54 protein-coding genes and 2 tRNA genes (1 of these 56 running past the window's edge) are annotated in these 57,671 nt (G+C 68.8%); 16 read left to right on the top strand and 40 right to left on the bottom strand.

The features are described 5' to 3' along the window. Positions 1-824, bottom strand: partial view of a TIGR03560 family F420-dependent LLM class oxidoreductase gene (locus IT306_16530; protein MCC7370033.1) — the 5' portion only. 43 nt of this gene lie to the left of the window's left edge; only the first 824 of its 867 coding nucleotides appear in the window; the start codon lies at positions 822-824; its stop codon lies beyond the left edge, outside the window. A 256-nt stretch (positions 825-1,080) separates the two neighbouring features. On the opposite strand from IT306_16530, the gene IT306_16525 reads away from it, so the two are divergent. The 3 genes from IT306_16525 (at position 1,081) to IT306_16515 (ending at position 3,858) form a co-directional block, all read left to right on the top strand. After that, positions 1,081-2,244, top strand: coding sequence for a mandelate racemase/muconate lactonizing enzyme family protein (locus IT306_16525; protein ID MCC7370032.1), 1,164 nt, complete (start codon positions 1,081-1,083; stop codon positions 2,242-2,244). A 105-nt stretch (positions 2,245-2,349) separates the two neighbouring features. Beyond that, on the top strand, positions 2,350-3,081 hold the full coding sequence (locus IT306_16520; GenBank protein ID MCC7370031.1) for a glycosyltransferase family 2 protein: 732 nt from the start codon (positions 2,350-2,352) through the stop codon (positions 3,079-3,081). 57 nt (positions 3,082-3,138) lie between these two features. Continuing rightward, positions 3,139-3,858 (top strand): YqhA family protein, encoded by a 720-nt coding sequence (locus IT306_16515; protein MCC7370030.1) that lies wholly within the window; start codon positions 3,139-3,141, stop codon positions 3,856-3,858. A 268-nt stretch (positions 3,859-4,126) separates the two neighbouring features. Here IT306_16515 and IT306_16510 read toward each other — a convergent pair whose 3' ends face one another. The 6 genes from IT306_16510 to hisB all read right to left on the bottom strand — a co-directional run bounded on the left by IT306_16510 (position 4,127) and on the right by hisB (position 10,016). Beyond that, positions 4,127-6,421 (bottom strand): copper resistance protein CopC, encoded by a 2,295-nt coding sequence (locus tag IT306_16510; protein ID MCC7370029.1) that lies wholly within the window; start codon positions 6,419-6,421, stop codon positions 4,127-4,129. 85 nt (positions 6,422-6,506) lie between these two features. Then, complete coding sequence (locus IT306_16505; protein MCC7370028.1) at positions 6,507-6,986, bottom strand: hypothetical protein; 480 nt, start codon at positions 6,984-6,986, stop codon at positions 6,507-6,509. 113 nt (positions 6,987-7,099) lie between these two features. Then, positions 7,100-7,579 (bottom strand): copper resistance protein CopC, encoded by a 480-nt coding sequence (locus tag IT306_16500; protein MCC7370027.1) that lies wholly within the window; start codon positions 7,577-7,579, stop codon positions 7,100-7,102. Between the two features lie 223 nt (positions 7,580-7,802). Then, on the bottom strand, positions 7,803-8,216 hold the full coding sequence (locus IT306_16495; protein MCC7370026.1) for a hypothetical protein: 414 nt from the start codon (positions 8,214-8,216) through the stop codon (positions 7,803-7,805). A gap of 76 nt (positions 8,217-8,292) precedes the next feature. Continuing rightward, on the bottom strand, positions 8,293-9,345 hold the full coding sequence (locus tag IT306_16490) for a dehydrogenase (protein ID MCC7370025.1): 1,053 nt from the start codon (positions 9,343-9,345) through the stop codon (positions 8,293-8,295). Positions 9,346-9,398: 53 nt separating this feature from the next. Continuing rightward, positions 9,399-10,016, bottom strand: a complete 618-nt coding sequence (gene hisB, locus IT306_16485) for an imidazoleglycerol-phosphate dehydratase HisB (GenBank protein MCC7370024.1) — start codon at positions 10,014-10,016, stop codon at positions 9,399-9,401. Positions 10,017-10,299: 283 nt separating this feature from the next. Here hisB and IT306_16480 point away from each other — a divergent pair, with 283 nt between their 5' ends. After that, positions 10,300-11,880 (top strand): DUF3552 domain-containing protein, encoded by a 1,581-nt coding sequence (locus tag IT306_16480; protein ID MCC7370023.1) that lies wholly within the window; start codon positions 10,300-10,302, stop codon positions 11,878-11,880. 23 nt (positions 11,881-11,903) lie between these two features. Further along, positions 11,904-13,319: a hypothetical protein gene (locus IT306_16475; GenBank protein MCC7370022.1), complete on the top strand. Its 1,416-nt coding sequence runs from the start codon at positions 11,904-11,906 to the stop codon at positions 13,317-13,319. 49 nt (positions 13,320-13,368) lie between these two features. Here IT306_16475 and moaD read toward each other — a convergent pair whose 3' ends face one another. After that, the gene (gene moaD, locus IT306_16470) at positions 13,369-13,614 is read right to left on the bottom strand and encodes a molybdopterin converting factor subunit 1 (GenBank protein MCC7370021.1); all 246 of its coding nucleotides are present in this window, start codon (positions 13,612-13,614) and stop codon (positions 13,369-13,371) included. Between the two features lie 224 nt (positions 13,615-13,838). Here moaD and IT306_16465 point away from each other — a divergent pair, with 224 nt between their 5' ends. Next, positions 13,839-14,579: a hypothetical protein gene (locus IT306_16465; GenBank protein MCC7370020.1), complete on the top strand. Its 741-nt coding sequence runs from the start codon at positions 13,839-13,841 to the stop codon at positions 14,577-14,579. A gap of 63 nt (positions 14,580-14,642) precedes the next feature. On the opposite strand, the gene IT306_16460 is transcribed toward IT306_16465, so the two are convergent. Then, on the bottom strand, positions 14,643-16,310 hold the full coding sequence (locus tag IT306_16460) for a thiamine pyrophosphate-requiring protein (protein ID MCC7370019.1): 1,668 nt from the start codon (positions 16,308-16,310) through the stop codon (positions 14,643-14,645). A gap of 333 nt (positions 16,311-16,643) precedes the next feature. Here IT306_16460 and IT306_16455 point away from each other — a divergent pair, with 333 nt between their 5' ends. Further along, positions 16,644-17,441 carry a hypothetical protein gene (locus IT306_16455; protein MCC7370018.1) on the top strand — a complete coding sequence of 266 codons (798 nt, stop codon included), beginning with the start codon at positions 16,644-16,646 and terminating at the stop codon, positions 17,439-17,441. A gap of 128 nt (positions 17,442-17,569) precedes the next feature. Here the strand turns inward: IT306_16455 and IT306_16450 are convergent, their stop codons facing one another. Continuing rightward, positions 17,570-17,836 (bottom strand): metal-sensitive transcriptional regulator, encoded by a 267-nt coding sequence (locus IT306_16450; protein MCC7370017.1) that lies wholly within the window; start codon positions 17,834-17,836, stop codon positions 17,570-17,572. Positions 17,837-18,017: 181 nt separating this feature from the next. Here IT306_16450 and IT306_16445 point away from each other — a divergent pair. Then, positions 18,018-18,092: transfer RNA gene (locus IT306_16445), tRNA-Arg, on the top strand. Between the two features lie 216 nt (positions 18,093-18,308). Continuing rightward, on the top strand, positions 18,309-19,223 hold the full coding sequence (locus tag IT306_16440) for a GAF domain-containing protein (protein ID MCC7370016.1): 915 nt from the start codon (positions 18,309-18,311) through the stop codon (positions 19,221-19,223). Between the two features lie 46 nt (positions 19,224-19,269). Here IT306_16440 and IT306_16435 read toward each other — a convergent pair whose 3' ends face one another. Beyond that, complete coding sequence (locus IT306_16435; protein MCC7370015.1) at positions 19,270-19,899, bottom strand: uracil-DNA glycosylase; 630 nt, start codon at positions 19,897-19,899, stop codon at positions 19,270-19,272. A gap of 96 nt (positions 19,900-19,995) precedes the next feature. On the opposite strand from IT306_16435, the gene IT306_16430 reads away from it, so the two are divergent. Both IT306_16430 and IT306_16425 read left to right on the top strand, forming a co-directional pair. After that, positions 19,996-20,976, top strand: a complete 981-nt coding sequence (locus IT306_16430; protein ID MCC7370014.1) for a P1 family peptidase — start codon at positions 19,996-19,998, stop codon at positions 20,974-20,976. Between the two features lie 101 nt (positions 20,977-21,077). Continuing rightward, complete coding sequence (locus IT306_16425; GenBank protein ID MCC7370013.1) at positions 21,078-23,303, top strand: bifunctional (p)ppGpp synthetase/guanosine-3',5'-bis(diphosphate) 3'-pyrophosphohydrolase; 2,226 nt, start codon at positions 21,078-21,080, stop codon at positions 23,301-23,303. A gap of 60 nt (positions 23,304-23,363) precedes the next feature. Here the strand turns inward: IT306_16425 and IT306_16420 are convergent, their stop codons facing one another. The 3 genes from IT306_16420 to IT306_16410 form a co-directional block, all read right to left on the bottom strand. After that, a complete protein-coding gene (locus tag IT306_16420) occupies positions 23,364-24,617 on the bottom strand; it encodes a FecR domain-containing protein (GenBank protein ID MCC7370012.1) in 1,254 nt (417 codons plus the stop codon). Between the two features lie 171 nt (positions 24,618-24,788). Next, entirely contained in the window at positions 24,789-25,436 is a 648-nt protein-coding gene (locus IT306_16415; protein ID MCC7370011.1) for an FMN-binding negative transcriptional regulator, read from the bottom strand. Positions 25,437-25,556: 120 nt separating this feature from the next. Continuing rightward, positions 25,557-25,632 (bottom strand) — tRNA-Lys (locus tag IT306_16410). A 240-nt stretch (positions 25,633-25,872) separates the two neighbouring features. Between IT306_16410 and IT306_16405 the strand changes: the two genes are divergently transcribed. Further along, a complete protein-coding gene (locus IT306_16405; protein ID MCC7370010.1) occupies positions 25,873-26,340 on the top strand; it encodes a response regulator in 468 nt (155 codons plus the stop codon). Here the strand turns inward: IT306_16405 and IT306_16400 are convergent. After that, entirely contained in the window at positions 26,297-26,977 is a 681-nt protein-coding gene (locus IT306_16400; GenBank protein MCC7370009.1) for a response regulator transcription factor, read from the bottom strand. The genes IT306_16405 and IT306_16400 overlap by 44 nt on opposite strands. Next, complete coding sequence (locus IT306_16395) at positions 26,974-27,732, bottom strand: hypothetical protein (protein MCC7370008.1); 759 nt, start codon at positions 27,730-27,732, stop codon at positions 26,974-26,976. The genes IT306_16400 and IT306_16395 overlap by 4 nt, the downstream gene beginning before the upstream one ends. A gap of 427 nt (positions 27,733-28,159) precedes the next feature. Here IT306_16395 and IT306_16390 point away from each other — a divergent pair, with 427 nt between their 5' ends. Further along, complete coding sequence (locus IT306_16390; GenBank protein ID MCC7370007.1) at positions 28,160-28,714, top strand: C39 family peptidase; 555 nt, start codon at positions 28,160-28,162, stop codon at positions 28,712-28,714. A 74-nt stretch (positions 28,715-28,788) separates the two neighbouring features. Continuing rightward, positions 28,789-29,157 (top strand): hypothetical protein, encoded by a 369-nt coding sequence (locus tag IT306_16385; GenBank protein MCC7370006.1) that lies wholly within the window; start codon positions 28,789-28,791, stop codon positions 29,155-29,157. 49 nt (positions 29,158-29,206) lie between these two features. Here IT306_16385 and IT306_16380 read toward each other — a convergent pair whose 3' ends face one another. From IT306_16380 to mraZ, 14 genes are all read right to left on the bottom strand, one after another. Next, the gene (locus IT306_16380) at positions 29,207-29,464 is read right to left on the bottom strand and encodes a YggT family protein (GenBank protein ID MCC7370005.1); all 258 of its coding nucleotides are present in this window, start codon (positions 29,462-29,464) and stop codon (positions 29,207-29,209) included. Positions 29,465-29,481: 17 nt separating this feature from the next. After that, positions 29,482-30,174 (bottom strand): YggS family pyridoxal phosphate-dependent enzyme, encoded by a 693-nt coding sequence (locus IT306_16375; protein MCC7370004.1) that lies wholly within the window; start codon positions 30,172-30,174, stop codon positions 29,482-29,484. Further along, complete coding sequence (gene pgeF, locus IT306_16370) at positions 30,167-30,955, bottom strand: peptidoglycan editing factor PgeF (GenBank protein MCC7370003.1); 789 nt, start codon at positions 30,953-30,955, stop codon at positions 30,167-30,169. Before pgeF ends, IT306_16375 begins: the two co-directional genes overlap by 8 nt. A 12-nt stretch (positions 30,956-30,967) precedes the next feature. Further along, positions 30,968-32,146 carry a cell division protein FtsZ gene (gene ftsZ / locus IT306_16365; protein ID MCC7370002.1) on the bottom strand — a complete coding sequence of 393 codons (1,179 nt, stop codon included), beginning with the start codon at positions 32,144-32,146 and terminating at the stop codon, positions 30,968-30,970. Positions 32,147-32,191: 45 nt separating this feature from the next. Next, positions 32,192-33,436 (bottom strand): cell division protein FtsA, encoded by a 1,245-nt coding sequence (gene ftsA / locus IT306_16360; protein ID MCC7370001.1) that lies wholly within the window; start codon positions 33,434-33,436, stop codon positions 32,192-32,194. A gap of 49 nt (positions 33,437-33,485) precedes the next feature. Further along, positions 33,486-34,256 (bottom strand): cell division protein FtsQ/DivIB, encoded by a 771-nt coding sequence (locus IT306_16355; GenBank protein ID MCC7370000.1) that lies wholly within the window; start codon positions 34,254-34,256, stop codon positions 33,486-33,488. Further along, the gene (murC, locus tag IT306_16350) at positions 34,253-36,652 is read right to left on the bottom strand and encodes a UDP-N-acetylmuramate--L-alanine ligase (GenBank protein MCC7369999.1); all 2,400 of its coding nucleotides are present in this window, start codon (positions 36,650-36,652) and stop codon (positions 34,253-34,255) included. The genes IT306_16355 and murC overlap by 4 nt, the downstream gene beginning before the upstream one ends. After that, entirely contained in the window at positions 36,652-37,881 is a 1,230-nt protein-coding gene (gene ftsW, locus IT306_16345) for a putative lipid II flippase FtsW (protein ID MCC7369998.1), read from the bottom strand. The genes murC and ftsW overlap by 1 nt, the downstream gene beginning before the upstream one ends. After that, positions 37,878-39,272, bottom strand: a complete 1,395-nt coding sequence (gene murD / locus IT306_16340) for a UDP-N-acetylmuramoyl-L-alanine--D-glutamate ligase (protein MCC7369997.1) — start codon at positions 39,270-39,272, stop codon at positions 37,878-37,880. The genes ftsW and murD overlap by 4 nt, the downstream gene beginning before the upstream one ends. Positions 39,273-39,320: 48 nt before the next feature. Next, positions 39,321-40,301 (bottom strand): phospho-N-acetylmuramoyl-pentapeptide-transferase, encoded by a 981-nt coding sequence (locus IT306_16335; GenBank protein MCC7369996.1) that lies wholly within the window; start codon positions 40,299-40,301, stop codon positions 39,321-39,323. A gap of 180 nt (positions 40,302-40,481) precedes the next feature. Continuing rightward, on the bottom strand, positions 40,482-42,218 hold the full coding sequence (locus tag IT306_16330; protein MCC7369995.1) for a penicillin-binding protein 2: 1,737 nt from the start codon (positions 42,216-42,218) through the stop codon (positions 40,482-40,484). A gap of 6 nt (positions 42,219-42,224) precedes the next feature. Beyond that, the gene (locus IT306_16325) at positions 42,225-42,686 is read right to left on the bottom strand and encodes a hypothetical protein (GenBank protein ID MCC7369994.1); all 462 of its coding nucleotides are present in this window, start codon (positions 42,684-42,686) and stop codon (positions 42,225-42,227) included. Further along, positions 42,683-43,594: a 16S rRNA (cytosine(1402)-N(4))-methyltransferase RsmH gene (gene rsmH, locus IT306_16320; protein ID MCC7369993.1), complete on the bottom strand. Its 912-nt coding sequence runs from the start codon at positions 43,592-43,594 to the stop codon at positions 42,683-42,685. The genes IT306_16325 and rsmH overlap by 4 nt, the downstream gene beginning before the upstream one ends. 60 nt (positions 43,595-43,654) lie before the next feature. Beyond that, the gene (gene mraZ / locus IT306_16315; GenBank protein ID MCC7369992.1) at positions 43,655-44,107 is read right to left on the bottom strand and encodes a division/cell wall cluster transcriptional repressor MraZ; all 453 of its coding nucleotides are present in this window, start codon (positions 44,105-44,107) and stop codon (positions 43,655-43,657) included. Positions 44,108-44,662: 555 nt separating this feature from the next. Between mraZ and IT306_16310 the strand changes: the two genes are divergently transcribed. Next, positions 44,663-45,220, top strand: a complete 558-nt coding sequence (locus IT306_16310; protein MCC7369991.1) for a hypothetical protein — start codon at positions 44,663-44,665, stop codon at positions 45,218-45,220. Positions 45,221-45,538: 318 nt separating this feature from the next. On the opposite strand, the gene IT306_16305 is transcribed toward IT306_16310, so the two are convergent. From IT306_16305 to IT306_16285, 5 genes are all read right to left on the bottom strand, one after another. After that, on the bottom strand, positions 45,539-46,258 hold the full coding sequence (locus IT306_16305; protein MCC7369990.1) for a hypothetical protein: 720 nt from the start codon (positions 46,256-46,258) through the stop codon (positions 45,539-45,541). A gap of 46 nt (positions 46,259-46,304) precedes the next feature. Then, positions 46,305-47,555, bottom strand: a complete 1,251-nt coding sequence (locus tag IT306_16300) for a glycosyltransferase (protein MCC7369989.1) — start codon at positions 47,553-47,555, stop codon at positions 46,305-46,307. Between the two features lie 267 nt (positions 47,556-47,822). Beyond that, positions 47,823-48,119, bottom strand: coding sequence for a hypothetical protein (locus tag IT306_16295; protein MCC7369988.1), 297 nt, complete (start codon positions 48,117-48,119; stop codon positions 47,823-47,825). A 192-nt stretch (positions 48,120-48,311) separates the two neighbouring features. Beyond that, the gene (locus IT306_16290) at positions 48,312-49,478 is read right to left on the bottom strand and encodes a hypothetical protein (GenBank protein ID MCC7369987.1); all 1,167 of its coding nucleotides are present in this window, start codon (positions 49,476-49,478) and stop codon (positions 48,312-48,314) included. Between the two features lie 50 nt (positions 49,479-49,528). Further along, the gene (locus IT306_16285) at positions 49,529-50,404 is read right to left on the bottom strand and encodes a flap endonuclease (GenBank protein MCC7369986.1); all 876 of its coding nucleotides are present in this window, start codon (positions 50,402-50,404) and stop codon (positions 49,529-49,531) included. A 162-nt stretch (positions 50,405-50,566) separates the two neighbouring features. Here IT306_16285 and IT306_16280 point away from each other — a divergent pair, with 162 nt between their 5' ends. Further along, positions 50,567-52,177, top strand: coding sequence for a thiamine pyrophosphate-binding protein (locus IT306_16280; GenBank protein MCC7369985.1), 1,611 nt, complete (start codon positions 50,567-50,569; stop codon positions 52,175-52,177). A 192-nt stretch (positions 52,178-52,369) separates the two neighbouring features. Here the strand turns inward: IT306_16280 and IT306_16275 are convergent, their stop codons facing one another. The 5 genes from IT306_16275 to tcuB form a co-directional block, all read right to left on the bottom strand. Further along, complete coding sequence (locus IT306_16275) at positions 52,370-52,990, bottom strand: nitroreductase family protein (protein MCC7369984.1); 621 nt, start codon at positions 52,988-52,990, stop codon at positions 52,370-52,372. Positions 52,991-53,016: 26 nt separating this feature from the next. Then, complete coding sequence (locus IT306_16270) at positions 53,017-54,087, bottom strand: 2-dehydropantoate 2-reductase (GenBank protein MCC7369983.1); 1,071 nt, start codon at positions 54,085-54,087, stop codon at positions 53,017-53,019. A gap of 477 nt (positions 54,088-54,564) precedes the next feature. Continuing rightward, complete coding sequence (locus IT306_16265) at positions 54,565-54,861, bottom strand: hypothetical protein (protein ID MCC7369982.1); 297 nt, start codon at positions 54,859-54,861, stop codon at positions 54,565-54,567. Between the two features lie 197 nt (positions 54,862-55,058). Then, positions 55,059-56,690, bottom strand: coding sequence for a thiamine pyrophosphate-binding protein (locus tag IT306_16260; GenBank protein MCC7369981.1), 1,632 nt, complete (start codon positions 56,688-56,690; stop codon positions 55,059-55,061). An 854-nt stretch (positions 56,691-57,544) separates the two neighbouring features. Then, positions 57,545-57,671: tricarballylate utilization protein TcuB (gene tcuB, locus IT306_16255; GenBank protein MCC7369980.1), on the bottom strand; the 127-nt coding region annotated here is incomplete at its 5' end.

Here is a 57,671-nt window from a genome sequence, read left to right as displayed (position 1 = left end):
ATGCGCTCGGCCATCGGCAACTGCTCCGCGCCCGGCTGATCGATGATGAACTCGTTGACGCCGACCGCCTGGTACTGGCCGACCATGTCGGCGAAGGCGTCGAGCGACTGCCACGGATCGGCCGGCATCAACGAGGCCCAGCCGTACAGGCCGCGCCAGATCTCGGATGGGTCACGCCCGACAGCGGCGCACTGCTCGTCCAGCACCTGATTGCGCTGGCGCATCTCGTCCACGGTCCCGAACGAGTTCCAGGCGTCGCCGTACTGGGCCACGATCCGCATCATCTTCGGGCCGTGCGCGCCGAGCGTCAGCGGCGGCCGGGGTCGCTGGAGCGGCTGCGGCCGGAACGCCGCCTCCTGCAGCTGGTAGTGCGCGCCCTGGTAGGTGGTCACCTCGTTGCGGAGGAGGCTGTCCACGATCTCGACGGCCTCGCGGAACCGTGAGACCAGCTCCGGCGGCGAGGGGAACTCGATGCCGTACATGGTGTGCTCGGGCACGTACCAGCCGGCCCCAAGGCCCACATCGACGCGGCCACCCGAGATATGGTCGATGGTCGCGGCCATCTTGGCGACCAGCGCCGGGTGGCGGAACGTGTTGCAGCTGACCAGGACGCCGATCCGTGCCTTCCTGGTGACGGCTGCGAGGCCCGCGAGCAGCGTCCAGCCCTCGTGGTAGGGGCCGGTCGGCCGGCTGGGCTGGACATAGTGATCGCAGTCCCACAGGCTGTCAAAGCCGAGATCCTCGTAGAGCCGCCAGCGCTCGGCAGTCAGCTCCCAGGACATGTTCTGGTCCGTGCAGATGCCGAAACGCAGCCCCTTCGGCACGTCTCACCTCCGGCGTGTCAGGTCAGCCATGCCCCGCGTGCCGGCGCTGACGGCGACCTGTGGCCGGGACGGTAGCCTGCCCTGGCGGGCAAGGTCAACGCGGCGTCACGGTGGGCAGCCGGTCGGGTATCGTGCGGAGGCCGCCATCCACAATCTGAGACGCATCATCGCCGGCGCCAGAGCCGGCGCCAGAGCCACCACCATCACGACCAGCACCGTCAGCCGCCAGCCCAGACCGCCGCTATGGAGGACCCAGGTGACTCGCATCGTCGCCGTCCACGCCCACTACCTGCGCGCGCAACTGCCGGAGCCGTTCGGCTGGTCCGTCTACACCACGCCCATCCGTCAGGCATTGCTCGTGGAGGTCCAGACCGACGACGGCCTGGTCGGCTGGGGGGAGAGCGGCTCGGGCACGCTCTCGCGGGCGGGCGCGGTGTTCATCGAGGACGTGCTGGCGCCGCTGGCCGTGGGCGAAGACCCGTTCGACCTTGCCAGGATCGCGCAGAAGGTGGCGACGACCTTCGACCGGGCCGGTTGGACCGGCGACTTCGGCATGCAGGCCTGGAGCGGCCTTGAGGTGGCGCTCTGGGACGTGATGGGAAAGGCGACCGGCCGGCCGGTGAGCCAACTGCTGGGCGGGCGGGTCCGCGAGCGGATCATGGCCTACGCGACCGGCCTCTACTACGTGCCGACCGCGCCCGATCCGACGGCGGCGCGTCAGGACGAGGCGCGCGGATACGTCGCGGCCGGCTACCGAGCGATGAAGATGAAGGTCGGCGGCCTGACTCCGGCCGACGACCTTCGCGAGGTCGAGGGCATTCGCCGGGCCATCGGCGACGACGTGCTGCTGATGGCCGACGCCAACTGCGCCTACGACAGCCGCACCGCGATGCAGATCGGGGCGGGCCTCGAAGCAAGTGGCGTGGCCTGGTTCGAGGAGCCGGTCCAGCGGGGCGACCTCGCCGGGTACGATGAGGTCCGCCGAGCGCTGCGAATCCCGATCACCGGCGGCGAGCACCTGGGCAGCCTGGACAGCTTCCGTGAGTACGTCTCCCGGCGGACGGTCGATATCCTGCAGCCGGATGTGGCGAATTGCGGCGGACTTGGAGCCAGCCGGCGGATCGCCGGGCTGGCGCAGGCGTTTCATGTACGGGTCTTCCCGCACGTCTGGGGGACGCCCGTTGCCGTTGCGGCTGGGTTGCACTTCGCGGCGACGCTCCCGTCAACGCCCCCGACCATGACGGCCACGCCGCTGGCCCAGGAGCCGCTGTTCGAGTTCGACAGCACGCCCCACCCGATCCGCGACGCGATGATGACGGATGCGCTCCGTCCGCACGACGGCTGGCTCACCATCCCGAGCGGCCCCGGGCTGGGCGTCGAGGTTGACCGCGAGATCGTGGAACGGTTCAAGGCGCGCTGACCCGGCAGACGTGGGCGTCGTCGCTGACGTGAGGCCCGGTGGTCCGGTATCATCGGCGGCGCGGTGGGCCATCTCGTCAGACTCTCGGCCACCGTTGGTGTTGGTGTGAAGCTCTCAGTTCTGGTTCCGCTCTACAACGAGGATGCTACCTGCGTCGATCTGCTGCGCCGGGTCGATGCCGTCCCCGTTGAGAAGGAGATCATCGTCGTGGACGATGGCTCCAGGCGGAGCATGGCCGAGGAGATCCGCGCGGCGCTGCCGACTGTGCGCCAGTTTGCCCATCCACAGAACCGGGGCAAGGGCGCGGCGATCAGAACGGCGCTGGCCCAGGCGACCGGCGACGTGGTCATCATCCAGGATGCCGACTCCGAGTACTTCCCCGAGGACTATGTGGGTCTGATACGCGCGTATGAGCAGCAGGCCGGGGCCGTGGTCTACGGCGTGCGCGACCTCTCCGGGCGCGATCCGCTGATGCGCTGGGGCAACTGGTTTGTGACCTTCGTCACCAACGTGCTCTTCCGGAGCCGCCTGCACGACATGGAGACCTGCTACAAGCTGATCGACCGCCAGGTGATGCTGGCGCTCGATCTGCAGGGCAGCGGCTTCGAGATCGAGCCGGAGATCACGGCGAAGCTCTTGCGGCTCGGCGTGCCGATCGTCGAGACGCCCATCCGCTACGAAGCCAGGACCGACGGCAAGAAGCTGACGCCGATGGACGGCTTGCCAACGGTCCTGATGCTCTTCCGCTGCCTGCGCTGGCGCCCGGCTGTGCCAGTCCCATCTCGTCGGGCGGCTGCTGGCGGCCCGGTCATGTCGGAGCCGCGCCCGCGCGCCTGACGACCCCTGGCACCCTCGGCCCAACCTGGAACGCATCGTGCGTCTGCTGCGCGTGCCATGAACCGTGCTGCCGTTGATTCACGACCCCGGCCAGACCCGGCGGACCGCCAGGATGGAACGTCTGAGCGATCTCACCTCGCGTTCGACGGGCGCGGTCAGCGCCATCCGACGCCGGCAGCACCGTTCTCGGAGCTGATCGGCCGCTCGCGCTTCGTCGTGCTGCTCGCCGTCGCCAGCGTTCTGCTGATCTCGATGGCCCTGTTCGTCGTCGGCGCAGCGATGGCGGTGCGCGGCGTAGTCGAGGCGTTCCAGGCCGTCGTGACGGGCCAGCAAGCGTCGTCGGCGATCACCGTCGACCTGCTCGAAGTGGTCAGCGTGATGCTCAAAGCCGTCGTGTTCTACCTGATCGGGATCGGCTTCTACAGCCTGTTCATCGCGCCGCTCAATGTGGCGGCCGCACTCGGGATCACGACCTTCAACGACCTGGAGATCAAGGTCGTGAGCGTGATCGTCGTGATCCTGGGCATCACGTTCCTCGAACACTACATCCGCTGGGAGCAGGCCGTCGAGACGCTGCTGTTCGGGGTCAGTCTCGCGGTGGTGGTGGCCGCGCTCGTCTACTTTCAGCGGCACAGCCACCGCGAGGCCGTCGAGGCCGAGCACGAGCATGCGTCGATGCGGGTGCGCGCGCAACGCCGGCTCTTCCACCAGGATGAAGAGGAGCGGGAAGTCCAGCCCGATGAGGCCGTGGAGCACGAGCGCGTGGAGGAGCGCTAGTGGTCGGTCAGTCGTGAACGACCGGGTTGGACCTCTGGCGACGCTTCACCGTCATCCCGAGCGGAGTCAGCGTGCGAACGAAGTCGACGGATCTTCCTCACGCCAAGAAGGAGAAGATCCCTGCGCTCGTGCCTCGCCGCGGTCGGGATGACGAGCGGGTGTGCTCGTGCCTCGCGTAGCTTGCCCTGAGCGTGCCGAATGGGGTCGGGATGACGGGTACGTCGCCGCCTTCTGCGTGGTGGAGTCCTGGCGCGACGTGCCTCGCTGGTCACTCGTTGGTCGGCGCGAAGCCCCGGATGAAGTTCACGAGGTGCCAGCGGTCCTGCTCGGCCAGTTGCGCCTCGAAGGCCGGCATCGCGGTGCCGGGCACGCCGCGCGAGAGCCAGGTGAACAGCTCACCGTCGGTGTGGCCGGCCGCCATGTGGACCCGGAAGTCGGCCGGGCGCGGGCGCAACGAGGCCGCCAGCGGACCGTCGCCGCGCCCCGCGAGACCGTGACAGGAGGCGCACTGCTGCTCGTACAGCTCGCGGCCCCGCGCGATGGACGCCGTATCTGGCGGGAACGGGTTGCGGAGCGAGCGAACGTCCTGCGGCAGCGCGGGAGTTACCGCCGCGCGCGCATAGAGGACGCCGCCGATCATCACCACCGCGAAGCTCGCCGCGTAGAGCGTGGCGCGCTCCCGCTGCCGGACATCGCGCGTGCGCGAGATCCAGTAGGTCAGGGCGAGGCCGGTCGCCATCAGCGCAATCGACACCAGTTGGCGCGGCGGGAGATTGCCCGGGTTCGGCAGGCCCTCCAGCGAGGGCGGTTGTGCCGCCGCATCCGGGGTGACGACCGGCGCACGGAACGCCGTTCGCACGTCGTCGAGGCCGCGTCGGCGCACGATCACCTCGATCTGCCAGGTGCCGTCCACCGTCACGTTGGTGCTGACCGCGCCAAACGTGCCGTCGTCGCGCGGCGTCAGCGTCAGCAGGCTCGCGCCAAGGTCGTCGTCCAGGTTGGTGAACCGCAACTGGACGCGCTGAATCTCGTTTGGTGGGGCCACCGCGCCCGTCAGATCGGCCACGAACTCGTTCGGGCCGGGCCGGGCCGGTGTCATCGTCAGCCGCACGTTCACGTCGGTCGCCTGGGCCGTCAGCTCCAGGGGCCGCACCTTGCGAGCGTACTCCTCGCGCGCCGGCTGCACCGCCGTCAGCACGGCTGTGGCCAGCAGCACCACAATGGCCAGGGCCGCCTCGATGGTGACGGCGCGCCCGAGCCGACCGGCCATCTGCTCGGCCGGCGCGGACTGGCCCGCCCGACGGCCGCCGAGCAGGGCGGCGAGACGCGGACGCCAGACCGCCATATTGAGGCCGCCGAGCACGAGCATCGGCAGGATGAACAGCACCTTAACCGTCAGCGACAGACCGTGGACGGTCCCGAGTGCGCTGATACTCTTGACCTGCAGCCAGGAGTGGAACAGTCCCGTCAGCACCAGGACGACCACGGACCCAACGGCGACGGTGGTGAACCGAGGGACCATCGTCGCCAGGAGCGCCGGCAGCCGCTGACGGTCAGGGCCGACCCGCGTCACGATCATCAGCAGGGCGAAGCTGAACAGCCCGCCGATCCATGCCGCCGCGCCCAACTGGTGCAGCCAGTCCAGTCCGATGGCCAGCCATGCGCCGCTGGGCACGGCCGCCGCGTGGCTGATCAGGCTGATCGCCAGCAGCATGCACGACCCGACGATCGCGCCAGCCCAGTCGCCGAATCGGCCGGGCGCGCGCCAGAGCACCAGCGCCAGGATCGCCAGCCAGCCCAGACGGGTGAGCCAGATCGCGCCGATCTGGGTGCCGAGCAGCCTGACGACCGGCGAACCGAGCGCCTGCCAGATCTCGACGTTGGCGGCATTGGCGGCCTGCACCAGCATGCCCAGCACCATCGACAGCCCGACGACGAGGCAGAGCCACAGTCCCAGCCGCCGCTGGCGCGCGACGAACGCGGCGAGCGTCGCCGTAGCTCCGACGGAGGCCAGCGCCGGTGTGGCGACGACTCGGCGGAAGAGGTATCCGCCCGCCAACGCCAACGCTCCGAAGTACATGACCCACCGTGCGAGCACGTCAAGCGGTGCAGGCAGGTAGACCGGTTCTTCCTCCAGAGAGATCTGGAGGCCGCCAGCCCCGACCACCAGCGGGAAGACGCCGCGCGTCACGTGGCCGTCGACGGCTGAGAGCGCCCGCCACGCCACCATGTAGGTGCCGTCCGGCAGCTCCGGAACGCTGACGACGAGCGCCTTCGGTTCGCCGGGCGCGGCGTGGCTGTCCTGGAGATCGACCCGCTTGCGGCTGGTATCCAGGACTTCGATCTCGCTGAAGGCCGGCTCGACTGGCTCCGTGAACCAGACCTGGATCTGGCCGGGCGTCTCCAAACGTCCACCGGTCGCCGGTTGGGAACGCTCGTACAGCGCGTGCGCCGACGCCGGCCGCGCGCCGACGCCGCTCCCGAGCAGGAGCAGCACCGCGCACACCGCGACGAGCACGCGGACGGTCACGCCAGCTGGATGATGACGACGCAAGCCAGTCATGACGTGACCCCTTCAGGAGGACGTGTGCGGGGTCGTCTTGCGGGGCGACCGGCAGGCCGATCCCCCGCAAGACGGTTGGCGTCGGTCAGTGGCCGTGGCCATCGGCCGGCGCAGCGCCCGTGTCGAGCCAGCCGTACACAGCCGCCGAGAGATCGTGCCCCTTGTCGTGGGCGGCCTTGGCCGGGCCAGCGACCTTCGCCGGATCCTCGGAGCGGATCGCCTCCTCCAGCGCCTTCAGCGCTTCGACGTTCTCCGCCGCCATCGGCTGGAGCGCCTCTGGCCACGCGGTGGCTTGCACGGCGATGCGGGCGCGGCGGACGTTGCCCAGCGCACCCGGCAGCAGCCGGCCCTCGTTCGCCGCGACGTCGATATCGTGGAGGCCCGACTTGTCAAGCTGGAAGGTGCTGGCGGACACGCCAGCCTTCTGCGCGACGGCGAAGGCGTTGTCAGCCTCGTCAGCAGCGACCGGGGCGGCGATCCCGCCAAGCGTGGCGACCGTCATCGAGACGCCAGCCAGAAATCCGGCGGCCGTGAATGCGAGCTTGCTGCGAAGGATGGGCAACATCGATCAGTGCTCCACACGATCCGGGCCAGCGCTCAGCCGGGCCCGGGGTAGCAGCCGCCACCAGCAGCCGTGCTGGTGACAGGCCTCTTCGGATTCCGCGATGCGTACCTGCTCTACTGAGTCAGCGGACGCGCCATCTCCGGCGAGAGGCCCGTCGGGCCGTACTCGTCGGTGGTGGCGGGCTGCTCGGCCCCGGCTGGCAGCATGCCGACGCCAAACTGCGCCATGCCCGGCTCGCCGTGGCCGTCCTCGGCGGAGTCGGCCTGGTATTCGATGGTGTAGACGCCGACCGGCAGCGCCGGCAGGCTGACCAGCATCGTCTTGCGGATCGGATCATCCAGGTCAACGTGACCATCGCCGAGGTCAACCTGTACGCCGTTCGCGTCGACGACGCGGATGGAGCTCTTCGACGTGAGCTCCTGCGAGAAATAGGCCTTCACGGTGATGGGCGAGCCGTCAAACGGCGCGGTGATCGGCGGCTCGGTACGCTCGAACCGCGCGTGCGCGAACGCACTCACGGCGCTCGACAGCACCAGCCCCAATGCCAATGCCAGCGCTGCCACCTGACGACCGCCAGCGAATCTGCGAAGCATGTGTCTCCCCTGGTTCGGGCTGTCCGATTCCCAACATGAACGGGCAGCCAAGGATTGCCCCACGCCTGGGCAGGGCGCTTCCGCAACGCCCCAGCGAACGATCGCCAGGGTCGTGCTGTCGTGGACCGCGGACCCTGCCCCTATTGGACAGAACGAGACAGCCACTGGTGCGGTTCCATCAGGAGGGTACAACGCTGATGGTGCTCGCTCTGCCTGAGGGCGACTACCGATACCGGGAGACGAGTCGGGGAGGCGGCGTCGCGGGCGCGACGGCGAGTCCGAGCAACGGCAGCTCCGTGACGCCACGGCGGGCGGTCAGCGCGACAAACAAGATCGCCAGGGCGAATGGCAGCGCGATGCCGCCGACGCCGTCGTGGAGGCCGGTGCCAGCCTGGGGGACGCTCAAGCCCGGCGCGACATCCTGCGATGCTGGGTCATGGCTCGCCAGCGCGTAGGCCCCGCCGTCGTGCGCGTACACCTCGTCGGACTGGTGCGCGTGCGGGAAGATCGGGTGGACGAGCGCGCCTGCGTGGTCGGCAGCCTGAAACGGCGCACCCGGAGGTGCGGTGACCGCCAGTCCGAGGACGACGAGCACCACCGACAGCAGCCGCCAGCCGCGCCAGGAGCCGAACGTCACGCGCACCCTCATACCAGGAGATACGCATACGGTACGCCGGCGGATCACTCCCGGCTGTTCCCGATGCGACCCTTCATTATTCGTTGCCGGCGGCCCTGCTGGCTAGCCGTTGCAGCTTCGCCCGGAAACGCGGGCTGTCGAGCGCCGCCCGGTTGACCACATGGGTCGGCGTCCGACCGCCGGCGATATCGAGGATCGAGCGGCAGGCGCTGGAACCGTTGCCGTGGAAGCACTCGTCGGTCCAGCAAATGCCGTGCGGCGCGAGGATGACGTTGTCGAGCTGCAGCAGCGGGTCGGAGGGGTCCGGCGGCTCGGGGTCAAACACGTCGAGAGCCGCGCCGGCGATGCGACGCTCCCGGAGCACGTCGTAGAGCGCCCGCTGATCGACGATTGGGCCGCGCGCCGTGTTGATCAGGTAGGCGGTCGGCTTCATCAGCCCGAGCCGTTCCCGATTGAGCAGGTGGTGCGTGTCGGGCGTCAGCGGGCAGTTGACGGAGACCACGTCGGATTCACGCAGCAGCGTGTCCAGATCGACCAGTGTCGCGCCGCCGGCCCGGGCTTGCGCGGGCGTCACCCACGGATCGAACGTCAGGTGGCGCATCTCCAACGGCGCGGCGAGCTTGAAAACGTCCCGCCCGATGTTGCCCAGCCCGATCACGCCCAGGGTCCGCCCGGTCAGGCCCATCCCCATGTGATCGAGCTTCTCAGCCCAGCGGCCCGCGCGCGTCAGCTCGTGTTTGATCAGCAGCTTGTGGGTCAGCGCCAGCATCAGGGTGAGAACCGACGTGGCGACCGGGCGGCGGACGCCGTCCGGGGTGATGGTCAGCACGATGCCGCGTTCGGTGCAGGCGTCCACGTCGATGGTCTCGTAGCCCACGCCGAACCGCGCGACGATGGCGAGCCGCTCGTTCCCTGCCAGGCTCGCCGCCGTGACTCGTGGCGCGAGCACCAGGATCGCGTCGAAGCCGGCCAGATCGGACGGGCGGAGCTCTGGCACATCCTCGGGCAGGAATTGACGCTCGACGCCCGGCGCGGCGTCCAGCAAGTCCAGGCCGATGTCGCCCAGACTGAGCGTCCCATCGGGCTTCAGGAAGTCGCGGGTCAGGCCGACCCGGAACGTCTCCGACATCGTCGTCTCCTTGTGACCGCGGACGCCAGTCCAGGCGTCAGCCGAGTCCAGTCTTACAGCGCGCCCTTGGTTGACGGCACCTGCGACGCGATCCGTGGGTCGATCCTGGTCGCGATGTCCAGGCAGCGCGCCAGGGCCTTGAAGGTTGCTTCGGCGCGGTGGTGGTCGTTCTCGCCAGCCAGCAGGCGTACGTGGAGTGTCAGCCGCCCCTCGATGGCGAACGAGTAGAGGAAGTGCGGGATCATCTCGGTGGGCAGCTGCCCGACCCGCTCACCCCGGAATGGGAGGTCGATGGCGGCGAACCCGCGCCCGCTCAGGTCGAGCACCACCTGAGACAGCGCCTCGTCCAGCGGGCAGATGGCGTCGGCGAAACGCCGCAGCCCCTTCTTGTCGCCCAGCGCCCGGTCGAGCGCCTGACCGAGCACGATGGCGATGTCCTCGGCGGTGTGGTGCGCGTCGATGTGGAGGTCGCCGCTCGCGCGCACGGTGAGGTCGATCCGCGAGTGCCGCGCGAGCGCGTCGAGCATGTGATCGAGAAAGCCGATGCCCGTCGAGATGTCGGCCTGACCGGTCCCGTCGAGGTCAAGGCTCAGATCGATGGTCGTCTCTTTGGTCTCGCGGCGGATGTGGGCGGTGCGGTGGCCGGCGGGTGTCTCGGACGCTACGGTCATGATCGCTCCTCTGGTGGGCGCAGCCCGGGCGCGCAATCGACAGGCGCGGCGGCCCGGGGGAGTTGTCCTGGTAGTCGGCGATAGTATGCGCCGGGACTCCTGGGCGGTGTCCGATCTCTGGGCGAGGATCGGCGCACTGGGTCTGGACGCAACTGTCCTGACTGCGTCCTGACGGATGATTCGGTCGCGGAGGGCGTTCGCGGCACGGCATAATGGCGCCACGCCCACCAGCGGTGCGTCCTGCTTCCTGGTGGGCTATTTGACGATGGAAAGGCAACTGGACGTGAGCTCCATTCCAGATGTGGCGCTTGTGCTCGTCCCGATTGCAGCGCTCGTGCTGGGATTTGGGATCGCGTACAAACTGTCGCGGCGCGAGCCTCCGCCCCGCGACGACCTGCTTGCCGGCGCTCGCAGCGAGCTTGAGGAGCGGTTGCGGTCCGCGCGCAGCCAGGCCCTGGAGATCCGCGCAGAAGCTGAGGCAACGGTTCGGCAGACGCTGACCTCCCTCGAAGAGGTCGAGCAGCGTCTGCTTCGGCGTGAAGAGCGGCTCGACGGGCGGATGGACGGGCTGGTAGGCCGCGAGGCCACGCTCGCCACTCGCGAGTCCGGCCAGAACGAGCGGTACGGCGCTGCCGAGTCCCACCTGGAGGAGCAGCGGTCGGCGTTCGAGGCGATTGCTGCACTGGCCCCGAGCGATGCCCGCCGTACGCTGCTGGAGCGGGTAGCGCCGAGCGCGCGCGAGCGGTCGGCCTCCCGCGCCGAGGCCGTGCTCGAAGAGGCGTCCGACGCCTTCCAGCGGGTGCGGGCGCGGCCGGCTGCCCTGGCCGTCCAGCGCTCGGCCAGCGAACTGGTGGGCGAGTTCGCGCTGGTGCCTGTGCCGATCCCGCGCGAAGAGATCAAGGGGCGAATCATCGGGCGGGAGGGCCGCAACATCAAGGCGTTCGAGTCGATGACCGGCGTCGAGCTGGTGATCGACGATGCCCCCGACGTCGTCACCCTCTCTGGCTTCGACCCGTTCCGGCGGGAGGTCGCTCGCCTCGCGTTGCTCGACCTCGTGGACGACGGCCGGATTCATCCGGGTCGGGTCGAGGACGCCGTGAAGCGGGCGCGCGAGTCGCTGGAGCATGCGCTGCGCGAGGAAGGCCAGCGGGCGGCCGACGCTGCCGGCGCCGGCCACGTTCCCCCGGAGATCGCGGATCTGCTGGGGCGGCTGGGCCTTTTCCGAGGCGAGACCGAGAACGCCCTGGAGATGGCCGTCCGGCTGTCGGGCATTGCCGCCGCCATCGCCACGGAGCTGCGCGGCGACGCACGGGTGGTGCGGCGGGCCGCGCTGCTCAGCGGGATCGGACGGGCGGTCGGTCCGGAGGCCGGCGGCTCGGTCGATGCGATCACCGCCGACGTGCTGGCCCGGGCGAGCGAGTCGCAGGCGGTCATCGCCGCGCTGAAGCCTCCGACCGACCTCTATCCGCTGGTGACTGCCGATCAGGCATCGATCTGGCTGGCGCGGGCGCTGGTGGAGGGGTGGCACGCCTCGCGAGATGAGTCCCCGACCCGACGCGTGGATGCCGTCGAGCGGGCGGCTGCGATCGTCCCTGGCGTCAGCGAGGCCCAGGCGTTCCAGGTGGGCACCCGGGTGCGGCTGTTCGTGCGGCCGGCCGAGCAACTGGACACGGTGGGCCGCATCCAGCTCGCACGGGCCGTGCTGGAGAAGGTCGATGCCTCGCTCGGGCCGCGCGTCGGGCTGACGCTGGCATTCCTGGTCGGCCGGAACCGCCACCGCGGCGAGGGTGGCGGCAACAACGGAGCCGCCAGACCGGAGAGCGGCCGGCACCAGGGCGGCAGGCGCTCGGGGCGTCGCGGCTGATGGGGCGTGGCCGACTGCGCCCAGTGCTCTCGCGCGTTCTCACCACGGCCACCGCCCTCGGTCTGGTGGCCATTGTCGCCCAGCAGGCGCTGGCGGCGCCGGCTCCACAGGCCGACGCCGTCGTCGCAACGATCTCGCAGCAGATCGCCCAGGTACGCGGCCTCACCCCGAAGTCTGAGACGCCCGTCACACCCATGGCGAAGTCTGCGCTCGTCGCGAAGCTGTCCAGGGAACTGAACGAGCCGCGCACGATCCGCGAGTTCCTGACAAGCCAGATGCTGCTCGAAGTCCTCGGCGCAACGCCGCGCGGCTACGATCTGCGGCAACTGCAGCTCCGCCTGCTCGACGAGCAGACGGTGGCCCTGTACGACTATCAGGACCGCGTTATCTACATGGTGGCGGACGCCGCCGACGACCTCGACGCCAACGAGCGGTTGATCCTGGCCCACGAACTGACGCACGCCCTGCAGGATCAGTATTTCGGGCTGCGGGGCATCCTGCCGCTCAAGCCCGAGAACAGCGATGCGGACATGGCCGCCCGCGCGCTGGTCGAAGGCGACGCGATGCTAACGATGCGGATCTGGGGCCGCCAGTACCTGCGCCCGAGCGACAAGCGCTCGCTCGGGGATGAGCCGGTCCCGGCCGATCCCGTGCTCGACACCGCCCCCCTGCTGGCGCGCGGTGAGCTGCTGTTCCCCTACGACGCGGGCTGGGTCTTCGCTCAACTGCTCTACCAGGACGGCGGCTACGACGCCGTGAACCAGGCGTTGATGAATCCGCCACGCTCCACGGAGCAGATCCTGCATCCGGAGAAGTACGTCGCCGGCGAGCAGCCGGTCCGGGTGACCATCGAGCCGCTGGAGCGGTCGCTCAACGGCGACTGGCAGACGCTGCGCACCGACACCTTCGGCGAACTGGTGCTGCGGCTGCTGCTGGAGCCACACCTCGGCTGGGCCGACTCCGAGGCGGCAGCGGCCGGCTGGGGCGGCGACGTCTACACGATCCTGGAGGATGGCAGCGGCAGGCGCGTCGTCGGGATGGTGACCGTCTGGGACACCGAGGCAGACGCTGCCGAGATGTACAACGCCTTCGAGGCGAGCATCGAGGCCCAGTTCAAGGCCGGCGCGGCCCGCACCGTGGTGCAGCCCTCACTGGCGCGCTGGACGACGCCTGAGTACGCCATCCAGGCGATCAAGACCGACAACGTGGTGCGGATCGCGTACGCGCCGGACAACGGTACGCTGGCACAGGTCGAGGCGGCGCTCAGCGCGGCGACCATTGGGGCAGCCGGTCCAGTCGCGCCGACGCCGACCCGCCCGCAGGCCGCGCCCTCGCCGGCCCCAGCCGGGCCGTCAGCCCTGCCGTCTGGCTCGCCCACGCCCGTGCCGGCCACGCCCGAAAACGAGCCCACCGACGACGCGTCAGACGAGGACAGCTAGCGCCGGTCGAATCGGGCGGACGCTCGGTCAGCCGCCAGTTAGCCGAGCGTCAGCCGCCGCTGACTGGCGGGATCAGCGCCAGCTCGTCGCCGTCGGACAGGCGATACTCCGCGCCGACATACTCCTGGTTCACAGCCAGCAGCGCGCGGTCAGAGGCTGGTCCAAGCTTCGGGTACGCCGCCTGCAGCGCCGCGACCACATCCGCGACAGTTGCTCCGGCGGGCGCATCCCAGGTCAGCGAGCCGGTTCCCACGGCCTCGCGAAACGAAGCGAAGAGGCGGATGCGAAGCGTCACGGTCTGATGTTCCTGTCTCTCAGTCTGCTTCCGGATTCTACGTGACGGCGCGCTGGAAGGGCGAAACGGCCCGGTTCGGGCCGGCAGCGACGACCGGGTGTACAATCGCGGTCGGGCGACCGTGCGCGCGAGCGCTGCGACTCCGCACAGACCCGTCGCACAGGGGCAGGGAGCGCCATGGCTGCGCTGAGGATTGCGCCAGGCTGGCGCAGGCGTGTGGCCGCGTGACTCGACGTTCGTCGTCGTCCGGTCGATGGTGGCGTGGTGGGCTGCCGGTCCTCGCCCGCGTGCTTCTCGTGCTGCTGGTCGGCTGGGCCTCGGGTATCGCCGGGCTGTGGCAGGCGGGAGCGGGGCCGACGCAGCGCTCGCCCGGCCAGCACGGCCCTGACGCGGACCGCGTTGCGCTGGCCGCTCCGGCCGCGCAGGCGGGCGATCCGTCGCCCGCTGGCTCCGAGGCAGCGCCGCTGCCCGGCTCGGAGCAGGCCACGCCCGCGGCGCCCGCCGACGGCGGGTTCGCCACCGCCACGGCGACCATCGGCGGGTTCGCCACCACCACGCCGACCATCGGCGTGACCGGGACGCCGCTGCCGCCACACGTCCCCTCGCCGTCGCCCATCCCCTACCTGGGCGACCGTTGCTTCGGCGACGAGCAGATCACGTTCGTGCCTGAAGACCCGCGCACCAACAGCGAAGTGATCGTCGCGGTCAGCTCGGCGTACCAGAACCGCTACCCGCGCCTCGCCGGCACCGAGCGCACCACGTTTCTCCGCGAGCGCCCGGGTCAGCTGGGCTTCGTCTGGGAGTGGACCATCCAGGCGACGTGGCCGGGCCAGCACGTCTACACTTACTACGTGGACTCGACGGTCCCCTGTCGGAAGGTCGAGCTGCAGATCCGGCAGCCGTTCTACACCAGGACGCCGACACCGACGAAGACCCCGAAGCCGACCAACGAGAACGACGACTGACGAGGCCCCCGCTCCCAATACGGGAACGGGGGCCTGTAGCCGCCCGAGCTGCGCGCGTGAGGCTTACGCGCGAGCCAGCTCGCGCTCCGTCGCCTCGCGGATCACGCGGTTGCACTCAGGGAAGACCGGCTCCTCGCGGGTGATGAACTCAAGCAGGACCGGGCGACCGTCTCGCGTCGCCTGGATGCCGCGCTCGAACGCGCCCTTCACGTCGGCCGGGTTGGTGACCTTCTCCGAGTACGCCCCGAGGCCCTTGGCGACCTCGGTGTAGTTCCCGGTCAGCTTGTTCGAGTCGAACTTCTCGCTGGCGACCGGCATGTAGTTGCTGTAGCCGCCCAGCACCGAGTTGTTCAGCAGGACCGTCATGATCGGCAGCCGCTCGCGGAAGGCCGTCTCGATCTCCATGCCGGCCGTGCCGAACGCCAGGTCGCCCATGATGTTGACGCAGAGCTTGTCGGGGAACGCCAGCTTCGCGCCCATCGCGACGCCGTAGCCGGTGCCAAGCTGGGTGGACTTGCCCCAGCCGATGTAGCCGCGCGGGGCGACCGCCTCGAAGAACGGCAGGGTCTGGTCGCGCGGGTTGCCCGAGTCGTGGGTGACGACGGTATTGCGCCGGTCGCAGGTGTGGAGCAGATCCCAGATCACGCGGTATGGGCTGATCGGCGCGGTGTCCGCTGTCAGGCGCGGCAGCCACTCATCCAGGAACTCGTTCTTGGCCTGGCGAACCTCGTCGGCCACGCCATTCGGCCCCTTCGCGCCGCGCTTGCCGACCTCGTTGATGATCTGGCGCAGCACCAGTTTGGCATCGCCGATGACGGCGTGCGTGACGATGTGGTCCTTGTTCAGGTCACGGCCATCGGTCACGATCTGGACGATCTTCTTGCCGTCCGGAATCGGGAACGAGAACGAGCCCTTGGCGAAGCTGCAGCCGATGCCAAAGACCAGGTCGGACTTGACGAGGAAGGCCGCCGCGCTCTGGGTCATCGTGTGGCCGCCCGCGCCGAGCGCCAGCGGATGATCCTCGGGGAACGCGCTCTTGCCGGCCATGGTGGTCATGACCGGGATCTGGAGCATCTCGGCCAGCTCGCGGACCTCGTCCCAGGCCTCGGCCCAGAGGGCGCCGTGGCCGACGTGCAGGACCGGCCGCTTCGCCGCCAGGAGCAGGTCGACCGCCGCCGACACATCGGTGGCGTCCGCGCCCGAGCGGTACTTCTTCGGCGGGACGTAGACGCCGTTCGGGTCGTCCGTCTCGGCGTTGCCAGTGTCGCGGGGGATCTCGAGCAGCACCGGGCCGAGCTTGCCGTTCCGGAGCTGCGAGAAGGCACGGGTCATCAGCTCGGGGATACGCTCCACGAGGTTGATGCGGCCGGTCCACTTCATGATGTGGTTGTAGACGGGCAGCGGGTCGAACTCACCCGAGCCGAGCCGCTTCGCATCGCCGCCGCCCGGCATCACCAGCATCGGCACGCCGTCCGCCGCCGCCTGCGCCAGGCCGCCGAAGGCGTTCTCGATGCCCGGGCCGCCCTGCACCACGACGACCGTCGGCTTCGTGCCGTTCAGCGCGCGGGTGTAGCCGTCCGCAATGTTGATGAGGGTCTTCTCGCTGCGGCCGATGATCGGACGAATGCCGACCTTCGCGGCGGCCTCGATCAGCGGGTGGTTCGGATACGAGAACAGGTACTCGACGCCCTCGATCTTGAGGACTTGTGCGATGGCATCAATGCCCTTCATAGAAGCAGTCCCCTCCGTTGGGACGCGGGTCGCGCGCCGGTGCAACCTGGCACCATGCGCCCGCCTTGATGTCGTGTCCGTGGCCCTGGAATCTGCCAACGCCAAGCGGGGCGCAAGCGAGAGCGCGCGGAGCGAGACGGCTGTCACGACTCGCGCGGCATGATGTCATATCCGGCCACCGAATGTCTTCCGCCGCTCAAGATCGAAGGCGGCCGGCTCCTGGCCGAGTGGGACACCGGAGAGGGTGCGGGCGTAGCCAGCCGCGTGAGGTTGTCATCGCGCGTCGTCGGCGCTACCGTATGGGCACCCCACACAGAAGGGAATCCTTCAACCATGCGCAAGAATCCCCTGCGCGTCCTGCTCGACGAAGGCAAGCCGACGTTCGGCACGCGCGTCGCCGCGCCGTGGCCGACGCTGTTCGAGTATGTCGGGCGGAGCGGCCAGTTCGACTACGTCGAGTTCGTGGCCGAGTACGCCCCATACACGATGCACGACCTCGACAACATCGGCCGGGCCATCGAGCTGTCGCCGAACTTCGCCGGCATGATCAAGATGGAGCAGTCGGGGCAGTGGCACCTGGCTATCCGCGCGATGTCGGCAGGCATCCAGAACCTGCTCTTCACCGATATCCGCACGGCAGCGGATGCCGAGGCGGCCGTCAAGATGATTCGGCCCGAAGGCCCCGGCAACGCGTTCACGCACGGTATGGCCGGCGGCCGCATCCAGGTCGGCATGGCGAGCGACTACATCGAGTACTACAACGACGCCGTGATCGTGCTGATGGTCGAGAAGAGCGGCGCGATCCAGAATCTCGAAGAGATCCTGAAGGTGCCGGGCGTGGACATGGTGCAGTTCGGTCCCGCCGACTACGGCCTGAGCATCGGCAAGCCGAACCGTGACTATGCGACCGGCCTGCATCCCGAGGTCATCGAGGCCCGCGAGTACTGCATGCGGACGGCGGTGAAAATGGGTGTCCGCCCACGCGCCGAGATCGGAAGCGCGGCCGAGGTCGAGTACTACGCGAAGTTCGGCGTGAAGGACTTCAACCTGTCCACCGATACGGCCATCCTGCGGCAGTTCTACGCCAAGGAAGGCAAGGCCTTGCGCGACGCGGTGGCGTCCCTCGGCTAAGCCGCCGCCAGCGTAGATCGGCTGACCAGAACCGCACCGAGAGGCCCCGACCGGCTTGCGGCCGGTCGGGGCCTCTGGGGGTCTTGGGGTCTCGGGTTACTACGCGGCTGGTGACAGTCGGGGACTGGCTACGAGACGCGAGTCAGCAGTTTGACCGTCCGCTGGAGGCGCGAGCGGGCCTCGTCTGGCGGGTTCCCGGTCATGCACTCGTCGATGTAGGTGCCGACGATCTCGCCGGCCGTGCGTTCGAGCGCCGTGCGAGCGGCCAGCACCTGGGTGAGGATGTCGTCGCACTGACGCCCCTCGTCGATCATCCGCTGGATGCCCCTGATCTGACCCTCGATCCGCGACAGGCGATCCTTGATCAGCTTCTCCTGGTCAGCGCGCGATGGCATGATCCTCTCCTTCGTCCGGCCAGGGCCACACGAGTCCGCCCAGGTCGCAGGCGCCGGTTTCTCGTCCATCGCATCATACCATACGGGGGTATGAATTCAGCGATTCGAGATTCCTGGTTGTGTGTGGGCTGACCACCATCGTTGCGGCGACCATCCGGCTCACGGTACACTGAGGAGTCACGCGCCCGTAGCTCAGTGGATAGAGCGCTGGCCTCCGGAGCCAGATGCGGGGGTTCGAGTCCCTCCGGGCGTACCAGACGGAGATCACGAGGAGCAGCCGTGAGGCGGCTCCTCTTCCATGCCAGCCCCTCCCGCGCTGCCGCGTCGCCGATCGAGGCAGGAACGTGCCGTGTGGCACGCGACGTGTGACAGCCGCTGTGGTACGATCCGGGCGTGCGTGGTCCGTCGCAGGTACGCTACAACGCTGCCTCGGCACGTGACGTGCGTATTCGACTTGTCGTTCGGGGTGATCGTGGTCGACATCAGCACAACGCAGGGTGGAGACTTCGTCGGGCGAGATCGCACGTTTGACGACTTGCTCGATTTCCTCGCCCGCGAGGCCGTCGGCGACATGGAAGCCGACCGCTCGTCGATCTTCCTGCTCGACGAGGCGCGCCAGGAGCTGTGGTCGCGCGTGGCGCTGGGGATGGGGCAGCAGATTCTCCGCTTCCCATCCAACCGGGGCATCGCCGGCCACGTCGCGACGACCGGCGAGGTGCTGAACGTTCAAGACCCGTACGCCGACGCCCGCTTCAACCCGGCCGTCGACCGTCAGACCGGCTACCGCACCCGCAGCATCCTGTGTGGGCCGCTGCGGGCGCGTGACGGACGGATCGTCGGGGTGCTGCAGGTGCTCAACAAGCGCGGCGACGGCCCGTTTGTCGCCGACGATGTCAAGCGCTTTGAGCGCGTCTCGACCCGCTGTGCCCTGGCGATTGAGAACGCCCTGACGTACGACCGGCTCCGGCAGGCCGAGGCCGGCGGCCAACTCGTGCTGACGGCGACGCCGAAAGTGCTGGTGGCCGATGCCGACGCCACGATTGTCGGCAAGATCCGCGAGCTGCTCGAAGATGATCTGACCGTGCTGCACGCCGTCGACCTGTCCGAGCTGATCGCGACGGCCGAGGACAGCCGCCCGGACATCGTGCTGCTGAGCGTCGGCGGGGACGGCCGCGACGGCGTGACCGCCTGCAAGCTGCTGCGCTCCTGTCCTGCCATTGGCGAGACTCCCATCATCGTGCTGACGCCGCCCGGCCATCCAGAGCACGTGGTCGCGGCTATCGAGGCCGGCGCGAACGACTACCTGCTGCGGCCCTTCGCCCCGGCCCAGCTTCGCGCCAAGACCCACACCTGGCTGCTGCGCTCCGGGAGCGGCCCCACGCGCTGACAGGGCGTCCGCGGCAAGTCGCTGCCGAGCGCGCACGTGCCACTCTCTACAGGTCGAGTGACTGCCGCAGCTCCGAGAGCCGCGCCAGGGCAGCGTCGACCAGCGCCCGGTTGGCCGGCGCGTTCAACCAGCGGCTGACGCCTGACGGGTGGGGCAGCGGGACGATCGGCCGGCCGTCGATCTCGATCACCTCACCCACGATCTCGTGCAGCGGTCGTTTGCCCGTCGCGCCCAGCAAGTGCTCGATGGCCATCCCGCCCACGGCCAGCACGACGCGCGGCCGGATCAGCCGAAGCTCGGCCTCCAGGAACGGCCGGCACAGCGCCAGCTCGGCGGGTGAGGGCTTGCGGTCGCCGCTGCCCTTCGGCGCTTTACCCGGAAAGCAGCGCGTCAGCGACGTGATGTAGCACTGCTCCCGCCAGCCATCGGGATCGTAGCCGGCCTGCGCCAGCCAGCGGCCGAGCAGCAGGCCGCCCGGCCCGGCGAAGTGGAACCGCCGGGCCTCCGTTTGCGACCCTGGCGCCTGCCCGACGATCATCGTGCGCTGGCGCTCGGACCAGGGATGGCGCAGCGGGCGGACTCCGCTGACGTATCCGGCGGTGTGGCAGGCACGGCAGTCAACGATGCGTTCGTGAAGATCGGCGATCAGGTCGAGGCGAGTCTGCTCGGTGGTCACGCCTCGACTGTACGACCGAGCACCAGCTTCGGGCAACATCGTGTCAGACGCAGGGGCTGGACAGGGGATTGTCGTTTCGGTACGCTCACCAGCACCATGCCGCTGTCGCCCCACGTGGGCCACGCTCCTGGCTCGATCTGCGATGTGCCGCGCATCGTGGTCGGGCATGCCACGAATCTGGACGCGGCGACCGGCTGTACGGTGGTGCTGTGCGCCGGCGGGGCGGTCGGCGGCGTTGACGTGCGGGGCGGCGCGCCCGGCACCCGTGAGACCGACCTGCTCCGGCCTGACAGCACCGTTGAGCGCGTGCACGGCGTGATCTTGGCAGGCGGCAGCGCGTTCGGGCTGGCCGCGGCAGACGGCGTTATGGCGCATCTCGAAGCCCGGGGCGAGGGGTATCAGACGCGGGCCGGCGTGGTGCCCATCGTGCCGAGCGCCGTGATCTACGATCTCGGGATCGGGCGGGCGGACGTGCGGCCAGATGCAGCCATGGGGCGTGCGGCCTGCGACGCCGCGACGGCCGACCGTCCAGCCGAGGGAACGGTCGGCGCGGGAACCGGCGCCACGGTCGCCAAACTGGCGGGTGCGGAACGCCCGATCAAGGGCGGCGTCGGCACGGCCAGCAGGCGCGTCGGCGACCATGTGATCGGTGCGCTGGTGGTCCTGAACGCGGTGGGCGAGGTCTATGGTCCAGATGGTGAGGTGCTGGCCGGCTGCCGCTCGTCCGAGGCTCTGCCGTCGCCCGTTGACGCACCGCGTGCCGGCGAGAACACGACCATCGGCGTGGTTGCGACCGATCTCCCACTGGACGCCGCTGGCGTAACCCGACTGGCCCAGGTGGCCCAGGATGGGCTGGCGCTGGCCGTGCGTCCAGCTCACACATCGTTTGACGGCGACACGTTCTTCGCCCTGTCGACGGCCCCCGCGTTGTCTGGCACGGACCGGGTCTGGCCGATTCCGTTGGAAGTCACCGCCGCCGTGGCCGACGTGGTCGCCGAGTCGATCCGCCGCGCGGTCCTGCTGGCGAGCGGCCTGCACGGCATCCCCGCGGTCTCCGATCAGGCAAGGCTCGGATGATTCCATGCCTCTGGCCGCTCCGCATTCCTGTGTCGTCAGGCCTCGCGGAATCGTCGCGGAGCCCGTGTCCACCGCGTGCTATACTCGGAGAAAGGCGATACATGCTCGAAACTGGCGCTCCCGCTGCTTCTGAGGTCTCCCCGTCCGCCCTTCTCGAGCAGGTTTCCACGTACCTGACTCCGAGCGATGTGGACGCAGTCCGGCGCGCCTTCGAGTTCGCCCGCGATGCCCACGAGGGCCAGCTCCGCGAGTCGGGTGATCCGTACATCACCCATCCGCTGGCCGTCACCGAGACCGTTGCCGAGCTGCAGCTCGACGCGACGACCGTGATCGCGGCCCTCCTGCACGACGTGGCCGAGGACTGCGACGTCTCGATCGCTGACCTGGAGACGCGCTTCGGTCCAGAGGTCGCGCGGCTCGTCGATGGCGTGACCAAGCTCTCGCGCGTGCCCTGGTTCCACGAGAACGGGGAGCAGGTGTTCCAGCCCGTCGACAAGCAGACGATCTGGGCTGAGAGCATGCGGAAGATGTTCCTGGCGATGGCCGACGACATCCGCGTCGTGCTGATCAAGCTTGCCGACCGCCTGCACAACATGCGGACGCTGGACGCCCGTCCCGTCGAGAAGCGGCGGCGCGTCGCCCAGGAGACGATGGACATCTACGCGCCGCTGGCGGCGCGCCTGGGCATCGGTCAGATCAAGTGGCAGCTCGAGGATCTCTCGTTCAGGCACCTGGAGCCGTCGATCTACAAGGAGATCGCCGGTCAGCTCTCCAACCGCCGCGTCGAGCGCGAGGAGTACATCGCGCGCGTCATCAGCCGGCTGCGCGAGGAGCTTGAGAGCGTCGGCGTCCAGGCCGACATCACCGGTCGACCGAAGCACATCTACAGCATCTACCGGAAGATGCGCTCCAGGCAGGCGGACATCTCGCAGATCTACGACCTGCTGGCCGTGCGCGTGCTGGTGGACACCCTGCCCGAGTGCTACAGCGTGCTCGGGCAGGTGCATGCCCTGTGGCGGCCGATGCCGGGCCAGTTCGACGACTACATCGCCAATCGCAAGGAGAGCGGCTACCAGTCGCTCCACACGACGGTCGTCGCCCTGGAGGGCCACCCGCTCGAGATTCAGATCCGCACCTCGGAGATGCACCAGGTTGCCGAGTACGGCGTTGCCGCCCACTGGCGCTACAAGGAAGGTCGGCGGCAGGACGGGCACTTCGACGCCAAGGTGGCCTGGCTGCGCCAGTTGATGGACTGGCAGCGCGACGTCGCGCAGGGCGCGCAGGCGTTCGTGGACTCGCTGCGGACCGATGTGTTCCAGGAGCAGGTCTACGTCTTCACGCCGCGCGGCGAGATCAAAGAGATGGCCGAGGGCGCGACGCCCCTGGACTTCGCCTATCGCGTCCACACGGACGTCGGGCATCAGTGCGTCGGCGCGAAGGTCAACGGGCGGATGGTGCCGCTCGACCACGAGCTGCAGAACGGCGATATCGTCGAGGTCATCACGGCGCGCGGCTCCAAAGGCCCGAGCCGCGACTGGCTGAACCCGAATCTCGGCTACGTCAAGACCGCGAACGCCCGCGAGAAGATCCGCCAGTGGTTCCGCAAGCAGCAGCGCGGCGAGAACGTCACACGCGGCAGGGAAGCGGTCGAGAAGGAGCTGAAGCGGCTCTCGTTCGACAACGTCAAGCTTGAGGATGTGGCGACCACGTTCAAGTACGAGAAGCTCGACGACTTCCTGGCGGCGGTCGGCTACGGGGACATCCACCCGCACCAGGTGGCGATGCGGATCGGCAGCGAGTTCAAGCCGCCGCACGATGTGGACGAGGCCCCGACCCTCCGCCGAGCGACGATCCCGAGCACCAGCGCTATCCGCGTGCTGGGCGTGGGGGATCTGCTCACGCGCCTCGCGAACTGCTGCAACCCCGTGCCCGGCGACGACATCATCGGCTACATCACACGCGGCAAGGGCGTGACGGTCCATCGCCGCGCCTGCGCCAGCGTCAAGAACGAGCAGGATCAGGAACGGCTGGTGCAGGTCGATTGGGGCAGCACCGGCGCCTCAATGTTCCCCGTCACCGTGCGGGTCGAGGCCTGGGACCGCGTCGGGCTGGCGCGCGACGTGGCGGCGCTCCTGGCCGACGAGGGGTTGAGCATGACGGCCCAGACCGCCGTCGTCCACAAGGACCAGACGGCAACGGTCTGGGCGACCGTCGAGGTCAGCGGCCTCGACAAGCTGAGCCGGGTGCTCCACCGCCTCGAAGCGATCAAGGACGTGTTCACGGTCGTGCGCGAGGTCGGGAAAGGGCCAGCCGGCGCACGCGCCTGACGGCGCGCCGGCCAGGCTTTCCGTCCGGATCTGCCTCGCGGCAGCCGGGCCGACCCGAGCCTATTCGGCGATGATCCGCACGTCCGCAACCATCGCGTCGAAGTCGTGGCCCGCGGAGAGGATCTCGATCGATCGGATCAGGATGGGGCGGTCCGGCAGATCGGTCAGGCGGCTGAGGAACGGATACCACTCGCCTTGCGCCACGATCTCCCCGTTCTCGGTGGGCCGCAGCTCGGGGTTGGCGTAGTAGAAGCCGTGCGTCCAGCCCGGGCGGCCGCCCTTCTCGTCGACGTACTGGACGCGGATCATGACCGGGTACTCGGAGCCGAGGTAGCCGCCGCCCGACAGGCTGGCCTGATCGACCTTGACCCAGCCGGTCACGGCGATGGTTCGGTACGCCGAGACGTCGCGGTTGATGTCCTGCAAGACGCCGGTCTCGTTGTGCGTGTCTTTGTCGGTGTTTCGGGAGATGCGGAGGGCCTGCATCTTTCGGCCGGCGATGGTCTCCTCGACCAGCCGGCGGGTGCCACCCACGTCCGGGCGGCCCGGTTCTCCCTTGTCCAGCATCGTCCAGCCCAGGAACTGCCGTGCGAAATCACCGTTCCGGAGCAGGTTCTCGGAGAGGGCGAACGGGCCGCGCGGGAACCCGTCGGTCGGCAGCAGCGCGCGCTGGCTGTCGCGGATGCGGATGGCGTGATCGTCGCTGCCGGCCTTGGCCTGCCCGACATACGACGAGACCCGCGTGCCGTCCTCCTGTACCCAGACGAGGTACTCGCCCTTGCTCAAGCTCACCCGCCCGTGCGGGGTATTGAGCACGACCTCGCGGCTGTATGGGAGCTTGCCGGCGACGTTGAAATGGGCCGCCCCCTCGACAAGCCCCAGCACGAGCCGTGTGTGATCGGCGTTGAAGGTGCCGACTCGCAGCTGACTCAGTTCGAGCTTGGTGTTGCCGAGCAGGCGCACCGTCGTGCCGTCGAACAGGTCGAGGGTCGCGCGGCCATTGTCGCCGACTTCGATCAGGCCACCCTCTTCGGCGGTCATGCCCGGGCGGGCGCGCATCTGGTCTGACGTCGCTGAGCCGCCATAGAACACGGTGCCGCGCTCGACGGCCAGGGCAGCCGGCGGCGACTCGGTGGCGTTGCGCCGGTAGGTCCACGCGGTGACCAGCACCGAGCCGATCAGCGAGCACCAGATCACGAACGCCGCGACGAGGCACAGCCACGCCCGTCGGCGCGCACTTGCCGCAACTCGTGAGAGGTCAGCAGCCGGCGTTGCCGCCCGCGTTGCCAGCGTATCGGGGAGGGTTGTCGTCATAGTCCGGGGGCTGCTCGAAGCGCTTCGCGAGGCCAGTCTACCAGAGGCCGCGCCCACTGAACCACGGTTTGCGCGTCGTGCGACAGGCCTGTGCCTCCGCGCCAACCCGGCGCATGGGGCCGGCTCGCCCTGGTTGGCGGGCCTGGGACGGCGTGCTCGGCGGCGTCCTCCTCAGCTCGGCCCTGACGCCGAGCGCACGCTGACCATCTCCGCCACCTGCGCGGACGCGTCGTCGGACTGGGCTGACAGCCCGGCTACGACTCCGCCGCGGTCGGCCTCCCCGCGATTCTGGCTGGCCTTCCACTTGCCCTCGATCCGGCCGATCTCGATCTCCAGACCGACGATTCCCTTGAGCATGCCGGCGATGAAGTCGTCTGGCGCGTCGTCGACGGCCCAGGGCTGCTCGCGAACGCCCTCGTGCTGATCTGTCAGCGCCGAGACGTTCTCCAGCAGCCAGGCGGCGTCCTCGACGATCCGCACGTGGCCGTAGACGTGCACGATGGCGTAGTTCCAGGTCGGCACGACCTTTCCGGTCTCGGCTTTGAGTGGGTACCAGGAGGGCGTGATGTAGGCGTGCGCTCCCTGAAACACGATCAGGGCATCCTGTTCGGGGTCGAGCGTTTGCCACTGCCGGTTGGCCTTCGAGATGTGACAGCGCAAGGTCCCGAGCGGCGAGGCGTCCGCGTCGAGGACGAACGGGATGTGGGTCGCCTCCAGTCCGGCGCTGCCGGCCGTAACCAACATGCCGAACGGCTGCTTGCGGATCAGGGCGTGCTGCACGTCGAGGCGATCTTCACGGAAGTGGGGCGGCAGATACACGGTGACCTCCAGGTCAGAATCGCAGACGTGGCTGGCCGGATGGGGCAGTGAAGTGTACCGTGGCCATTCGGCCGCTGGCGCAGCGCAGGACAACAAAAAACCCCCGAAACTCGGGGGTACTGGTGAGCCGCATAGGAGTCGAACCTATAACCGGCTGATTAAGAGTCAGCTGCTCTGCCAATTGAGCTAGCGGCCCAGCACGCTCAGTATAGCAAAGCCCGGCGCGGGCGTGCCAAGTCAGGGCGGTGGCCCGTCGGGCGCGTCTTACGACGTTCTGGGAACGCCAACGAACGTGCAATTGCCCTGGCGCCAGGCTGGCACGAGACCCTCGAACGGGACCACAACAGCACGGTTTCCGTCGTCTCAACCGATCAGGGCTATGCTAGTGGCTGGCGCCTCACAGAGTCGTCAGTGCCGAAGGGCGCCAGGGGCAGCTGTGCAGTACCAGCACGTTCGTGACGTTGCGCGAGGGCGTGCGCGCAATCGTATCCTCATCGTCGACGATGACCCGAACTGTCGAGCCGTCCTCGATGCAATCTTCGACATGTACGGCTTCGAGGTCGCCACCTCCGATTCGGTGTTTGGCGCGTCAGCGCTCCTCGGTAGCTTCGCCCCGGACGTGGTGCTGCTCGACCTGATGTTGCCGTATCGGTCGGGTGCGAGCTGGCTGGCAGAGCTGCGGGCTGCCCCGGAGACTGCCGCGCTGCCGGTGATCCTGCTCTCGGGCCTGCCGGAGGTGCTGCCGGCCGACCGCCGCCGCCTCGCCTCGGCCGTCGTCAGGAAGCCGTTCCGGACACGGGCGCTGGTCGAGACGGTCCGCGCCGCCATGCAGGCGCCTCACGGTGCGCTCAGCCCGATGGTTACGATCGACTCAGTGAGTAGCCAACCCCTGGGATCGCTCTGATCGACCCTGGTCCGCTGCCGGCGATGCCCAGCTTGGACCGGATGTGCGACATGTGCGTCTTCAGCAGGCTGGAGTCGCCGCCGTCGTAGCCCCAGGCATACTCGACCAGCCGGTCGTAGGGGATCACCCGCCCCTCATTCATGGCCAGCATATAGAGCAGCCGGAACTCCAGTGGCGTCAACTGGACGACCGCCCCGCCCTTCCTCGCCTCGTGTGACTGCAGGTCGAGGACGAGGTCTCCCGCCCGCAACTCGCTGACTGGCTGCCGGTAGGGGTCGCCCTGACACCGCCGGATCACGGCCTTGATGCGGGCGATGAGCTGCTTGGCGCTGAACGGCTTGGTGACATAATCGTCAGCGCCCAGCTCCAGGCCCTGCAGGATGTCTTCCTCGTCGTCACGCGCCGTCAACATGATGACCGGCGTCGTCGAAGCCTGACGGATGGCCCGGCACACCTCGAACCCGTTCATCTTCGGCATGTTGGCGTCGAGCAGCACCAGGTCGGGGTTCTCTCGCTCCCACCGCTGCAGCGCCTGCTCGCCATCCACCGCCTGAACGACGGTGAAGCCTTCCCGTCGAAGCGCGTACCCCGTCAGGTCCAGGAGATCTGCATCATCGTCGACGACAAGGATCTTCACGCCAACCGTTCCCTCACCACAAGTTCGTTGTCCGCGCCGACGCCGCAGCCGGGGGTCACAGTCGGGAGGTCCACCCAGAACTGCGCGCCACCGCCCCGCCGCCGCGCCGCGCCAGCCACACCGCCGTGCAGCTGCGCGATGGATCGCACAATCGCCAGGCCAAGCCCGCTGCCCTCGATGCCAGTCGTCCCGGCCGCCGGCCCGCGCGTGTGTCGGTCGAACAGCACGTCCGTCGGCCCGGCCGGCAGGCCCGGCCCCCGGTCCAGGACGCACAGTCGGACGCCGTGTTGGCGACGGCTGATCCGTACGTCGATGACCGTGCCCGGGCCGCTGTACTTGCTGGCGTTGCCGATGAGGTTGATCAAGACCTGTCCGATGCGCCGACTGTCTGCCGATACCAACGCATCGCCTGCCTGGTCGGAGATGCGGATGCGCTGGCTGCGCTGACGAAGCAGCGGCTCCATGACCGGCGCCACGTCCTGGGCCAGTTCGACCAGCCGGACCGGCCGGGGATAGAGGCGCACCGCCCCCTCGGCAATCGTGGCGGCCAGCAGGACGTTCTCGACCAGCCCCTGGAGCCACATCGCGCCGCGATGCACGGCCTGCACGATGCGTTGCATGTCCTCGCGGCTCAGCGAGTCGAGGTCTTCCAACAGCAGTTCGGAGCCAGTGGCCAGCGCCGCGACCGGCGTCCGCAGTTCGTGCGTCAGGCTCGCCAGCAGCGCCCCCGGCGCAAGACGCTCGGGCCAGCCCATCCCGCAACTGTCAGCCGGCATGGACCGCGCGGGGCGCGCGCCCTGTACCGTGCGCGTCGAGCGGTTGGTTCGGTGCCTGCTCCTGGATTCTTCGCCACTGCCCACCATGCACGCCCCCTCGATCGTCAGCGGCTGGCCCGTCCGCGACAGATGATACGCTGATGTCCGCGCACAAGACTACATCTGCGTCTCGAAGGCATCTGTCAGGAATCTAACAGAAGGTGTGTAGACGTAGATACAAGCGATGAATCGGCACTGGACGCGTCGGCGGCTGCTCCTGACCCTCGGACCCCTCGTCAGGGTAGCTGCCGCGCCGTGGTCAGTGCATCCGGCCCTCGCACAAACTGATGATCCCTCGCCTGCCAATGCGGACACGCCCGGCTCGCGCCTGACGATATCGTTGACCCAGCCGGAGTTCCGGCTCGTCGTGCCGTTTCGCACGCAGAAGGACGGCTCACGATGGCAAACATCGAACTGCGGACCTGCCACCCTCGGAATGCTGCTCGATGGCTACGGGATCAGCGGCCAGGAGACAGACGATCTCCGACTTCGGATGCATACCTACCAGGGCACCGTGGGCATGCGAACGGGGACCGGCCTCGAACACGTCGCCCACGTGGCTGAGGATTGTGGCCTTGCAACGCACCGTCTCTACAACGCGAGCGGGTCGTACCACACGTGGTCGCTCGACGACATCGTGGCTGAGCTGCGCCAGGGGCGTCCGGTGATGCCGCTCGTGCGCCTCTACCTCGTGCCCGGCTACGAGAGTCTCGCGCCGAGGTGGGGTCATTACATTTTGCTGACGGGGATCACCCCGGCCGGCTTCACCTTCAGCGATTCCCTCAAGACGGACCCTGCCCCCGGCACGACTGGCCTGATCTCGGCCTCGCACCTGGGCCTGGCGATGGGCAACAGCCACATCCCAGGGCAGGCAGCCGCGTTCGGCGGGCCGCGCCCGCTGCCTGTCGTCGCACCGAGCTAGCGTCCCCCGGCACGATCTCGCCTGAGGGCCGTTTGTCCGATCTGCTATGCTCCTGGCCGCCAGGAGGAAACGGCGTGGAAAACGGCTCGCAGAACGGCCATCGCTCGGGCGACGAGGAGACTCCGGACGAACATCGTGCCGGGCACCTGCAGAATCTGCTGGACGAGGTGCTCACGCTGCTCGTCGAGGAGGCTCACGACGACGACGATGTTGAGGACACCGTCGAGGACGTGCTCATCTCCTTGCTTGAGACGGTTGGCAGCCGGGTTCACCGACTCCCGAAGCCGCTCGTCCAGGCGCTCGCGGCCTGGATCGGCGCCGATCCGCGCGGATACCTGCGCGGCCTCTACACCGACGAGCGCGGCCACATCGCCGAGCACACGCCCGAATCGATCGTGCGCTACCTGCTCTCGACCGACGAGGACTACTGGCCCGAGGACTGACCGGGCCTGAGAATCAAACGGGGCGGACCGTGCAGGTCCGCCCCGTTCGTCATCTGACCGTCGTTTCGAGCACCTGCAAGATCACGTTCATCAGCAGGATCGCCACGATTGGCGTGATGTCGATCATCCCGATGCGCGGGACGATCCGTCGCAGCGGCGCGAGCACCGGCTCCGTGATCTCGATCACGAAGCGCACAATCGGGTTGTCCGGACTCGGGTTGAACCAGGACATCAACGCCCGAATGATGATCGCGAAGTTCAGGATGTAGATCAGGGTACTGACGAACGTCAGCACAAAATCTGACATGCGTTCAAGGCCCATGGTCAGCCACGCTCCCCAAAGATCGCCCGCCCGACGCGCACCAGGGTGGCGCCCTCCTCGATTGCGAGCGGATAGTCGTTTGTCATCCCCATCGACAGCTCGGGCAGCGCGAGCGTCGTGAACCGCGCGCGCAGGCCGTCTCGGAGTTCGCGCAGGCGACGGAATGCCCGCCGCGTGCCATCCTCGTCGAGGCCGAGCGGCGCGACGGTCATCAATCCTCGCACGTCGAGGTGCTCAAGCTGCGTGATGGCGCTCACTGCCGTCTGCAGATCGTCGGCGCGAAGGCCCGGCCGGGCGGCATCGTCGCCGAGATAGACCTCCAGCAAGATGGGGACACGCCGTCCGTCGGCGCGGGCGTCCAGCGCCTCGGCGAGCCGCACGCTGTCCACCGAGTGAATCATGCTGAACAGGTCGAGGGCGGCGCGAGCTTTGTTGCGCTGGAGGGTGCCGATCAGGTGCCAGGCCGGGTCTCGCCTCAGCAGCTCGCGGACCCGCGGCGCCTTCGCGGCGGCCTCCTGCACCCGGTTCTCACCGACATGCTCGATGCCGCGGGCGACGGCCTCGGCCACCGTCTCGGCGGCGTGCGTCTTCGTCACGCCGATCAGCGTGACCGACGAGGCGTCGCGTCCGGAGCGCGCTGCTGCATCGGCGATCCGCTCGCGGACAGTGTCGATTCGGCGTTGAAGGTCAGACACCGGCGCGCAACCCGATGGCAGCGCCGAATCGCCCAGCCGGATACCCCAGCGCCCGGTGCGAGAAGAAGGTCCTGGCGTCGCAGCGCGTGCAGACCTGGGCTACCTCGATGGCGTCCTCGGCCAGGCCGGCCGCCTGAAGCTGCCGCCGGTTGATCTCCCAGAGGTCGACGTGCGGCCGGCCACGCGGCCCGATGCTGGCCGTGTCCGGGTGCTCGGGGAAGGCCGCGACGACCTCCTCGCCCACCTCGAAGCAGCACGGGCCGATGGACGGGCCAATCGCCGCCCGGATGCCGTCACGGTTGCCCGCAAGCTCGCGCACCGCTGCCACCGCCGTCCCGGCGACATCGACAGCGGTGCCCCGCCAGCCGGCGTGGGCCACGCCCACCACGTCTCGTTCGGGGTGCCAGAGCAGGATCGGCACGCAGTCGGCGTAGCGCTGCACGATCAGGAAGCCCGGCCGATCCGTCACCAGGATGTCGGCCCGGGTCTGCAACGCCGTCGGAGCGGTCTCGGCTGTGACGTGGAGCACCGCGTTGCCGTGCACCTGTGGCGTCGTCACGAGTTGCTCGGCCGCGAAGCCCAGCGAGCCGGCCAGCCGTGCCCGGTTCTCCTCCACCGCGCCCGGATCGTCTCCGACCGACATGCCCAGGTTCAAGCTGGCGTACGGGCCGACGCTGACGCCGCCGGCCCGGGTCGTCACGCCATGCGCGATGCGTGGATCGTCAAACGACCCAAACGTCAGCAACGGCAGCATCGTCCGCGTGAGGCCAGCGTCGGTCATCGTGGGCTGCGCTCAGCGCTGCTGACGACGGCGCTGACCACGCAGGAACGGCGGGATGTCGATCTCGCTCTCGTCATCCTCGAACGGAGAAGGCGTCGGCGCTGGGTCGTCGGCGTAGTCGCGCGACGGGCGGGTCGGCCGCTCGTAGCGGATCGGCTGGGGATCGTCGACGGGGTAGCGCGAGCGACTTGGGCCGCTGCTGCGCGGACCCATGCCCACGTCGCGGCGCGCGCCAAGCTGAGCGTCTGGCTGGTCGAAACCCGTGGCGATCAGCGTGATCTTGACCTCGTTGCCGAGCTGGGGGTTCGTGACCGTGCCGAAGATGATGTTGGCGTCGGGGTCCGCCGCCTTGTTGATGATCTCCGCCGCCTCGTTGATCTCGGCCAGGGTGAGGTCTGGGCCGCCGGTGATGTTGAAGAGGACGCCGCGCGCGCCCTCCATCGACAGGTCGAGCAGGGGGCTGGCGACGGCCTGGTTGGCCGCGTCCACCGCGCGCTGGTCGCCGGCGCCGTGGCCGATGGCCATCAGCGCGTTGCCCGGCTCCGACATGATCGACTTCACATCGGCGAAGTCCACGTTGATCAGGCCCGGCTCGGTGATCAGCTCCGAGATGCCCTGGATACCCTGCCGCAGCACGTCGTCCACCACGGCGAACGCTTGCTCCAGCGAGGTCCGCTTGTCGATCACGGAGAGCATCTTGTCGTTCGGGATGGTGATCAGCGTGTTGACCCGCTGGCGAAGCTGGTTGAGCCCCTCGTCCGCCGAGGCCATCCGCTTGCGGCCTTCGAAGGTGAACGGCTTGGTGGCGACGCCGACCGTCAGCGCGCCCAGCTCGCGCGCGATGCTCGCGACGACTGGCGATGCGCCAGTGCCGGTCCCGCCGCCCATCCCACAGGCCACGAACACCATGTCCGCGCCCTTGAGGATGTCGTAGATCAGCTCCTGCGACTCCTCGGCGGCCCGCTGGCCGATCTGCGGGTTGCCACCCGCACCCAGGCCGCGCGTCAGCTTCTCACCGATCCGGATGCGATGGCGGGCGTCGGAGCGGGCCAGAGCCTGGGCGTCGGTGTTGATCGCGACGAACTCGACGCTGTGGACGCCAGCCTGAATCATGCGATTCACGGCGTTCGAGCCGCCGCCGCCGACGCCGACGACAACGATTCGTGCCGAAACGTCACCTTCTCCGTTCACCGCCGCCTCCTGACGCGGGCCTCCACACACCCCGAGTGAAGGGTATCACTCCGGGAAGAAGCTCCGCAGCCACTCTTTCACGCGCGCCGCAACGCTCCCACCACTCTGGCCGCCGTAGTCGTCGGCCTGAGTCAGCCCCCACTTGAGGAGGCCGACGCTGGCAGCGTAGGCCGGGTTGCTGATCGACTCTACCAGCCCGAACGTCCCTGTGGGCGTCCCAATCCTCACGGATGTGCCAAAAATCTCGTTGGCGAGCCGCCGGATGCCCTGAAGCTGGGCCGTTCCGCCGACCAGCACGATGCCGCCAGGGATGCCACCATCGCGGCCGGAGCGCCCGACCTCGAAGCCGCCGCGCTCCAGGCTCTCGCGCACCAGCTCGAACGTCTCTTCCAGGCGGGCCTCGATGATCTCCGCCAGCTCGCGCCGCGAGACCGGATCGCCGTCGCCCGCGTCGTACGACGCGATGTCGATCATCCGATCCTCTTCGATGCCGTCCGAGATGGCGTAGCCGTGGCGGATCTTCAACTCGTCGGCGGCCATGAACGGCGTCCGCAGGCCCACCGCGATGTCGTTCGAGATGTGGTTGCCGCCGACCGGCACCGAGGCCAGGTACGAGATCGAGCCGTCCACGAAGACGCCGGCGTCGGTTGTGCCGCCGCCCAGGTCAACCAGGGCGACGCCCATGTCCTTCTCGGCGGTCGTCAGCACGGCCTCGCCAGCCGCCAGTGGCTGCACCACCAGCGCGTCGATGCCCACGCCGACCTGCTCGATGCAGCGCGACAGGTTGTGGATCGCCGTCTGGGTTCCCGTCACCACCGTCGTCTCGACTTCGAGCCGCCGCCCGAGCATCCCGGCCGGGTTGTTGATCCCTTCCTGGCCGTCGATCACGAAGTGACGGGGCACGACGTGGACGACTTCGCGGTCGTGCGGCATGTTGACGACCTTCGCAGCGTCCAGCGCCCGCTCGATGTCCTCTTCGGTGATGACGTTGTCCGTTCGCCGCACCGCCACGACGCCGTGGCTGTTGGTCGAGCTGATGTGCGCCCCGGAGATACCGACGAACGCGCTCATGATCTTGTAGCCGGACTGCTGCTCGGCCTTCTGGACCGAGGCGCTGATCGCCTGGACGGCGTCGTCAACGTCGACGACCACGCCGCGCCGCATCCCGCGCGACGGCGTGATGCCGGCGCCGATGATCTCCAGCTGATCCTCGGGCGAGACGGCCGCGATCAGCGTACAGACCTTGGTGGTCCCGACATCGATCCCGACGACGATTCGCTCTCGCGCCATCTACAGACCTCGCCCAACACGAGCGGCCCGGGTGCGCTGCCACAGCGTGTCAGCGCACATACGGACGGTCCCTGAAGCGCACGTCGATAAGCTCCGCACGCTGCCCGACTCGGCCAAGCTCGCGACGGAGCGCAACGACAGCATTGACCTTCCACTCAAGGTCGTCGTCGCGGCCAAATCGAACCCGCTGCCCGCCATCAACGATGATCGTCACTCCGGTATCTGCACTGTACTCGACTGCGCCGGGATTGATACCGGCGATTCCTGGAAGAAGCTGCTGCAATTGAAAGAGCGTGCTCAGCGCTGCACGGTCGATGGCGCCGCTCGGGGGGATCTGATCCGAACTGAGATCCTGGATTGTTGGCAGGGCCACGGCCCGGTCAGTCGCCCGCAGGATCCGCCCCTCCGCGTCGACGAGGTACGACATCCCACCATTCTGCCAGACAGCCACCGGCGCACGCTCCACGATCCGCACTTCGAGCCGGTCCGGCAGGACCGCCCGCGCTCGCACTGACTGGATCGCCGTGATCGCCTGCAAACGGTGGCCGACCTCCTCTTCCTTGAGCCAGAAGATGTTCAACCCCGTCACCGCGGCCGCGCTTTCGATCTCGTCTGGCGGCACGAGCTGGGAGCCAAGCACCACGACTCGTTCGATCTTGAACCCGTCCGAGGCGGCCACATAATACAGCAGCCCGGAAGCACCGAACAACAGCATCAGCGCCAGCAGTCTGGCGAACAGCAGGCCGTACGTGCCGCTGGGACCGGTCGCCTCCAACGACTGGCCGCCACCGCGCTGCTCCCACTGGCGACTATCGGTCATCGGCGCTCCTCGGCGGGCGGGCCGTTGAGCACCTGGAGATCGGCGGGTTCCCAGGTTCCCACCAGTTGCACCTCGGGATGCAACCAGACCCCGAACTGCTCCCAGACGGCCACCTGGGCCTGCCGCATCAGCCGGACGACGTCCGTCGCGGTGGCCGCGCCACTGTTGACGATGAAATTGGCATGCTGCGCCGAGATCTCCGCGCCACCCTGCCGAGCGCCCTTGAGGCCAACCGCCTCGATGAGCCGCCCGGAGTAGTCACCCGGCGGATTCGCGAAGATGCTGCCCGCGCTCAGTTGGCGCGGCTGGCTGGCCGTCCGACGGGCCTGCTGCTCGTGGATACGGGCCAGCGCCGCGCGGGGATCGTCCCGCCTGACCGTTAGCCGGGCCGACCTGACGATGACTGTGCCGTGCTCGCCGCGCTTGAGGCTGCTCGTGCGGTAGGCGTAGGACAGGTCGGCCTGCGAAAGCGTCCGCACTCGCCCGTCCGCCCCCACGATCTCGGCGTCGAGCAGGCAGTCTGCCACGCAGCCGCCAAACGCCCCGGCGTTGTTCACGACCGCGCCGCCGACCGTGCCCGGCACGGTGGCCGCCCATTCCAGCCCGGCCAGGCCTTCGCGGGCCAGCCGCCGCGCGAGGTTCGAGAAGTTCGCGCCGGCGTCCACCCGCACCACCAGCCGCTCGCCGCCGAGCGGCTCAAGGGTGTGCTCGCCGGACGTGTACTTGAGGACCACGCCGTCAAAGCCCGCGTCGGAGATCAGCAGGTTGGACCCGCCGCCGATCGCCAGGATCGGCAATCCATCGTCGTTCGCCTGCGCCAGCATCCGCCCGATGAGGCCGATGTCGTTGCTGGCCAGGAAGTGCTTCGCGGGACCACCCACCTTGAGCGACGTGTGCCGTCGCAGCGCTTCGGGGCCGGCCGTCTCCAGCGAGATGCTGACTGGCCCTCGCTGTCGCGGCGCGGCGTCCTCGGGCGACGAGGCCGGCGTGCGCTCTGCGAGGGTCGTGCTCAGTCTCCTGGCGACCTGCGTCACGTCGCCGGCGCCCAGGATCAGCAGCAGCGTGTCCGGGCGGAGATCCTGGCAGGCAAGCGCGTGGGCCTCGTCCAGCGACGTGCAGGCGACGGCGTCTTGATGCTGCATCCGCGCCACCAGATCGGCGGCGCTGATCTCTGGCTCGCCGCTCGTGCGCCCCGTGGGCTGGTAGATCGGCGCGACGATCACCCGGTCGGCCTCGTCGAACGCCCGCGCGAACTCGTCCAGCAGCGCACGCGTCCGATGCGTGGTGTGGGGTTGGAAGATCGCCACGAGGCGGCCCGCATGCACATCGCGGGCCGCGCTCAGGTTCGCAGCCACTTCTGTTGGATGATGGGCGTAGTCGTCCACGATCCAGATCCCGTCCTGCTGGGCCAGCGTCTCGAAGCGGCGGCGCGTCCCCCGGAAAGTGGCGAGCCCCTCACGGATGGCGGCGTCTGGCAGCCCGAGCAGCGTTGCCACGGCCAGCGCCGCCACGGCGTTGGCCGCGTTGTGCCGTCCGTTGAGGAGCACGTCGTAGGTCGCGCGCGTCCCATCCGGACGGCGCACCTCGAACGCGGACCCGCCGCCGAGACGCGGGTGGTACCGTTCGAGCCGCCAGTCGGCGTGGCCGCTCCAGCCGTACCGGACGCGCTTCCGCGCGAGTGAGAGTCGAGCGAGGTTCGGCTCGTCCTCACAGGTCACCACGATGCCATCCTCGGGCATTCCGGCCACGAAGGTCTGGAACGCTTCAAGCACCGCTTCGAAGCTGCCGTAGTAGTCGAGGTGGTCGGGCTCGCTCGACGTAATGATCGCCAGCCTCGGGTGCAGCTCGTGGAAGCGCCGCCCGAACTCGTCGGCCTCGGCGACCAGGTGCGGGCCAGCCCCCAGGCGCGCGTAGCCGTCGAAGTCGAGCGCGTGCGCTCCCCCCGCGAGGGTCGGGTCCAGGCCGGCGGTCGCCAGCAGATGGGCCAGCAGGGCCGTTGTGGTGGACTTGCCGTGCGTACCGGCCACGCCGATGCCGTGCTTGTCGGACATCAGGGCGCCGAGCGCCTGGGCGTGGCTCAGGACGGGGATCCCCTTCGCGCGGGCGGCCTCCAGCTCCGGGTTGTCCTGGGGCACCGCCGCCGACGCAACCACGAGGTCGGCATCGGCGACGTTCTCGGCAGCGTGGCCGTGCACCGCGCGGATGCCCTGTGCCGACAACGCCGCAAGCTCGGCCGGTGATCCGCTGTCCGAGCCGCTGACCGTGCGGCCATCTGCCAGCAGCAGCGCGGCAAGGCTCCGCATGGCAGCGCCGGCCACACCCACAAGGTGCGGCCGGCGCGCCTGGCGTAGCGCCTGGACAGAAGCCTGGGGCGCAGTTGGCGCGGGGTCCGACATCAAGCCCGTCCTGCCAGCGGAATCGGGCCGCCGGAGCCGCCGCGCGGGCCGGGCCGTGGGTGCTTGTCGATGCGCGGTGGGTCGGCCGGCGGCCGGCTGATCCGATTGACGACCGGCGAGGCGACGGCGAACCGCGAGATGCTCAGCAGCAGCCCGACGCCGATCATCGTCATGCACAGCGAGTTTCCGCCGAAGCTGACGAACGGCAGGGTCACACCCGTGTAGGGCAGCGAGCTGGTCACCGCGCCGATGTTGATGATGGCCTGCCAGACCACCTTGCCGGTCAGGCCGATGGCCAGCAGCCGGCCGAACGGGTCCGGCGCGTTCAGCGCGATCCGCAGCCCGCGCCAGCCGATCACCATCAGCAAGATCACGACGGCGAGCGTCCCGACGAGGCCAAGCTCTTCGCCGATGATCGCCAGGATCGAGTCGGTGTGCGCGTTCGGCAGGTAGTACGCCTTCTGGCGGCTCATCCCGAAGCCGACGCCGAACCAGCCGCCGGAGCCGAGCGCGTAGAACGTCTGGACGGCCTGCCAGCCCTTGCCGAGCGGATCGCCGAACGGGTCGATGAACCCCAGGAAGCGGTCGAGTCGGTACGGCTCGAAGATGATGACGACCGCGCCGACCAGCAGCCCGCCCGGCAGGAACCCGAGGATCACGTGCCACATGTTCGCGCCGGCCACGAAGAATACCGAGAATGCGACGGCGCAGATGATGACCGCCGTGCCCATGTCCGGCTCGACGATCACCAGCCCGGCGATCACCCCCAGGATGATCAGGAAGGGGATCGAGCCGGTCGTGAACTTCGAGACGTTCTTGCCTTTTCGCGCCAGCCAGTCCGCCATGTAGATGCAGATGACGATCTTCGCGATCTCGCTGGGCTGGAACGAGGGCAGCGGGCCGAGGCGCAGCCAGCGCGCCGAGCCGTACTGGACCGTCCCGAGCGCCGGCACCAGCACCAGCACCAGCGCGACGAGCGTCAGGATCAGCCCGATCAGCGAGACCTTCTGCCAGCGTCGGTAGTCGATGCTGGCGGCGGCGATCAGCCCGACGGTGCCGATGGCGATCCAGGTCAGCTGCCGCGTGAAGAAGTAGGTCTCGTCGCCAAACTCGTTGTGGGCGATCACCACGCTGGCGCTGTAGACCATCTGCGCGCCGATGGCCAGCAGCAAGGCGACCGCCCCGACGAGGATGTAGTCGACGTGGCTGGCGCTGCCGGCGCCCTTCATGGCTTCCTCCCTGCGACGGCGGCCTCGGCGGCGGCCTCCCTGACGATGCGGCAGAAGTGATCGCCGCGCTCCACAAAGTCGGTGTACTGGTCGTAGCTGGTGCCGCCCGGCGAGAGCAGCACCACGTCGCCGGGCCGGGCCACGTTGCGAGCCTCGGTCACCGCCCGCTCGACCGTGCCGGCGCTCACGATGCGCTCGGCCGGCATGCCCGCGTCACGGGCGGCCCGCTCGATCAGCGCGGCGGCCTCCCCAAACGTCACCAGCGCCCGCGCACCCTCGGCGATGACCCGACCCCACGCCTCCATCGGGAGGTGCTTGTCGCGCCCGCCGGCCAGCAGCACGTACGGAGTTCCAGCGTAGACAGCCAGCGCCGCGAGACTCCGCTCGGGGGCCGTGGCGATCGAGTCGTTGACGTACTGGACGCCGTCGATCTCTGCCACCCGCTCCAGGCGATGCCGCACGCCGGTGAAGGCCAGAGCGGCGGCCCGCATCGGCTCGACCTCGATGCCGGCCGCGGACGCGATTGCACACGCAGTCAGGACGTTCGCCACGTTGTGGATCCCCGGTACTTGCAGTTCGCCTCGCCGGCACAAGACCTGACGGCGGCCTGCCCGCTCCAGCACGAGCGTCTCGCCGTCGCCAGGGTCGAGATATGCGCCGTCAACCTTCCGTTCAAGACTGAAACGGATGAGCGTTCCGTTCGGCTGCAACCCCGAGGACCCAGGATCGTCGGCATTGAGCACTGCCACGTCGTTCTGACGCTGATGCAGGACGATCTGGGCCTTGGCGTTGGTGTAGGCCGCCATCGTGTGGTGGCGGTCCAGGTGGTTGGGCGTGATGTTGGTCACCGCCGCGATGTGCGGGCTGACCGTCATCGGCTCCAATTGAAAGCTGCTCAGCTCCAGGATGACCCAGCTGTCAGGCCGGATCTCACCCAGGCGATTGAGCAGCGGCACGCCGATGTTTCCGCCGACGAACGCATGGCGGCCGGCCTGTTCAAAGATCTTGCCGACGAGCGTGGTTGTGGTGGTCTTCCCGCTCGATCCGGTGATGCCGATGATCGGCGCCGGGCACCGCTCGAAGAAGAGCTGCGTGCCGCTCGACAGCCTGACGCCACGGCGGCGCGCGGCCTCCAGCAGCGGCAGCTCCGGCGGCACGCCGGGGCTGACATAGAGGGTGTCCACGTCGAGCGTCGGACGCTCCGGGTGGCCGCCCAGCACAAACTCGATGGGCAGTCCCGCGAGCTCGTCGAGCCGGTCCGCGAGCTGCTCGGCAGTCCTGGCATCGTTCGCCAGGACCTGTGCGCCCTCAGCCACCAGATAGCGAGCCAGGTCTGTGCCTTCGCGCGCCAGCCCGATGACCCCGACGCGCGGGTTGCGATGGTCTGTCATGGTGGCGTCGCCTCCGCGTGATTCGCCGGGGGAGAGTGGAGCGCTATGCTAGACCAGGGCGAGCGCGACGCCGAGCATGGCCGCCAGCACGCTGACCAGCCAGAAGCGCTGGGTCACGTGCGTCTCGGACCAGCCGCTCAGCTCGAAGTGGTGGTGGAGGGGCGCCATCTTGAACAGCCGCTTGCCCCCGGTCAGCTTGAAGTAGCCCACCTGGAGAATGACCGACATCGCCTCGGCCACGAAGACGATCCCGATGATCGGCAGCAGCACAACCTGACCGACCATCAGCGCGACCACGGCCAGCGTCGCGCCGAGCGCCAGCGAGCCGGTGTCGCCCATGAAGACCTGGGCCGGGTGGGCGTTGAACCACAGGAATGCGGCGACCGCTCCCGCCACGGTGAAGCAGAACGTGACCAGGTAGTACTGCTCGTAGAGGTAGGCGATGACGCCGTACGCCGCGAACGCCACGAACGAGGTCCAGCCGGCCAGGCTGTCCAGGCCGTCCGTGAAGTTGACGGCGTTGGCCGTGCCGACCATCGCGACAATCGAGAGCGGGATGAACAGGTACCAGGGGACAATCAGCTTCTCGCGAATCGTGGGCAGGAAGATGAAGTCGATGCCCAAGCTCTCGGGATACCACAGCACCACCGACGAGATCGTCGCGATCACGAACAGCCACGCGAACTTCGTCCTGACCGACAGCCCCTGGCTCCCGACGCCCTGAATCGTCATCCGGTCGTCGATGGCCCCCAGCACCGCGCAGCTGACCAGCACGAAGAGCGGCAGGAGGATCGACCGGCCGACCGTCGAGTAGAACGTGAACGTGAGGATGGCGGTGAGCAGCAGCACCGTTCCGCAGATCAGCAGGCCGCCCATCGTCGGGGTGCCCGTCTTCTCGATGTGGCTGCTCGGACCTTCGACACGGACCTTCTTGCCCAGCCCACGGCGGCGCAGAAAGCGCACGAACGGGTAGCCGGCCACCAGCGCGACCAGGCAGGCGACCACTCCGAACGTCAGCGACAACGCCATCGGCTGCGGGTTCACAGTGCCCTCCGCGACCGGGCGGGTAGCAGCAGCGCCGGCGCGCAGGAGAGACGCAGCAGCCAGCCGAACAGTTCCAGCGGCCTGCCGCGCCTGCGCGTACGACGAGACACCACCGACCGCTCGCAGCCGCGCGTGTCAGAAAGACGGCGTGTCGTCGCTGATTTACTATCGACCATTCTGGCTCGTCGGGATTCTATAGTACGCCGCAAGCTCGCTGCCGACCCGCTTGAGCACCGGTGCGGCCACCACGCCGCCGTAGATTGCCTCCGGCGCATCGAGCCGAATCAGAATCGAGAGGCGCGGCTGATCGGCCGGCATCAGGGCCACGATGGAGGCGAACGTCTTGCCCGAGGTGTAACCCAGGTCGGTCGGGAAGTCTGCCGTGCCCGTCTTGCAGGCCACCCGCATCCCGGGGATCCGGTACGGCTGCAACCCTGGTTGATCGCAGACCGCGATCATCATCTCGCGCATCGTGGCGGCCGTCCGGGGCGAGACCGCCTGCCGCAGCTGACGCGGCTCGACACGCTGCAGACCGTCCGGACCGTTGACCTCTTTGACGATGGTCGGGCGCATCAGGACGCCGTTGTTTCCGAGCGCCGACACGGCGTTGAGCATCTGGAGCGGCGTGACGGCCATGCCCTGCCCGAAGGCGTTCGTCGCAAGATCGACGACGGTCCAGGCCGGGTCATCAGGCGTACGCATGGTGCCGCGCACTTCGCCCGGCAGCTCCACGCCCGTTGGCTGGCCGAACCCGAACAGCGAAAAGTAGCGGTAGAGGTTCTCACGGCCCAGCTCGCGGGCAGCGTAGTAGGTGCCGACGTTCGACGAGCGGATCAGCACTTCGGTCATCGAGATCGTGCCGTTGGCGCGCAGGTCCCAGTTCTTGATGATCGTCGGCGGCTGACCGCGCGCGTTCGGGAAGGTAACGATGCCGGTATCGTTGATCATCGTCTGAGGCGTCACCAGCCCCATCTCGATGGCCCCCGCGACGGTGATCAGCTTCATCACCGACCCGGGCTCGTACTGGTTGGTGACGCCGACGGCCTTGTGCAGCAGCGCGTCGCCGGGCCGAATGGTCATCGGGTCGCTGACCGAGAACGTCGGGAGGCTCGCCATGCCGAGAATCGCGCCGGTCGACGGCTCCATCACCATGATCAGCCCACCAGAGGCCTTGTTGGCGCGGACGGCTTCTGCCAGCTCCCGCTCGAGCGTGCGCTGCACGAAGCGGTCGATGGTCAGGATGAGATCTGAGCCGTCACGGGGAGCCTCCACGACCCGCCGCGCCAGGATCAGCTCCTTGTCGGTGGTGTCCGCTTCGGTCTCGATCAGGCCGGGGACGCCCGCGAGATCGCTCTCGAAGAAGTACTCGAGGCCGGCCAGCCCCTCGCGATCCCGCCCGAGAAAACCGAGGATCTGCGGGGCGAGCGAGCCCTCCGGATACTGTCGAACGGGGTGCGGCTCGACCAGCACGCCGTTCAGCCCCTGGCGCTCAACCTCGTAGCGGACGGCGTCCGCGACCGCCGCCGGCAGGTACGATTTCACGACGACCGGATCTGCACGGTTCAGGTCGATCATCGCCAGCACCTGCTGCGGCTGCATCCCGAGCAGGCCGGACAGCACCTGAGCGGTCAGCTCGGGCTTCTGCACCTGGCTGCCGGTGATGGTGACCTCGTCCATCTCGATGGACACGGCCAGCGGATTGCCGTTCGTGTCGAAGATCGAGCCGCGCCGAGCCTCGACTGGGATCGAGCGCTGGTGGCTGCGCGTGGCCTGCCGCCGCAGCTCCTCGCTCTGGAGCACCTGAAAGGTGTAGAGGCGATAGACCAGCAGGAAGGCGCAGCCCAGGAAGAGTGCGCCCAGGAGGAAGATGCGGGGGCGGAGGTTGGCGTTTCCCGATTGCATACCGATCTAGTCGCCTCGTGTCAGCTTCTCGGCCACGGCGGCGAGGGCGGCGGACCACGACGGGCCGTCCTTGACCGGCTGGGCCGGCAGCGGCTCGGCGGCCCGCCGCAGCAGGCGCGACTCGCGCGGGGCCGGGGCCGTGTCCATTCGCACGGACATCGCCTGGGCCGGACGCTGCATCCCCATCCGGTGGACCGCCTCATGCTCGATCCACGCCAGCGAGCGGGCCTTCGCGATCTCCGCCTCCAACTGCTGGTTGCGGTTGACCCACGCGGACCGCTCACGCTCCAGTTTCTGGATCTCGTAGCCCGTCGTCAGGGCGCCGCCCGTCTGGAGGAGGTAGGCCGGCGGCAGCAGCGCCAGCAGCCCCAGCACCAGGAGCAGGGCGCGGCTCATCCGCTTCACGCGCGTGGGCGACACGAACCGAGCGGACAGGACGCCAGGATGGTTCGGGGCGACGGCGCTCACAGGGGATGACCTCCGGGAGAAGTCCGCTCGGCGACGCGCAGCTTGGCGCTGCGGGCACGGGGGTTTCGCATCACCTCGGCATCCGAGGGCGCGATGGGCTTGCGGGTCAGTTCGGTGAGCGGGGCGCTGGCATCGCCGCCGGCCCGGAAGAACTGCTTGACCCGCCGGTCCTCAAGCGAGTGAAACGAGATCACGGCGAGCCTGCCGCCCGGGGCCAGGATGCTGGCAGCGGCTGGCAAGACCGCTTCCAGTGCGCCCAACTCGTCGTTGACGGCGATCCGCAGCGCCTGGAACGTCTTGGTCGCCGGATGCACGCGCCCACGCTTCGGCCCGAGCGCCTCTTCGACCGCGCCGATCAGGTCGGCGGTGCTGGCGAGCGGCGCGCGCTCACGCCGCCGCACGATGCTCCGGGCCACCCGCCGCGAGCGGTGCTCCTCGCCATACTGGTAGAGCACGTCCGCGATCTCGCCCTCATCGGCGTGGTTCAGCAGATCGGCCGCCGACTCTCCGCGCGTCGGGTCGAACCGCATATCGAGCGGCTCGTCGTGGCGAAAGGTGAAGCCGCGTCCGCCGGCGTCCAACTGCCGCGAGGAGATGCCGAGGTCGAGCAGGATGCCGTCGACCGGCCCGAAGCGCTGCTCGGCCACCACGTCGGCCACCTGCCTGAAGCTGGCGTTCACGAGCACGACCCGGTCGCCGTAGGGCGCGAGCCGGGCAGCGGCCACCGGCAGCGCATCGGGGTCGGCGTCCAGCCCGAGCAGCCGGCCGTCCGGCCCGGACGCCTGGAGGATGGCCGACGCGTGGCCGCCGTTGCCGAGCGTGCCATCCACGTAGCGGCCGCCGGCGCGGGGCCGCAGCCACGCCAGCACCTCGGCAAGCAGCACGGAGACGTGCTCGCCTGGGGCCAGCGGATCGGGCGGGAGGTCGGCCGGGCGTCGAGACGCGGTGCGTGCAGGCACATCAGCACCTCAGATCCCCAGGCTGCCGGACTGATCGGTCAGCAGCGCGAACGCGGCTGCCGTGGACGTTGTCTCGGCGTCGGCCTGGGCCTCGTCGTCCTCCCAGGCCTCCTTGCTCCAGAGTTCGATGCGGGTCTGGAGGCCGGCGACGACCACCTCGTTCTTGAGGCCGGCGTACTCCCGCAGGGCTGGCGGGATGATGATCCGCCCGAGCTTGTCAGGGACCATCGAGTCCGCTCCCGCGAAGAAGTGACGCTGTAGACGGCGCGCATCGGGCTGGAGCGACGGCAGCGCCAGGATGCGCTCGCTGAGCTTGCTCCACCCTTCCTGGGTCAGCAGATAGAGGCAGCGGTCGGCACCCTTCGTCAGGTAGACGCCGTTGGAGAGGTACTGCCGATAGCGCGCGGGGATCGCGAGCCTGTTCTTGTCGTCGATGGTGTGGACGACGTGGCCAAGAAACACGGGTCAAGCCCCACCGTGGGGTTGCAGGCCAGAGGATTGCCACCATGTTGCCCCACTCATCGCCACATTTCCCCACCGTCGAGGGGATTGTATGCCTCGTGCGGGGGCAGGGCAACGGCAAATCGTGCACGCGCACGGCAGATTGGGCGCATGTGACGGCCACGTGACGTGGCGGAAACGTTGCGCCGCCGAGCCACTCGGAGCGTTGCGACGCCCGCGTCGGAATCCGGCATGGGCGATGTCTGGCCTCACCAGCGCGGGATCCGACGCGCGCGCGGTGCGACGCCGTCAGGCTCGGAACAGGCTGGTTGTCCGTGCCGCGATATGCCAGCGCCAGCCCGACCACTAGACTGCGCACAGGTACTCGCAAGACCACGCGACAGGGCGCTCCAGACCAGCAAGCAGGCGCGAGCGGGTGTGAGGAGCCGTGACAGCGGACCGTCGAGGCGAGGGGATCAGGGTCGGTGTGCGCAGCACTACGCTCATCCAACGAGGCATTCCGTCGTAGCATGCGAAACCTGAGTCGTCGCGAACGAGCGCGAGAGGACAAGGTACATGGACACCAGGACAGACATCGGGCTACCTGACACGCTGACGCTGAACTACAAGGGTTCGGGCTTCGAAATCGTCAGACGGTGGTTTGACTTCACGACGATCATCATGACCGTCTTTGTCATCTTCTGGGACGGCTTTCTCTGCCTCTGGTACTCGATGGCCGTCAGCGCGGCTCACGTCGATCTGACCGCGTTGCTCTTCCCGCTCGGCCATCTGGCTATCGGCGTCGCCCTCACCTACCGCACGCTGGCTGGCTGGATCAACGCAACACGCGTCACCGTCGATCAGGGCTTCATTTCCGTTCGGCACGGGCCGTTGCCCTGGTACGGGAACAAGAACTTTCTTGGTGGAGATCTCAAGCAGCTCTACTCGAAGGAGAAGATCTCCAACGGCCGCAGCACGAGGTCAGCGACCTACGAGGTCCATGTCGTCACGAACTCTGGGAAGACCGAACCACTGGTGACGGGCCTTGACTCGAGTGAACAGGCGATCTTCATCGAGCAGGAGATCGAGCGACACTTCCACATCGAAGACGCGCCTGTTCGCGGCCAGATCTGACACGGCTCCGGCAGCTTCGACTGCAGCGAACTTGACGAGCGACTGCGGCGAACTTGACGAGCGTCGATGGCCGCCGCGGCGGGTGGCAGCAGGAGATCCGCACCGCGAGCGTGCGCGAGCCTCAAGTACAGGTCCGGCTCGCGCACGCTCGCGGTGCGGATCGTCGTCCCTGGTGCAACTCGCTGCATGCAGACGGGCCGTCGCCGCCCGCGGCGCCGCGCCCCGTCGTGTGCCGTGAGACCGCCTGACGCTTACCACGACATTCCTGGCGCTTCTGACATCTGACACGGTGAGCTGGGCGGTGCAGACGGCCCGCGACTAGTTCAGCAGGTAGAGGAACCGCCCGCAGCTCTGGCAGGTCACCAGTTGTTCGCCTTGCCGCAGCCGCTGTTCCTGCGCCGCGATCATCGAGACGCGGCACCCCTGGCAGGTCCGCTGCTTCACCTCGGCCACGGCGAAGCCGCCGTGCCGGACGCGCAGGCGGTCGTAGGTGCGAAGGGGCTGGGCCTCGATCTGGGTCCGCAGCTGATCCCGACTGGCGGTCGTTGCGCGAACGGAGGCGACGAGATCCTTGCGCTCGGCGATCAGACTCGCCTCCAAGGTGCGGCGCTCGGCCACGATGGTCCGCAGGGCGGCCTCAGCCTCGTTCAGCTCGTTTCGGGCGGCGTCGAGCTTCTCGATGACCTGCAGCTCAGCGGTCTCGCCGACGGAGATCTGGCGGCGCAGGTCCGTCCCACGATTCTGCAAGTCGGTCAGCTCCTTGGGGTTGGCGATCTTGCCGCCGTACAGCTTCTGTTCGTTCTCGGCCAGTTGCGCGCGGGCCGTTCCGAGCTTGAGCTCCAGGTCCTTCTGCTCGGCGTCCAGGCTCTTCACGGGCAGGGCGGCGCTCTGGTGCCGCTGCTTCGCCGCCTCGAACTCGGAACGGTCCTGCAACGTTGCATCGATCGTGGCGACGCGGTCGCGACCGTCGTCGATCTGGCTGTCGAGAGCCTGGAGCTGGCGAAGCAGTTCGAGCGCCTTCAGCACGGCAGTCCCCATTCGTCCACCCGGAAGCCCTGCCGCCGCCTGCATGCGCGCGCCGCGTTCATTCGGCGCTGCCGACCAGCCCGACACCCCGGGAAAGCAAGCTGTCGTAGACGGTGACCGTCTTCTCGGCCGCCGCGTCCCAACTGTACTGGTGCGCCGTCTCCAGCGCGCCTCGACGCATCCGGGCTGCGGCCGGCGCGTCCGTGAGGATGGTGCGGATGCGTTGGGCGAACAGGTTTGGATCGCGCCAGGGCACCAGCGCGCCGTTCTCGCCGTCGCGGACCACCGTCGCCAGGCCGCCCACCCGCGACGCGACCACTGGCGTGCCACAGGCCATCGACTCGACGGCGACCAGCCCGAACGACTCGTAGGTAGATGGCATCACCGTGACGTCGGCTGCGCGGTAGTACTCCGCCAGTTGCGTCTGCTCAACCGCGCCGACGAACTGCACCACCGAGCCGAGGTCGAGGTCGCGCACGATCTCTTGCAGACGGCTCATCTCGCGCCGCTCTTCGCCAGACTGCTGGCCCGTCCCGCCGACCACCAGCACCCGCAGGGGACCGATCTCCGCGCGGAGCGTCGCAGCGGCTCGAATCAGGATGTCGATGCCCTTCAGCCGCTGGATCCGGCCCACAAAGAGCAGCGTCGGCTGTGGCCCCAGGCCAAGCGACCGACGTGCCTCCTCGCGCGAGCCCGGCCCGAACGTGTCCAGGTTCACGCCGCCCGGCACAATCGAGATCTTGCGCGGGTTGGCTCCGTACGCTTCGAGCATGTGGCCGCGGTCGATCTCGGTGGCGGCGATCAGCCGGTCGGCGGTCGCCATCGTGCGCCGCTCGATGTCCACGCGGATCTGCTGCTCCAGCTCGGCTGAGTCCTGGGCCACCCGGTTCTTCAGCGCGCCGAGCGTGTGGAACATCGCCACGACCGGCGCGCGCCAGTGCTCCTTGAACAGCGAGGAGAGGCGCCCGGACAGCCAGTAGTGGCTGTGAATCAGGTCGTAGCGCGCTCCAACAAAGTTGCGGTAGCGTTGGATGTTGCAGGCCAACTCGGGGAGGTCGTCCACCACCGCGTACTTGTCACGATGGCGCGGCGCACCCGCGTCCACGTGAATCACCCGCGTATGGTTCCCCAGCTCGACGACGGTAGGGACGTCTGGATCCTGCCGGCGCGTGAAGACGTCCGTCGCCACGCCCATGCGCCCGAGTCCACGACAGAGCTCACGCACGTAGACGTTCATGCCTCCCGTCTCCCAGCCGCCCAGCGGCGCAAGGGGACAGGTATGAACGGACAGGACCGCGATGCGCAGCATCCATGGCTCCTTCAGACGCCGACCTGAGCGAGGGCGGCCATGTGCAGAGGCTTGCAGCGCGGCCACCGTGCACACACCAGCAGACGGGCCAGCTCAGGCTGCCCCGCTGGCGAATGGTAGCATCGCCGTTCTACCCCAGCAATGAAGAGAACACAAAAGAGGCGGCGCATCTTCCCGATGCGCCGCCCCCGTTGTGTTCCTCGTGTCTGCGCGTCAGCCCGCGCCGGTTCCCGCGCGACGACTGGGCGCGAGCCGAGCCGACTCCCGCTACTTGAACGCCCGGATGACCAGTGGCACCACGGTCTCGGCGACGCCGGCCGTCAGCTGAATCGCGCCAACCGCGATATCCTCCGGCTCCTGGCCCTCGAAGCTCCCCACGAGGTCGCCGATGATCGGCACGTCGCCGATGCCCGAGCCTGAGTCGTTGTCGTTGTCAGCGCTCCTCTCGTTCTTCTTCTCCAGCACCGCCGCCTCAGCCGCGCCCGGGCTGACCGACGTGCCGATGACGGCCAATCCGATCGCCAGTGCCGCCGCGCCGCGCAGGATTCGTGTCGGCAGAATCATGGTCGTGCTCCCTGGTTGATCTCGGCGGCGCACGGTCAATCGAGCCGCCAGCGTTCCACTGCTGCCCACAGCCTACGACCAGTCTACTGACGGGGCAGGCGAAAACCGGACACTCTGGCTGTTCGCTTGCTGACACCAGGCCGAACTGGTCCCGCACGAACGTGGGGCCGGCGTGAGGCTGGCCGCCTCGCGCTACAGGCCGACCGCGTAGGTGGTGCCGCGGTCGGGCGCCCAGATGATGGCGTCGGTACGACCGCCGCTCGGTACCTCGAACGTCAGCCAGCCTTCCAGCACTCCGCCGACCGGCACCAGCGTGGAGTAGGGGAGCGGCGAGGCGCCGCCAGCCAGAGGCTCGACGCGCGAGCGGTCGGACAGGCTCAGGCGGAACGCGCCCCGGTAGACGGCCAACGGCTCGTCGCCGTTGTTGACGATCTTGACCTGGACGGCCGCCAGCTCCATGCCATCTCGGGGGCGGTTGCCGATCTTGTTGGGCATGCCCCGGTCCGTGCCTATCACGGTGAGGACGGCGTCCTCCGCTTCGATGACGTTGCTGCCGGAAGGCGCTCGGATCGGGGTCGCAGTTGGCACGACGGTCGCGGTTGGCTGCGGGGTGGCCGTCGCCTGGGCGCTCGCGGCGCCCGAGCTTGCAGCCGCCGGGGGCTGGGTCGGGGCGGCCTGCCCGGCGATCGCCACCGTGCGGCGCGTTGCCGTTGGGGCCACCGGCATCAGGGGGGCCGGGGTAGGCGTGGGGGCAGTGTCGGTCACGGCGACCCGTGCCTGTACGCCGGGCGCGACCGGCGCGGGCGTTCGCGGCACGAGCAGGCCGGGCAGAGCAGCGGCCAGCACCTGTTCGTCGGCCGGCACGAGGTACTCGGCTGCCGCCCAGGCGATCTGCCCGTCGAGCGTCTGCACCTGCTTCCAGACCCGTCCATCGGCCTGCTCGTCCTCCCCGATCACCAGCATCGGCGTCCCATCGGCCCAGGTCCGGAGCGGCTCGCCGCCCGGCTCACGGCGGGTCCAGAGGCCGTCGCTGTCGGTCGAGTTGACCACGACCACACTGCGGCCATCGGTCGGCAGGCGCAGCGTCGGTGCGGAGAGCGCGGCCTTCGCCATCATCGGCGTCGCGGTGGGCGCACGGCCCGAGGACGCGCTGACCACGATGGGCGATGCGCCGGCCGGTCGCGGCGTCGCGGTGAGGTACGGCGAGCGCGCCGCGTTGTTGCCGGCGATTCCCGCCACGACGGCCGCCGCGTCCCGGGCCTGGCTGGACGTGCCCTGGGCCGGCGCGCCGCATGCTGACGCGCCTGCCAGCAGCAGGCCGAACGTGAGCGACAGGAGAGGCCACCGAGGGGAAGGCACCGTGACTCCAGGCGAGGCAGATTGCTTCGGCCAGGAGAACGTTGGCGGGGCTATTCAGGTGACTGCCTGCGGGCCTCCTGTATTCTTCTGATCGGGCCGCCGAGCCGGCGGGACTCAGACAGTCGTTGAATCTCCGTCTCGCTCGCCGCGTTGGCACTCACGTCCACGCGAACATCAGATCGCACGGGCACGATCTGCTGCATCAGCGCGATGTACTCGCCGGCGGCTGACAGATTCGCGCTGAGCCGCTTTGGCTGGGTTGGCGCGCTTGCCAGGATGGCCGCCATGTCGGCGTGTGCCTGCACCAGCTTCTGCGCGGTCTTCTCGCCGATCCCGGCCACCCCCGGCAATCCGTCCGATGGGTCGCCCCGCAAGATGGCAAAATCAACATAACGGCCGGCCGGTACACCGTACCTGGCCAGCACGGCGGCCTCGTCGAACGTGGCCAGGTCGGTGACGCCCTTGACCGTGAACAGCACCCGCACAGCCGGCCGGCCGTCGCGGACCAGCTGCAACAGGTCGCGGTCGCCCGTGACGATCTCAACCCCGTCCTCGGGCGCGGCGCCGGCGCAGAGTGCGCCGATGGCGTCGTCGGCCTCCCAGGCCTCGGAGTGGGCCGTCGTCTCGCCGAGCGCGGCCAGCGCCTCCGCGAGCAGCCCGAACTGGGGTGGCAGCTCCGGCGGGTCTTCCGGGCGGTGGGCCTTGTACGGCGGATACACCGCCGCACGGGAGGCCGGCACGAACACGTCGTCGTAGACGTGGATCAACTGATCCGGCTGGCGCGAGGCGTACAGGCGCGCCGTCATATCCAGATAGCCGTGGACGGCGTTCACGACCATCCCATCCGGGGCCTTGATCGACGTCGGCAGGCCGAAGAAGGCGCGGTACAGCAGGCTTGACGTGTCGAGCAGCAGGCGGCGGGCCATCGCGCCTCCAGGAGCATGCGATTGAGGGGGTCTCTGCTCAGAACGAGCGGAGACCGGTCTGGCTCCGCGGACGGCCTGGCTCCGCAGACATGACTCCCCGTGCCGGTGTACGCTCCCTCCAAGGTCGGCCGTCGCTGGCCGCCAACGCGCGGGAGGGTCCGCATGGCAACGACCGTTGAAGTGATGGCCGAGGCGTTTCAGCAGGCCGGAACGCCGTTTATCGTCGGGCACCCGGGCGGGGAGTCCGTCGAGCTGATGGAGGCCGCCCGCAATCGGGGGATGCGCTTCATCCTGGTCAAGCAGGAGTCGGCCGGGGCGATGCTGGCCGCCACCTGGGGCGATCTGACGGGCGCTCCGGGCGTCTGCCTCTCGACCCGTGCCCCGGGCGCGGCCAACATGGTGAACGGGGTGACGCACGCCTGGATGGACCGCAGCCCGCTGATCGCGATCACCGATCAGTACGGCCCGGCGACCTATGCCACCGGCCTCCGTCAGCGACTCGATCAGTTAGCCCTGTACGATTCGGTCACCAAGTGGAACGCCACGCTCGCGGCGCGGACGGTTCGTCACACCCTGCGGCGAGCGCTGCGCGTCGCCACCGCGCCGGCGCCCGGACCGGTCCAGCTCGATCTGCCCTCGACGGAGACACTGGCAGAGGCCGCCGACTTGCCGGCCGACGTGTCGTTGTTGCCCGAGCTGGCCCTGCTCCGTCCAGACCGCGCCAGCCTCCAGCCGGCGCTCGATCTGCTGGCCAACGCCCGCCGGCCGATCGTCCTGGCCGGCCTCGGCGCGCTCTGGGACCGTGCGAGCGGCGGCGTCCAGGCACTGGCCGAAGCGCTCAACGCGCCGGTGCTGACGACGACCAAGGGCAAGGGCATCGTTCCGGAGGATCACCCGCTGCGGGCCGGCGCGCTGATCGGCGGCCTGATCGAACGGGAGATCGTCGATCAGGCCGACCTGATCGTCGCCATCGGGCTGGATGCGGTGGAATTGCAGCCGAAGCCGTGGCCGTACCGCTCGCCGGTCCTGGCCCTCAACAGTGTCCAGAGCACCGATGCGCTGGTGCCGGCCACGCTGGAAGTGGTCGGCCGCCTCGGCCCGATTCTCGACAGCCTCGTGGAGTTCGCGCCGGCGGCGTCCACCTGGGGCGAGGTCGCGGCGCGGGCCTACCGGCAGCAGCTTGCCGATGCGCTCGAGGTCCCGTCACACGGTCTCGCGCCGGCCCGGCTGGTGGAGATCGCCCGCGATCTGTTGCCGCGCGATGCCATCGCCAGTTGCGATGCTGGCGCGAGCCGCCTGCTGGTCGTGCAGAAGTGGCAGGCGTACGCCCCGCGCGACTTCCTGACCTCAAACGGCCTGGCGACGATGGGCTACGCGATCCCGGGCGGCATGGCTGCGAAGCTCGCTCATCCGGATCGCCCGGTGGTCTGCTTCACGGGCGACGGCGGCTTCCTGATGGCCGTGGCCGAGCTGCACACCGCCGTCCGTGAACGACTCCCCATCGTCGTCGTGGTGTTCGACGACCAGGAGATCGGGCTGATCCGCGTCAAGCAGGAAGTCAAGGGGATGGAGCCGTACGGTATCAGCCTGGGCGGCATCGATTGGGAGCGTCTGGCGCAGGGCGTCGGCGCGGACGGCATCACCGTGGAGAGCGAGGCTGCCCTCGCCGACGCCCTGACGGCCGCCGTCCGATCCGAGCGCCCGGTGGTGATCGGTGCTCGGATCGACAAGTCGGGCTACGTCGCGCAGTTCAACGCGCTGCGCGAGCTGTGAAGAGTCGAGAGGCAGTCGAAGTATGTCATTCTGAGCGAAACGAGCTTGCGAGCGTAGCGAAGAACCTCACCCGCAGGCCGTCGACGCCCGCGTCAGCGGGTGAGGTTCTTCGCTGCGCTCAGAATGACATGGGGGAATCGCGTCGTTGTCACAAGTTGACGGTCTACGGGCACACCCTGTTCGACCCACGTCCTACGACCAGGGCACCGGCTCGCCCCAGCCGTTCAGGTAGCTGACCTCGGCGGTCGGCTTGCGCGTCGTCGGCCCGAAGTTGCCCTTGGGGTAGCCAATCGGGATGCAGAACTGGAACGTCGCGTCCTTCGGGATGTTGAACATCGCGTAGAAGCGGTCCATCACGCACTCGTGCAGCGTCGTCGGGACGCTGCCGATGCCGAGCGCGCGCGCGGCCAGCATCAGGTTCTGGGTCGCCGGCAGCACCGAGCCACCGCCGGCCCCGTTCGCGCCGAAGGCGAAGATGATGCAAGGAGCGTCCTTGATGTCTTCGGCAAGCTGGGCCGCGTTCCGGTACGACGTCCCGTCCTTCGGCAGATCCTCAAACGTCTTCCAGCCCTGGTCGGACCGCTTGGCCCACCACGCTTCCTTGTAGAGTGCGCCGAACGCGCGGATCTTGTCTGGATCGGTCAACACCATGAAGCGCGCCGGCTGCGAGTTGCCGCCGTTGGGGGCCTTGACGGCCGCTTCCAGGATCAGCCGAATGTCGTCCATCGGGATCGGGTCGGTCTTGAGGCGGCGCGTCGCGCGCTGGGTGAACATCGCCTCGCCGACAGGCATCGAGAGCTTCGAGTAGTCCATCTGTTCAAGTGCTCCTTCCGGGCCGGTCAGGCCGGGATCGCCTGGGCGACGGGCAGCAGCTTCGCAATCGGATCGAGGTTCTTGATGTCCGGCTGGAGCGTCCCGACGCCGTGTCGGTTGACCTCGAGGACGATGGCCTCGTTGAACGGCGTGGCGATGCCGAGCCGCTTGCCCTCGGCCACCACCAGCCCGTTGAGGTCTTCGATCTCGGTGCGCCGGCCCCGGATCACGTCCTGCAACAACGAGGGCCGGCCCGCGCCCGTCGAGAACCTGGCGCCCGCGATCAGGTCTTCTTCGAGCGATGCGAGGTTCTTGCCCTCGGCGCCGTCCACGTAGCGCTGCGGAGCGATGGTGTTGATCGCCTCGACCTGGTGCCCGGCCGCCCGGGCGACCTTCACGACCTCAGCCGCCACGTGGATCGAGATGCGGCGGGCCGTGGCGTTCGTCCGCAGCTCGGCGGTGCCAAGCCCGCTCAGGCCGGCCACCGGATTGCCCATGCTGTTGGCCGCCAGCTTCGACCAGCGCTCGCCGAAGAGGTTCGTCGTCAGTTTGGTGTTGGTGACAGCGTTCATGATCTCGACCAGCTCGCGGGCGCGCGGCGTGTCCTGCCCGTCCAGCTCGCCGATCTTGAAGCCGATCCGGTCCGTGCCGACGGGGTCAGTCCGCAGCGCCACGCCCGGCTCGTAGAGGCCGGCGCCGATGGTGATGACGCAGCCGAGCGTCCGGTGGCGTCCGGCCACCGCGGCGACGCGCTCGTCGTTGATGCCGTTCTGGAAGTCCACGATCACACCGTCAGGCTCCTTCAGGAACCGCAGGATGAACATCGTGGCCCACTCGGTGTCGTACCCTTTGACGGCCAGGAAGGCGGCGTCGAACGGCTCGGTGATGCTCTGGGCCTCGTAGAGGTGCAACGCCTTGAACGACCCGGCCGGCACGACGTAGTCCGGCCAGGTTCCTGACAGCTTGAGGCCCGTCGTCCGCATCGCCTCGACGTGGGCCGGCCACTGGTCGATGAAGGTGATGTCGTGGCCGGCGCGCGCCAGCATGCCGCCGACGTTGCAGCCAATGGCCCCTGCGCCCATGATCCCGATACGCATCAATCCGCTCCCATCGCGCTGAGCTTCACGAGCGATAGTGGTCCGGGCGCGACCTCCCGGTCAAGGCGGCGGACGCGAAAAGCCCCGGCCAGTTGGGCCGGGGCTGCGTCGTTCGCGCGGGGAGAGTCAGCGTGCGCCAGTGGCTCGGCAGGCGTGCATCGCAGGGTCGCTCGGTGCCCATCGTCATCCCGACCGCGGCGAGGCACGAGCACACCCCTCCGTCATCCCGACCGTCGCGAGGCACGAGCGGAGCGGGGATCTTCCCAGGGTGACGGACGACTGACGAGGAAGATCCCTCGACTTCGTTCGCACGCTCACTCCGCTCGGGATGACGGTGAAGGGAGCAGCCTCACGTCGCTCGGGATGACGGGGGAGGATCATCAGGCTTGCCCTGAGCATGCCGAATGGGTCGCTTCGCTCGGGATGACGGGGGAAGCGTCGAGTGACCCGACCCGGTCGTTCACGACTTCCAGGCCGCTAGATCATCACCACGTTGCCGGTGAAGCCGTCGCACATGCCGAGCACCTGCTTCGGGCCATTGCGCGTCCGGATCGTGAAGGTCACGATGTCGCCCGGCTTGTAGGTCTTGCCCCCGGATTGGCAGGTCTTGTCCAGGCAGCCGAGCCTGTCATCCCAGTAGAAGCCGCGCCGCTTGCACGACTGTTCGGGCGTCTCCTTCGGTGCTGCGAGCACCAGCCCAGACGGCGAGGTCAGCATCACGATACCCAGCGTAGCAGCGATGGCAGCGGTGCGAAGCTTCGTGCGAACGTTCATCGGGCTCTCCTTGTGCCAGGGTGGTAGTCCCCAGCGTAGGAGACTGCCCAGGACACATCAGTTGAGCACGGAACATTCGCGACGTTAGGAGGCTGACCGGGCCTGTTCCGGAGCCAACAGGGGCGGAGCGGCGAGGTTTGGGCGAACTGGCTGCCGCCAGGGGCGGTAGCCGCCTGGCGATTCCGACGCCTGGATCGCTACGGCGTGCCCGGGATGCGCCGGTACTCCTCCTGGTCGAGCACTGCCTCCACCAGGAATGGCCGATTTGCCCTGACGGCGGTCTCCAGTGCCCGCTGAAGCTCAGCGCTGCTCTCGGCCCGCAGCGACTCGATCCCGTGGACCTTCGCCAGCCCGCAAAAGTCGATCCGCTGGAAGCTGGTGCTGACCACCGAGTAGCCCCGCCGCTCCTGACGGCGCTTGACCTGCGTCAGACTGGAGTCGATCATCACCACCAGCACCAGCGGCAGATTCAGGCGCGCCCAGGTCGCCAGCTCGCCGGCGTACATCAGCAGGCCGCCGTCGCCGCTCACGCTGACGACGGTCCGATCCGGGCAGGCCAGCTTTGCGCCCATCGCGCTGGCAAGGCCGTACCCCATCGGCGAAAGCCCGTTCGTCACCACGAACGACTTCGGACCGTACGAGCGCCACGCCTGGCACGACAGCGACTTGTGCGCGCCGACATCGCAGCTGAAGATCGCGTCGCGCGGGGCGGCGGCCCGCAGCAGCGTGAGCACCGACTGCGGCGGGATGCCATCCGACTCCTGGTGCTCCGTCGAGACGCCGAGGTTGTGGTCGATCTCGCCGAGGACTTCCGCGGCAAGCTCCGGCCCCCAGGTGCGGCTGCCGCGTCCGCGTTCGGCCAGCGTCCTCAACATGGTGACCGGGTCGCCGTTGAGCGCGTGGGCCACGGGCTGGAACGTCGGGTCGCTGGCGCCGGCCGCCGCGATGCTGACGACCTTGCCGCCGCCCCTGTAGGTGCCCATGTTGTCCCAGCCGTCAACGCCGATGGTCAGGACGGTGTCGGCCTCGTCGAGCAGCCGCCGCAGCGGATCGTCGTACCAGCCGAACATCCCGACGTAGAGCGGGTGATCGGCCGGTACCTGTCCAATCGCCTCTGGCGAGACGCAGACGGGCGCTCCCAGGGCCTCAACCGTTCGCAACAGGTCTGCGTTGACGTCCAGGTGATTGAGGCCCGGGCCGACCAGGAGCAGAAGCCGCTTCGCCTCGGCCACCGTGGCCGCTGCCGCCTCGATCTCGGCCGGCGATGGCCGCGGCAGCGGCTCGGGCCTGACCGGCGTCTGAATCAGCCGCTGCAGCGTCGCGTCGTCCTGCGCCAGCGTCTTCGTCTGCTCGCCGGCCGACGACGGCAGGTAGACGGACCCCGGCAGGCTGGCGGTTGCGGTGCGGACGGCGCGCGGCAGCAGGTCGGCGGCGTTGGCGGCCGTCAGCTCCTCCGCGAGCTTACTGATCGGTCGGTAGAACTCGACCACCGGCAGGTGCTGATGGACGTACGACGCTGCCGTGGTCGCGTCGATGTGCGAGGTGAAGCAGAGCAGCGGGGCACGATCGAGCAGCGCCGCCGCCACGCCCGACGTGATGTTCGTGACGCCCGGCCCTTTGGTTGCCAGGGCCACGCCGGGCACGCCGGTCAACTGCCCGACCGTGTTCGCCATAAACGCGCCGGTGTTCTCGTGGTGAGTCAGCACGAAGCGGATGCCGGCCTGCTCCATGCCCTCGATCAGGTCCATCACGTCGCTGCCGGGGTGCCCGAACGCCTGCTGGACGCCCCGCGCAGCCAGGAATCGTCCCACGAACTCTGCTGTCTTCACCGAGAATCCCCTTCCCGTCCGACGGCTTTCAGAGGCATGCTGAGTGTGCAGCGTAGCCGAGGATCGACGGTGGCCGCTAGTGGCTTGGCAGGCGTGAATCGCAGGGTCGCTCGGTGCGCATCGTCAACTTGACCCCATTCGGCAAGCGCGCGAGGAACGACCTCCCCTCCGTCATCCCGACCCCATTCGGCAAGCTCAGGGCAAGCTACGCGAGAAACGAGCACACCCGTCCGTCATCCCGACCGCGGCGAGGCACGCTGTCACCCCTCCGTCATCCCGACCGTAGCGAGGAACGAGCGGAGCGGGATCTTCCCCAGGTGAGAGACGATTGACGAGGAAGATCCCTCGACTTCGTTCGCACGCTCACGTCGCTCGGGATGACGGGGGAAGCATCGAGTGACCCAACCCGGCCGTTCACGACTTCCGGGTCACGAGCCGCTGGCTGCACTGGGGCGCCCCCACCCGATACACCGCAGCGGGGCGGGGGGTGAGGGGGCTATGACCGCGGGAATTCGTCAAAGGTCATCAACCCCGGACTGCGCCTGGATTGACGGCGGCGGACGCGATCCACAATTCTGCAGAAGCCTGGACGGATATTCCGCTCTGGATCGGCTGCTCGGTCGGCCTTCTGGGCAACGAATTGGTGGCGCCGTACCGGATTCGCACGGGCCAGCGCATCGGCAGCGCGGCCCTGGTCACCGCCGCCGACCTCACATTGACCGCCGCCCATGACGTGGCCGGGCAGATCCGCCACGCCATGCGGTGCGCAACGCGGGCGTCAGGTCCATCCCGGCTGACGCCCGAATTCTGTCAAAGTGTCAGGTGGGGGATCCCCCGCCCGACACTCGAAACGATCAGTGGCCGCCGACGTGCAGCGCCGCGGCGCGGCGCTCCTCGATGGCGTTTCGGACCAGCGCCGAGTAGCGGTACACCACGTGGGCCAGCTTGCCGTACGGGATCATGATGAAGAAGGCGGCCACC

The organism is Chloroflexota bacterium, from assembly GCA_020850535.1.
Classification (GTDB): Bacteria; Chloroflexota; UBA6077; order UBA6077; family JACCZL01; genus JADZEM01.
This window is presented reverse-complemented; position numbering and strand designations above follow the sequence as displayed.

Bases quoted from the DNA above. Each gene is read 5' to 3' on its own strand.
- IT306_16500 (MCC7370027.1), bottom strand. From the start codon at position 7,579: ATGCTTCGCAGATTCGCTGGCGGTCGTCAGGTGGCAGCGCTGGCATTG.
- ftsA (MCC7370001.1), bottom strand. From the start codon at position 33,436: ATGGCGCGAGAGCGAATCGTCGTCGGGATCGATGTCGGGACCACCAAG.
- ftsW (MCC7369998.1), bottom strand. From the start codon at position 37,881: ATGAAGGGCGCCGGCAGCGCCAGCCACGTCGACTACATCCTCGTCGGG.
- IT306_16285 (MCC7369986.1), bottom strand. From the start codon at position 50,404: ATGGCCCGCCGCCTGCTGCTCGACACGTCAAGCCTGCTGTACCGCGCC.
- IT306_16330 (MCC7369995.1), bottom strand. From the start codon at position 42,218: ATGCAATCGGGAAACGCCAACCTCCGCCCCCGCATCTTCCTCCTGGGC.
- IT306_16515 (MCC7370030.1), top strand. From the start codon at position 3,139: ATGAACCGTGCTGCCGTTGATTCACGACCCCGGCCAGACCCGGCGGAC.
- pgeF (MCC7370003.1), bottom strand. From the start codon at position 30,955: ATGACCGACGCTGGCCTCACGCGGACGATGCTGCCGTTGCTGACGTTT.
- IT306_16300 (MCC7369989.1), bottom strand. From the start codon at position 47,555: ATGCTGCGCATCGCGGTCCTGTCCGTTCATACCTGTCCCCTTGCGCCG.
- IT306_16310 (MCC7369991.1), top strand. From the start codon at position 44,663: ATGGACACCAGGACAGACATCGGGCTACCTGACACGCTGACGCTGAAC.
- IT306_16460 (MCC7370019.1), bottom strand. From the start codon at position 16,310: ATGAAGGGCATTGATGCCATCGCACAAGTCCTCAAGATCGAGGGCGTC.
- IT306_16510 (MCC7370029.1), bottom strand. From the start codon at position 6,421: ATGACTGGCTTGCGTCGTCATCATCCAGCTGGCGTGACCGTCCGCGTG.
- IT306_16505 (MCC7370028.1), bottom strand. From the start codon at position 6,986: ATGTTGCCCATCCTTCGCAGCAAGCTCGCATTCACGGCCGCCGGATTT.
- IT306_16275 (MCC7369984.1), bottom strand. From the start codon at position 52,990: ATGGACTACTCGAAGCTCTCGATGCCTGTCGGCGAGGCGATGTTCACC.
- IT306_16305 (MCC7369990.1), bottom strand. From the start codon at position 46,258: ATGGGGACTGCCGTGCTGAAGGCGCTCGAACTGCTTCGCCAGCTCCAG.
- IT306_16450 (MCC7370017.1), bottom strand. From the start codon at position 17,836: ATGCCATCGCGCGCTGACCAGGAGAAGCTGATCAAGGATCGCCTGTCG.
- IT306_16430 (MCC7370014.1), top strand. From the start codon at position 19,996: ATGCCGCTGTCGCCCCACGTGGGCCACGCTCCTGGCTCGATCTGCGAT.
- IT306_16425 (MCC7370013.1), top strand. From the start codon at position 21,078: ATGCTCGAAACTGGCGCTCCCGCTGCTTCTGAGGTCTCCCCGTCCGCC.
- IT306_16490 (MCC7370025.1), bottom strand. From the start codon at position 9,345: ATGTCGGAGACGTTCCGGGTCGGCCTGACCCGCGACTTCCTGAAGCCC.
- IT306_16335 (MCC7369996.1), bottom strand. From the start codon at position 40,301: ATGGCGTTGTCGCTGACGTTCGGAGTGGTCGCCTGCCTGGTCGCGCTG.
- IT306_16295 (MCC7369988.1), bottom strand. From the start codon at position 48,119: ATGATTCTGCCGACACGAATCCTGCGCGGCGCGGCGGCACTGGCGATC.
- IT306_16455 (MCC7370018.1), top strand. From the start codon at position 16,644: ATGCGCAAGAATCCCCTGCGCGTCCTGCTCGACGAAGGCAAGCCGACG.
- murD (MCC7369997.1), bottom strand. From the start codon at position 39,272: ATGACAGACCATCGCAACCCGCGCGTCGGGGTCATCGGGCTGGCGCGC.
- IT306_16395 (MCC7370008.1), bottom strand. From the start codon at position 27,732: ATGGGCTGGCCCGAGCGTCTTGCGCCGGGGGCGCTGCTGGCGAGCCTG.
- IT306_16270 (MCC7369983.1), bottom strand. From the start codon at position 54,087: ATGCGTATCGGGATCATGGGCGCAGGGGCCATTGGCTGCAACGTCGGC.
- IT306_16280 (MCC7369985.1), top strand. From the start codon at position 50,567: ATGGCAACGACCGTTGAAGTGATGGCCGAGGCGTTTCAGCAGGCCGGA.
- hisB (MCC7370024.1), bottom strand. From the start codon at position 10,016: ATGACCGTAGCGTCCGAGACACCCGCCGGCCACCGCACCGCCCACATC.
- IT306_16380 (MCC7370005.1), bottom strand. From the start codon at position 29,464: ATGTCAGATTTTGTGCTGACGTTCGTCAGTACCCTGATCTACATCCTG.
- IT306_16355 (MCC7370000.1), bottom strand. From the start codon at position 34,256: ATGACCGATAGTCGCCAGTGGGAGCAGCGCGGTGGCGGCCAGTCGTTG.
- murC (MCC7369999.1), bottom strand. From the start codon at position 36,652: ATGTCGGACCCCGCGCCAACTGCGCCCCAGGCTTCTGTCCAGGCGCTA.
- IT306_16420 (MCC7370012.1), bottom strand. From the start codon at position 24,617: ATGACGACAACCCTCCCCGATACGCTGGCAACGCGGGCGGCAACGCCG.
- IT306_16265 (MCC7369982.1), bottom strand. From the start codon at position 54,861: ATGAACGTTCGCACGAAGCTTCGCACCGCTGCCATCGCTGCTACGCTG.